Below are 47,260 nucleotides of genomic sequence, written 5' to 3'. Positions count from 1 at the left end.
ACCTGTTAAGACACAAGCTCACCGACTCGGCCAGGCTCGACGAGGCTTACCGGCGGCGTATCAGCAGAAGATGATGCCGCACGGCCGTGTGGTCGTGGTCGTCGTCGTGGGCGGTCTGGGGCGAGTAGTCGTCGTAGTGGTGACTGGCGGGGCCTGAGTAGTCGTTGTCGTGACGGTGGTTGTCGTCTTCGTGGTTGTCGTAGTTGTTGTACTGGAAGAAGAAGACGGCACCGAAGACGAAGACGACGATGAAGATGAGGACGACACGGTCTGTGACGGGGTTTCGGTCTGCGTCGGGAGCAGTGACGGCGTGTTGATGAGCGAGACGCGAGCCCTGTTGTCGCCCTCCGGCGTTGTCGGATCGCCCGACGCCAGCGAGCCGACAAGCGGTGCTAGCACGTAAAACGCGGCCACGACGGCGCCCAGGAGCGCCCCCGTTGCGAGCCGACCCGGCCCGCTCATCGCCGACAACACTCGGATTGCCTATCGGGTTCACTCAATTGGGTCAAGCAATACGCGCGTTTTCTACTCAATCGCGGTCTGATGCACCGTATGACGAATACGCCCCGTGACCACGAGAAAGTGGTCAGCCGGGGAATTGTTCGGCCGCTGATACGAGCAGCCGCCAATCGCCGTCGGGCAACGTGCGCAGGCGGTCGAGCAGGGCGGACATCCTCGTCAGCAACTGAGGGTGATCGAACCAGAAGGAGTGGTCCACTCTCAGTAGAGCCGCCAGCAGGTCGCCGGGGTAGAGGGCGACCGAGCGCAGCGGGTCGCATTCGACGTGCTCCAGCGCCAGCAGCGCCGTCACGTCCAGGCCCACCTGGTGCGTCACCAGCAGGTGCAGCGATGTCGGTGTCAGCTGACCCACCGGCATGTCCCGCAGCGCGCACAGGTCGCGGTAGAGCTGGGTGGAGGACGAGTCAGGCCTGCGCCAGTCGTCGTCGCTCAGGTGCGCGAGCGTGCGGTCCCGGTCCACACGCACATAGTCCCGGTAAGGGGAAGACCTAACGAGCCGTCTGGGGCAACGGTTCGGCATTAAATGGTCCTGCGCAACGAGATCGCCGCCGCGGAGGCCGCCTCGCACGAGAACGGGTCCAGCTCCCATCGCGGGTGGACCGACGCGACCTGGCCGTCGGCCGAGACGGACCGCAGCACGTGGCAGTCCCAGCCCATGGCCGACAGTGCGACGCGCACGTGGTGAAGCACGGCACCACACGCAAGGAGCGCCGTCTGGTCCATGCGCGTCGTCAGGAGCTTGAGGCATTCGTTGCTGCGCCCGGACGGCTGCGCGGAGGCTGCGTCACGACTGCGCGGCCGCGACGACCGCCGCCACGGTCATCGCCGCACCGCGGGCGAAGTGCTCGTCGAAGGCCTCGTCACCCAGCGCCTGCCGGCACAACGCCACGCACTGGTCGTGCGACGCCGCGAAGTTCGCCGAACCGAACAACGGCACCCCGACGGACCGCCACACCCGGTCCGCCCCGCCCAGCAGCAGCGCGGCGTGCGACGCGGATCCCGTGACCACCGAGACCAACGCGAGCAGCTCCACCGCCACCGCGATGCCCAGCAGGTCGTCGAAGCTCTCCTTGACGCGCAACGAAGAAGTGGCCAGCTCACGGGCCGTGGCGACGTCACCGCGTGCCATCGCTACGAACGCCAGGACGTACAACGCGTACGCGCGCGCCCACAGCTCACCGTTCTCCTCGCACAACGCCCGTGCCTCGGTGCAGATGGCCGTCGCACGGTCTAAATCGCCGCTGAACGCCACGGTGATCGCCAACGCGACACGCGCCATGATCACGTTGCTGTCCAGGTGCCCCAGCGCGGAGTGGAGCCGATCGGCCTCGGCCAGCAACGCCGCGCCCGACGCCAGGTCGTCGTCGAACACAGCCGCCGTGCCCTGCACGTATGTCGCGTAGACGACGGCGTCTTGGTCGCCCAGCAGCGAGGCCTCGGCGCGGCACGCCTGCAGCAGCGCCGGCACGGCGGCGGCGTTGCCCTGCAACGTCGCCACGTAACCCGCGACCCACAACGCCTTGCAGCGCACCCGCGACGGCTTGGCGTCCAGTGACAACGCCCAGGTCAGCCAGTGCCGTCCCTCGGCCAGCCGCCCGCAGCCGACCCAGTAGAACCACAGCGTCGCCGCCAGCCGCAGCCCCGCGTCGGCCTCGCCGGGGGTCGTCAGCGAGTACTCCAGCGCCGCGCGCAGGTTGCCGCGTTCGGCCGTCATCGCGCCGACGGTCGCAGCCTGCCGTGGCGTGAACCAAGCCCGTTCGCCTTGCACGGCAACACCGGCGTAGTAGTCGCGATGCCGCGTGCACAGACGTGGTTCTTCGTCGCTCGCACGCAACCTCGTCTGCCCGTACTGGCGCATGGTCTCCAGCAACCGATAGCGCGCCACACCGGCATCTTCTTCGCGCTGCAGCACGGACTTGTCGACCAGCCCGTCCACCGCGTCGAACATGAAGTCCGCGGTCAGCGCGTCGTCCGAGCACACGGCCTCGGCCGCGGTGAGGTCGAAACTTCCGGCGAACACCGACGCCCGCGCCCACAGCAGCTGCTCGCGCGGTGAGCAGAGGTCGAAGCTCCAGTCCATCGTCGCGATCAGGGTCTGGTGCTGCGGCAACGCGTTGCGCCCGCCGTCGGTCAGCACCTCGAACCTGTCGTCGAGGCGTTCGAGCAGCTGCGCCGGAGTCAGCGCGCGCACGCGCAGTGCCGCCATCTCGATCGCCAGGGGAATGCCGTCCAGCCTGCGGCACAGGTCCGTCACGGCCTGTTCGTTCGCGCCCGTGATGACGAACGACCCGGGAATCGCGGCGTCGGCGCGTCGGGCGAACAACGTCGCCGCCGGATACGGCACGGACAACGGCGACACGGACAGCACTTGCTCGCCATGGACCCGCAGCGCGCGCCTCGACGTGGCGATCACCCGCAGCCGTGGCGCGAAGCGCAGCAGCGTGTCGACCAGCACCGCGCAGTGGTCGACGACGTGCTCGCAGTTGTCCAGCACCAGCAGCGCGTCGCGGTCGGCGAGGAACTCGGTGAGCACGGTCAGCAGCCCGCGCCCGGTCTGGTCGACCACGCCCAGCGCCTCGGCCACGGCGTGCGGGACCAGCGCCCTGTCGCGCAACGCCGCCAGCTCCACCAGCCACACGCCGTCCGCCGGCTGCTCGCCGCGCGCCACGTGCACCGCGAGCCGCGTCTTGCCCACCCCGCCGACGCCGATCAACGTGACCAGCCGGTGCTGCCCGACGAGGTTCGCGACCTGCTCGGTCTCTGGCCGGTCGACGAAGCTGGAGTGGTCGGCCGGCAGGTTGCCGCGGACCGGTGCGGGCGGACGTTCGACCAGGTCCAGGCGGGGGTCGGCGTTCAGCACCGCCTGTTCGAGATCGCGCAGCCGGATGCCCGGCTCGTCGACCAGGACGCCGCGCGCCCGGTGGAACGCGGCGAGCGCCTCGGCCTGCCGGCCGCACCGGTAGAGCGCGATCATCAGCTGCTCCCACAGCCGTTCGCGGAACGGGTGCTGCTCGACCAGCGAGCTGACCAGCGGCGCCACGGCGGCATGCTCCCCGACCGCCAGCGAGGCGTCCATCAGGTCCTCGGTCGCGCCCAGCCGCAGCTCGGTGAGCCGCGCGGACTCCTGACGGGCCCACTCACCGGGTCTGCAGTCCACGAGCGGGTCGCCCGTCCACAACGCGAGCGCCTCGCGCAGCATCCGTGCGGACTCCATCGGTTCGTCACTCCGGCGTGCTGCTGTGACAAGCGATTCGAACCGTGCGACGTCAACGTGGTCCGCAGGCGCGTTGAACACGTAACCGGGCTCGCGGGTGGTGATCAGCTCGCCGAGCCCGGCGTCGCGGATCTGACCGCGCAGGCGTGCGAGCAGGCTGTGCAGGGTCTTCGTGGCCGTGGCCGGCACCTCGTCCGACCACAGCGCGTCCACGAGCGCGCTCCTCGGCACCGTCTCCCCGGGGTGGACGGCGAGGCGGGCCACGAGGGTCCGCTGTCCCGCGCTGGTGAGCTGCACCGCTCCGTTCGGACCGGTGAGTTCGAGCGGTCCGAGCAGCCGGATGATCACGTTGTTTTCGTCCTGTCGTCAGTCCCCGACAAAGGCCGGAACCGCGCCAAGATATCCCAATGGAATTCGACGAGAGAATCAACGCCCGAAGAGTTGTCGCCTACTCCGACCTGCGTGCCGTGCTGGCTGACCCGGTGACGTTCTCCTCCCGGGACATGTCAGGTCCGCAGCTCGCGGCCATAGCGGCGACGTTGCCGCCGGAACAGCGGCGATTATTGGAACTGATGTCGTCACTGAACACGGCAGACGGAACGAAACACGCGCGAATTCGCGCGGTGGCGAACCAGAAATTCACTCCAACGGCCGTGCGCCGAATGGCTGATCCAATTCGGGAACGCGCGAGGGCGTTGCTCGACACGATTCCGGGCGAGGCGGACTTCGTCAGCGAGTTCGCCGCGCCGTTCACGCTGGGCGTCATCGGCGACCTGCTCGGCGTGCCCGAACAGGACTTCCCGCTGTTCCGCGAGTTCATGGCGCCGGTGCTGGAACTGACGAGCGGCGAGGAGGTGAGCGAACGGGTCCTCGGCTCGTACTTCGCCGGGATGAACGAGTTCTGCGCCTACTTCGCCCGCTCGGGGGCGTTCCGGGGAGGGCAGCTCTCCGAACGGGAACGGCTGTCGCTGTGCCTCGCCGTCGTGGTGGCCGGGACCGAGTCGACCACGAACCTGCTGGCCAGCATGCTGCTGCGGCTCGACCGGCGCGAACACCGGCTGGACGGCGTGGTGGAGGAGGTGGTGCGGCTCGACGCGCCGTTCACCGGGTTCTTCCGCACGGCGACGTGCCCGGCGACGGTCGCCGGCGTGCCGATCGAGGAGGGCGACCACCTGTTCCTCGACTACGCCGCGGGCAACCGCGACCCGCACGTGTTCACCGAGGACTTCGACCCCGGCAGACCGCCCGTGCCACCCCACCTGGGCTTCGGCCACGGCCCGCACTACTGCCTCGGCGCCGCGCTGGCGCGCCTGGAAGGCCGGATCGTCGCCGAAGAGCTGCTCGACCGCTCGTCCGAAGCGGCCGAGCAGCCCGGCGACGTCCGCTACCGCAGGCACCTGATCAGTCACGGGCCCGCAGCGTTGCGGTTCAGACCAGGGCGGCGTCCAGCGTGATGTTCTCGACGGCCGCGAGCGCCTTGGAGACCGGGCAGTTCGCCTTGGCGCCCTCGGCGGCCGCGGCGAAGTCCTCCTGGGACAGACCCGGCACGGTGGCGCGCACGGTCAGGTGAATGCCGGTGATGCCGACGCCGGCCTGGAACTTCACCTCGGCCTTGGTGTCGATCGAGGTGGGCGGCGTGCCCGCGCCGGTGAGGCCGTGCGAGAGCGCCATCGAGTAGCAGGCCGAGTGCGCCGCGGCGATGAGCTCCTCGGGGCTGGTCTTGCCGCCCGCCTCCTCGGCGCGCGCCTTCCAGTCGATGTCGAAGCTGCCGCTGTTGGAGGTGGAGAGGCTGACGTTCCCCTTGCCCTCGACGAGGGAGCCTTCCCAGTGCGCGTTTGCCGTCTGAGTGATGGCCATGGTCTCCAGGTCCTTGTCGAACGAGCTCGATCAGGTTGATGCGAGCGGCTGGCACCACCCTTTCACGGGAGGGCCTGGAGATCACCTCGAGACGGCTGGGAATCACTGGGCGGGAACTGGGAGAGTCGTCGGGTGAACCTCGTGCTTCCCCCGCGTGTCCGTGCAGGAGACCGGGTTCGCCTGGTCTCGCCCGCGAGCTTCCCCGGCGAGGAGGAACTCGCGGAGTCCGTGCGGGTGCTGGAGAGCTGGGACCTCGTCGTCGAGGTCGGTGAGCACGCGATGGACCGCCACGGCTTCATGGCTGGGCGCGACGAGGACCGGCTGGCCGACCTCGACGGCGCCTATCGCGATCCCGGAGTGCGGGCGGTGATCGCGACCCGCGGTGGTGCGGGCGCGTACCGCATCGCCGACGACATCGACTTCGCCGCCGTGCGGGCCGATCCCAAGCCGCTCGTCGGGTTCAGTGACATCACCAACCTGCACCTGGCCCTGTGGCGGCACTGCCGCGTCGCCGGGATCCACGGCTTCCTGTCCGGCGCACGCTCGGCCGCCTCGACGCGGTCGTTGCTGATGGACGGCGAACCCGCCGTGCTGCACCGGGACCCGGACGCGCTGACGGCGACCGTGCGAGTGGGCGGGGTGGCGAGGGGGAACGTCGTCGGTGGTCACCTCGGCACGCTCGCCTGGTCCGTCGGCGCCGGACTGCCGAGCCTGGACGGCGCGATCCTCTTCCTGGAGGCCCCGCTCGCAGTCGGCATCGGGCACGTCGACCGGCAGCTGACGCAGCTGGCGCGGTCCGGTTCGCTGCGAGGACTGCGCGGCGTCGCACTCGGCCGGTTCCCGGGGTTCGAGGGCTACACCGACCGCGACTGGACCGTGGTCGACGTGCTGCGCGACCGGCTGGAGACGTGGGGCGTGCCGGTGGTCGGTGGCATCGACGTCGGCCACGGCGACAGCCCGCTGTCCTTGCCGCTGGGACCAGTCGCGGAGCTGGACGCCGACGCGGGCACGCTCACCGTCGGCCCGGCGGTGTGCTGAACGACGGGCGACCGCGCGGGTACCGGGCCTCGCTGCTCGCGCGGGGGGCGTCCCCCGAAAATCATGGCGATACGAAAAGGCCCATGCTCTCCGTGAGCATGGGCCTTCCCGGGTGGAGCGGATGACGAGACTCGAACTCGCGACCCTCACCTTGGCAAGGTGATGCGCTACCAACTGCGCTACATCCGCACTGCTGTCTTGCTGCCTTACGGGAAAGAACTATACAACAACCGTCAGACGGCATCTTGCGAGGGGGGTGCCAAACCGGCCAGCAGTTGATCTACCTCGTCCAACTGCTCCTTCGGCCAGCGCCACTCCCACAGCGCGCGGACCTTGGCCAGCACGTCGACCGGCAGCCACGCCGCCACCTCCTCGCGGAGGTCCCAGTCGTCGAACACGTGCTCGTAGAAGCTCACCAGCGCCGCGTTCTCCAGGAACTGCTCCGGCTGGTGGAAGCACCAGTGCGCGAAGCCGTACGCGCGCCGGAGCACGTCGTCGTCCTGCTCCCGGTGCGCTTCCTGGGCCAGCTGCGACAGCTCGGAGAAGAAGACGTGGCAGGACCACTCCTCGGTCTCGGCGACAGCACGAAGTTCCGGCACGAGAGCCGAGGCGCGTTCCCGCCAGTCCACCACGCACGTGACGATAGCCGCTCGATCTTCTTCGGCCGACCGTCCGACGCCCACCTGTGACCGTCTCGTCACCGGATGCGTTGCGCTGATCAGCCCACTACTAACGGATGGTCTTGTGTATCGACCTGTTCTCATCGCGGAGCAGGTCTGGCCCCTTGTGGCATGTTGAAGCGCGTGATGGTCGACGAGAACGAGGTCGACCGGGACCTGCTCGCCAGAGTGCGCGAGGGAGATGACTCGGCCTACGGCGAACTGTTCTCCCGGCATGCGGACGCGATTCGCCGTTTTTCACTCAGGCACGTGCGTGAGGCCGCTGAGGCGGACGACCTCACCGCTGAGGCGTTCTTCCGCATGCTGCAGGCGATCCGCCGCGGCAGCGGTCCCACCGACCACGTCCGCACGTACCTGCTGACCGTCGCCCGGCGCGTCGCGTGGGAGTGGAGCGGGCGGCGGCGGGACGTTCCCGTCGAGGACGAGGAGCTGGGCCGTCGCGTCGAGCCGGTGAGCGACAACGCGAACCGCCGCGTCGAGCACAACCTGATCACCCGTGCCTTCTCGAGCCTGCCCGAACGGTGGCGGGTCGTGCTGTGGCGCGTCGAGGTGGAGGGTGAGCGGCCCTCCACCGTGGCACCGCACTTCGGTCTTTCGCCGAACGCCATGTCGGCGTTGGCCCGCCGTGCGCGCGAGGGTTTGCGTGCGGCGTATCTGCAGGCTCATCTCGCGGCCGACGACGGGCGTTCGTCGTGTGCGGCGATCCGCGCGAAGCTCGGCACGTACACCGCCGGTGGTGTCCAGGGTGTCGAGGAACGCCGGATCGGCGCCCACCTGGACACCTGTTCGTCCTGTTCGCAGCTGCACGCCGAGCTGAACGAGGTCTGCGCGACGCTGCGGGCCAACGCGGCGTTCCTGATCGTGCCGTCGGGGCTGGGGCTCGCGTTCGCCGGGAAGGTGTTCTTCACCAAGGCGAAGATGGCGTTCGCGGCGGCGAGCGTGGCGACGGTCGGCCTGGTCGGGACGATGGCCGCGGTGTTCACCGGGGGACCGGGCGTCGCGGTGCTGGAGCCGGACCAGAACCCGGTGATCGCCCTGAACACGTCCTCGGGGACGTCCAGCTCCGGCCACAGCCAGGAGGTCGTGGTCGCGCCGCCGCCCCAGGGCCGGCGGCAGGAGCAGGCGCAGGCGAACGTGGTCAACCCGGCCGCTCAGCGCCAGCAGGAGACCGTGCGCAAGACGTCGTCGTCCGCGCCGCCACCGACCTCGGACGTCCGTCAGGCCCCGCCGGCCCCACGGGCGGAGACGGTCGTGGAGTCCTCCTCTTCTTCTGAGGAGGTCACGGTGGTCACGACGTCGCGCGACATCAACACGCTGAACACCCCGTCGACCAAGGCGGAGCGGTCATCATCGCCTTCGAACCCGTGTTCCACGCTGCGGACCACCGTCACGACGGCCACGCTCTACCCGACGGAACCCGTCCAGAACTGACGGTGACGATCAAGGCCGGGCGAGTTCACCCACAAGGCCCGGCTCTCGCCAGGTACGGTTTGACCAAGACCGACCGAGCGTGGGAGACGGCAACATGACGCGGCTGGTGCGCGGTGCGGACGGGCGGATGTGGACGGTCCACAGCCGCATCGAGTGGCGCAACCCGGTGGAGTCCGACGACTTCGAGCACGACGTCAGCGGTGGTGCGCTGCCCGGCATCATGATGGCGGGCATGCTGGTCGTCATGGTGGTCGTGCTGATCGCCTGGACGCCCGCGCAGGTCGTCGTGCCGGCGTGGCTGATCCTCGCGCTGATCCTGCTCATCCTGTTCTTCCCGGTCCGCTGGGCGCTGCGCCGGCCGCACACCCTGGTCGCGGAGAGCAAGGCCACGGCCGACGAGCTGCCGCCCGAGCGGTGGATCGGGTCGGTCAGGGGCCCGCTCGCGGTGCGCCAGGAGGCGTCCAGGGTCGCCAGGACGATCGAGATGCACTCGCTGCCCGACGTCGAAGGCCCGTTGCAGCCCGTCGACTGATGCGACACTGGACCGGTGCCCGAGCTACCAGAGGTAGAAGCACTGGTCCACCACCTGCGTGAGAACGCGGTCGGCCGCACGGTGCACCGCGTCGACGTGGCGTCACTGCAGGTGCTCAAGACGTTCGACCCGCCGTACAGCGCGCTGCACGGCCAGGAGGTCGTGGCCGCGCACCGGCACGGCAAGCACCTCGACGTGGAGGTCGCCGACGGCCTGCACCTGGTCGTCCACCTCGCCCGCGCAGGCTGGCTGCGCTGGGCCGACACGATGTCCGCGCCGCCGCCCAAGCAGGGCCGCGGCCCGCTGGCGTTGCGCGTGCACCTCGGCCCGCCCGGTCAGGGCCCCGGTTTCGACCTGACCGAGGCCGGCACGAAGAAGGGGCTCGCGGCGTGGATCGTCCGCGACCCGAAGACCATCGCGAGCATCGCGCGGCTGGGCCCCGACGCGCTGGGGATCACCCGCACGCAGCTGGAGGACCTGTTCTCCAAGCGCACCGAGCGGCTCAAGACCTCGCTGACCGACCAGAGCCTGATCGCGGGCATCGGCAACGCCTACTCCGACGAGATCATGCACATGGCCCGGCTCTCGCCCTACGCGACGACGGGCAAGCTCGACGAGGAGCAGCTCGACCGGCTGCACGAGGCCATGCTCACCACGCTGACGGACGCGGTGGCGCGGTCCGTCGGGCAGGACGCGGCGCGGCTCAAGGGCGAGAAGCGGTCGGGGTTGCGGGTGCACGCGCGCACGGGGCTGCCGTGTCCCGTCTGCGGTGACACGGTTCGTGAGGTGTCGTTCGCGGACAAGGCGTTCCAGTACTGCCCGACGTGCCAGACCGGCGGCAAGCCGCTGGCCGACCGCCGGTTGTCCCGGCTGATCAAATAACCGCCGCTTAACCGGACTCGACCACCCTCGGGCGCATGACACGTCTGAGGAATGCCGTCGCCGTCGTGGCGGCCGCCGCAGCGGCCCTCATCGTCGCGCCGATGAACGCCAACGCCGCCGAGTACGGGTGCACCGGCTCGCTGATCGACACCTACACGGTGAAGTCCGGGGTGGGCAACCACCTGAGCACCATCCGGCTCTACTACGACTCCAGCACCGGCTACAACTGCGCGGCGAACGTGAAGACCGCCTACTACTCGCAGTTCAAGCACTTCGCCAGCATCAGCATGTACAACCAGGACTTCCGCGAGGACGACAACAACCGTCCCGGCTACAACAACGACTACGACGCCGGCAACTTCCAGTACTACGCCGGCCCGGTCAAGGTGTACGCCAAGGGCAAGTGCGTGACCATCCGCGCCATCACCAACTACTACGACGAGCGGGCCATCAGGGACGCCGTCGGCGTGCACTGCGGCTGAGCCACACCACTAGCCGACGATCAGGACCTCCAGGGTGCGGGGGCCGTGCACGCCCTCCACCCTGCTGAGCTCGATGTCGCTGGTCGCAGAAGGCCCGCTGATGAACGTCAGCGGCCGCGTCGGTTCCAGTCGTCGCAGGGCTTCCGGAACCGACGCCGCGATCTGGTCCCGGCGCACCACGCAGAGGTGGTAGTCGGGCAGCAGCGTGAGCGCGCGCCGTCCCTGGGCCGCACCGCCGTCGAGGACGATCGTGCCGGTGTCCGCGATCGCCACGGCGCACCCGGTCAGCACGCCGTCCGCCTGGTCCAGCTCCTCGATCGTGAGCGGCTCGTGCAACCACGTGACGCCATCGACCAGCCACTCCGCGGGAACGTCCTGCGGCGCAACGATTCGCTTGCCCCTGAGCCGGTCGAGCGCCTCGGGCACGTCCGTGACGGTGTGCACGACCGCGCGGTAGTCCGCGACCCGTTCGGCGAACAGCTCGACGCCGCCGGACCCCTCGCGGTGGTAGCCGCGGACGACCGGCACGGCCTGCGGGACGCGTGCCGCCCTGATCCGCTGGAGGATCTCTTCCTTCGCGGCTGCGTTCATCATTTCTGGCAACGGTTCTTCCTCCACCAGGCGCGGAACGACTCGGTCGGCGGTGCGGGCACGTCACGGGACGACGTCCACCTCGAACCCGGCCACGGCAACGACGTGATCTTGCCGTCCTTCGCGAGGAAACGGGCCAGGGAACCGGCTTTCTGCGCCTTCTCGTACCGCGAGGACTCCCGGAAGACCCACGCCGCGGCAGCCATCGCGACCGACTCCGCCGTGCGCCCCTTGGCTTCCACCACCTCGGCACGCAGGTGCGTGAGGACCGACGGGATGTCGATGCGCACCGGGCACACCTCGAAGCAGGCGCCGCACAGCGACGAGGCGAAGGGAAGTGAGGCGGCCTGCGGGTCGTGCATGTCGCCGACCAGTTGCGGCGTCAGGATCGCACCGATCGGGCCGGGGTAGACCGAGCCGTACGACTGGCCGCCGGTGCGTTCGTAGACCGGGCAGACGTTGAGGCACGCCGAGCACCGGATGCACCGCAACGCCTGGCGCCCCACGGAGTCCTGGAGCGTCGCCGTGCGACCGTTGTCGATCAGCACGAGGTGGAACTCCTGCGGGCCGTCGCCGGGTGTCACGCCGGTCCACACGCTCGTGTACGGGTTCATCCGCTCCGCGGTGGAGGAGCGCGGCAGCAGTTGCAGGAAGACTTCGAGGTCCTGCCACGTCGGCACGAGCTTCTCGATGCCCATCACGGTGATCAGGGTGTCCGGCAGGGTCAGGCACATCCGGCCGTTGCCCTCGGACTCCAGCACCACGATCGACCCGGAGTCGGCGACGGCGAAGTTCGCGCCGGAGATGGCGACCTTCGTGGTGAGGAACTTCTGCCGCAGGTAGGTCCTGGCCGCCTCGGCGAGGTCGGCCGGTTCGTCGGAGACCTCGACGCCCATGCGGCGCTGGAAGATCTCGCGGATCTCCGAGCGGTTGCGGTGGATCGCGGGCACCAGGATGTGCGACGGCCGGTCGTCGCCGAGCTGCACGATCAGCTCGGCGAGGTCCGTCTCGATCGCCTGCACGCCACCGGCTTCGAGGGCCTCGTTGAGCCCGATCTCGGCCGTGGCCATGGACTTGACCTTGACGACCTCGGTCGCGTTCTCGGCCCGGCAGAGGTCGAGCACGATCCGGTTCGCCTCTTCGGCGTCGCGCGCCCAGTGCACGACGCCGCCCCTCGCCGTGACCGACTCCTCCAGTTGCACCAGGAGCGTGTCGAGGCGCGACAGGACGTCGTCCTTGATCTGCTCGCCGGCGACCCGCAGCTGTTCCCAGTCGGTCATCTCGGCGACGGCGGCCGCCCGGCGACCGCGGATGGTCCCGGTGGCCCTGCGCAGGTTCTGGCGCAGCTGGGTGTCGGCCAATGCCTTGTGGGCGGCCTTGGGGAACGTCGGGCTGCCCAGCCACGTCACGGGGTTGCGCGCCACGGGTCCTCCTCCGTCGAAGCCAGGATCTCCGCCAGGTGCACCGGCTGGACGCCCGCGCGCAGCCGCGAGAGGCCACCGCCGATGTGCATGAGGCAGGAGTTGTCACCGGCGCAGAGCACCTCGGCGCCGGTGGTGAGCACGCTGGTCATCTTGTCCGCGAGCATCGCCGTGGACGTCTCGGCGTTCTTCACCGCGAACGTGCCGCCGAAGCCGCAGCAGTGCGTGGAGTCGGGCAGTTCCACCAGGTCGAGTGCCTTCACGGCCCTGAGCAGGGCCAACGGCTTGTCACCGACGCCCAGCATGCGCAACGAGTGGCACGTGGGGTGGTAGGTGACACGGTGGGGGAACCACGCGCCGACGTCCGTCACTCCCAGCACGTCGACGAGGAACTCGGCGAGCTCGAACGTGCGCGGCGGGGACTCGCCGAGCGTGGGATGGATCTCCCGGACCATGCCCGCGCATGACCCGGATGGCGCAACCACGTAGTCGTATCCGCCGAAGACGTCGGTGTACTTGCGCGCCAGGGGCTTCGAGAGCTCCCGGTAGCCGGTGTTGAAGTGCATCTGCCCGCAGCAGGTCTGATCGAGTGGGAACTCCACCGAACAGCCGAGCCTCTCCAGCAGGCGCACCACCGCACGCGCCGTCGACGGGAAGAACGTGTCGGTCAGGCAGGTCGCGAACAGTGCCACTCTCACCGGCACACCCTCTCCCCAAATTCATCGGATGTCTACCCGGGGAAGTGGAGGGGCCGTCCGGGGGTACGCGGTGCACACCCCCTTGCCAACCAGGTCCGCTCAGCAGAGCATGTGCGCTGTGGGCGACCTGTTGACCGAGCGCGCCGTGCTCGGTGTGATCGCGACCCTGGCTGTTCTCGGCCTCTTCGTGATGCTGTGCCGCGCTCGACGAGTCAGCACCTCCGTGGAGGATGCTGTGATGGACATGCTCGACCGGATGTCCAAGGCGTCGAGCGACCTCCGCGCGGGCCTGACCCAGGAGGCCGCCGACAAGGCCACACCCCACCTGCGGGAGATGCTGCGCTGCGTCGCGGTCGCCATCACCGACGAGGAGGGCACCGTCCTGTCGTGGGACGGCGGCGCGAACGACCACTACGAGTACCTCCGCGACACGGTGGCCAGGGCCATCAACAACTGCCACAAGGAACACGTCGACCACCGCAAGCTCGGCTGCGAGCTCCAGGGCCCGTGCTCCCTGCACAGCGTCGTTGTCGTGCCGCTGGTTGTCGAGGGCAACGTGGCCGGCACGCTGATCGTGGTGTCCGGCGTCGCCTCGAAGCGCCAGATCCGCATGGCGGAGGAGACCGCCCGCTTCGTCTCGACCCAGCTGGAGCTGGAAGTCGTCCAGAAGCAGCGCCAGGCCCTCGCCCAGGCCGAGGTGAAGGCCCTGCGGGCCCAGATCTCGCCGCACTTCGTCTACAACGCCCTCAACACCATCTCGTCGCTGATCCGCACCGACCCCGCGCACGCCCGTGAGCTGCTTCAGGAGTTCGCGGAGTTCACGCGCTACTCGTTCCGCACGGACGGCCTCTTCACGACGCTGGCCGACGAGCTGACGAACATCCACCGCTACCTGACCATCGAACAGGCCCGTTACGGCTCACGCCTGAACGTGCGGCTGCGGATCGCGCCCGAGGTGCTGCAGGTCGTCCTGCCGTTCCTGGTGCTCCAGCCCCTGGTCGAGAACGCGGTCCGCCACGGCCTGGCCAAGAAGCCCGGCGGCGGCATGCTCACGATCACCGCCGAGGACAACGGCAACGAGGCCCTGATCAGCGTCGAGGACGACGGCGTCGGCATGGACCCGGAACGGCTCGACGACATCAAGGACGCCCACCAGACAGGCGCGCACGTCGGCATCGGCAACATCAACGACCGCATGCGCACCGTCTTCGGCGCCGAGTACGCGCTGGTCGTGGAGACGGCGCCGAACGCGGGCACCAAGGTGATCCTGAACGTGCCGAAGTTCGCGCGGAACGTGCTGCCGAACCTGAACATCGGGACGCAGCTGACGGACGAGCCGATGACGAACGAGCAGCCGGTGGTCCGCGCCTGACCGCTGTGTGACCCGTCAATCAACTTGCGTGCGCAACCAGGGCTCAACCCGTGCCGGGAAGCTGCCGATTGTGGTGATGACCAATGAACGCCGGCATGTGAGCGACCAGGTGCCGGCCGCGAGTTAGGGCAACACCAATTGCAGGAACAACAGGCACCCGAACGCGTCCGCGTCTGCATCAAGTGCACCGCGAAGGGCTTCTCCGGCTGCAGGTGCTGAGAAGCGTCGCTGGTCAGCGCGCGGCGACCGCCAGAGTCGTGATCAGCACGACAGCGCACACGCCCCAGCTGACCCACATCCAGTAGATGTGCATCGGCGTGGGTCCAGCGGCATTCTGCCGGCCCCGGTCGTCCCACCACTCGACATAGCGTTCGAGCCAGCGGATCGGGTTGAACGTCACCTGCCGCACACTACGTGTTCAAGGTCACGCGGGAGCAACCTCAGCGCGTCTCTGTTCCCGCATGACCTCGAAACGCACGTACTGTCGAGTACATGAGCGTCACGGACAAGATCGCGGCCCGTCTTCCGAGGGTCATGGACCGGGGCGAGCGGCCGCCGGTCGTCGCCGCGGTGCGGTTGCACGGGGTCATCACCCCGCAGTCCTCGCCGGTCACCCGCAACACGATCAGCCTCCAGAACGTCGAGTCGGCCATCAACCGCGCGTTCGACAACGAGCGGTTGATCGCAGTGGCACTGCTCATCAACTCCCCCGGCGGTGCGCCCACGCAGTCCGCCCTCATCGCCGAGCGCATCCGGGAACTCGCCACCAAGAAGCACGTGCCGGTGCTCGCGTTCTGCGAGGACGTGGCCGCGTCCGGTGGCTACTGGCTGGCGTGCGCCGGTGACGAGATCTACGCGCACGGCACGAGCCTCGTCGGCTCCATCGGTGTCGTCAGCTCCGGCTTCGGGCTCAACGGCCTGCTGGAGAAGGCCGGCGTCGAGCGCCGCGTCTACACGGCCGGGGAGAACAAGGTGCGGCTCGACCCGTTCCAGGCCGAGAAGCCGGAGGACGTCGAGTGGCTGAAGTCCCTCCACGCCGATCTGCACGAGCAGTTCAAGGCGTGGGTCACCGAACGCCGCGGCGCCAAGCTCAAGGACGGCACCGATCTGTTCAGCGGTGAGATCTGGACCGGCAGCAAGGCGCAGGAGCTCGGTCTGATCGACGGCATCGGCACCATTCGCAGCGTCATCGCGAAGCGCTTCCCGGACGCCGAGCTCACCGTCGCCGAGCCGCGCAAGCCGTTGCTGGCGAAGCTCGGGCTGGCAAGCACTTCCACCCGATCGGGCGATCTCGTGGCGCAGGTGCTCGCGAGCGTCGAGGAACGTGCTCGCTGGTCCCGATTCGGGCTGTGAGCATCAGTTCGGTTTTCCGGGGCGTGTCGTGCCGGACCCCGGCGTAGACATGACCGCACATTGGTGGGCAAGATGCCCGACACAGTGAGCACTCAAGACAACGCCGGTCTCCTCGTCCTCGCAGTCGATGACGAGGCTCCCGGCCTGAGCGAGATCAAGTTCCTGCTCGAGAGCAGTCCTCACATCCGGCGCGTCCTCACGGCTTTCGACGCCGCCGAGGCGCTGCGCATCCTGAGGGGTGACTACGAGCAGGAGGTGATGGCGAGGACCAGGGCCGGCCTCCCGCCGGTCGACGCGGTGTTCGCCGACATCAACATGCCCGGACTGTCCGGCATGGATCTCGCACGGGTGCTCAGCGCGTTCCGGTACCCGCCCGCGCTCGTCTTCGTGACGGGCGTCGAGGAACGGGACGCGCTCGTCACGGCGTTCGACGTCGGTGCGCTCGACTTCATCAACAAGCCGATCAACGAGGAGCGCGTCCTCAAGGCGATCTCCCGGGTCGCGGACCGCGTGGGACGCACGGCGGCGCCCGCGGCTCCCTCGAACGCCGGCGCGCAGAACCCCGCCGAACCGACCGACGACGAGGTCATCCCCGTCGAGCTCGGCGGCACCATCAAGCTCGTGCCACGCGCGTCCGTGCGCTACGTCGAGGCTCAGGGCGACTACGCCCGCCTGCACACCCAGGACGGCAGCCACCTCGTGCGCATCCCGCTCGCCCAGCTCGAGGAGCGGTGGGCCAACGCGGGTTTCGTGCGCATCCACCGGTCCTACCTCGTCGCGCTACCGCTGGTGAGCGAGCTGCGGATGACGGCGAACGGCTACGCGGTCGTCATCGGCACCGGTGAGGGCGCCAAGGAGCTCCCGGTGAGCCGCCGGCACACCAAGGAGCTCAAGGAACGGATCGTGCGACCGCCGAAGAGCGGCTGGTGAGCAGGCACGACGCGGGAAAGCCGGAACAGGCCGCCCGCGAGGCCTGGCTGGGAGAGCAGGCCCGCAAGCCGCGCCGGCGCAGGGTCGTGCTCGCGGACTCGACCAAGACGCGCGGCAGGGCGTTGCGGACGATCATCGAGCTGGAGGAGCAGACCAGCGTCGGCGAGAAGCTGGTGCGCGACCTCATCCGGCAGCAGCTGAAGTCCGCGTTCGGGCTCGCGTTCGCGGTGCTGGTAGGAATGTGCCTGCTGCCGATCGCCTTCTACCTGTTCCCGAAGATCGGGGATCTGCAGGTGCTCGGCATCCCCATCCCCTGGCTCGTGCTCGGTCTCGTGCCCTTCCCGATCCTCTACTGCGTCGGCTGGGTGTTCCGCAGGCAGGCCGAAAGGCACGAGCGCGACTTCGTGAACATGGTCGAACGCTGACGTGAACGCCACCATCTGGAGCCCCAGCGCCATAGTCGCCGTTGCGGCCGTGACGTTCCTGCTCGGCTACGTCGGGTCCCGCAAGGCCAACACCACCCCGGACTTCCTGGTGGCCCGCCGCGCGATCCCCGCCAACCGCAACGCCGCCGCGATCTCCGGCGAGTACCTGTCCGCGGCGTCGTTCCTCGGCGTGGCCGGGCTGGTGCTCAAGGACGGCGTCGACGCGCTCTGGTACCCGGTCGGCTTCACCGCCGGTTACCTCGCGCTGCTGCTGTTCGTGGCGGCGCCGCTGCGGCGGTCCGGCGCGTACACGTTGCCCGACTTCGCCGAGGCCCGGCTGGGATCGGCGACCGTGCGGCACTTCAGCACGTTCTTCGTGGTGTGCATCGGCGTGCTGTACCTGGTGCCGCAGCTGCAGTCCGCCGGCCTGACGCTCACGACGATCACCAGGCTGCCCGCGTGGCTCGGCGGCATGATCGTCACGGCGATCGTGGTGGTCAACGTGCTCGGTGGCGGCATGCGCGCGATCACGCTGGTGCAGGCGTTCCAGTACTGGGGCAAGCTCTTCGCGATCGCCGCGCCGACGTTCGTGCTCTTCGTGGTGTTCCTCGCCTCGCCCGACCGCGGCATGCAGCCGATCAGCGACAACGGCGTGGTGCGGTTCCCGCAGGCCGAGAAGGTCACCGTGGCCGAGCAGGTGGTCAAGGTCCGCGTCGACGAGCCGCTGACGCTGCGCGTGCGGGGCACGATCGACGGCAGGGACGCGGACGGACCGGTGTTCTGGGGCCGCGGCGTCTACGAGCTGACTCCCGGCACGGTGATGGAGTTCGGCGCGGGCAGCCCGGTGCCGGTGGTCGAGGGCTCGCCGACGACCAACTTCGACTGGACGCACCCGCAGACCGGTGGCCTGTCCGAGCTGATCAGGACGTACTCGCTGATCTTCGCGACGTTCCTCGGCACGATGGGCCTGCCGCACGTCCTGGTCCGCTTCTACACCAACCCGGACGGCAGGGCGGCCCGTCGCACGGCGTTGCACGTGCTCTACCTGCTCGGGCTCTTCTACATCTTCCCGACGGTGCTGGGCGTGCTGTCGCGGCTCTACCTGCCGCAGCTGCTCGTGACCGGCAAGACCGACGTGGCGGTGCTGATGCTGCCCGAGACGATGGTGCCGAACCTGGGCGGCCAGATCCTCGGCGCGATCGTCGCCGCCGGCGCATTCGCGGCGTTCCTGTCGACCTCGTCGGGCCTCGTCGTGTCGGTCGCCGGGGTGGTCTCGACGGACATCATGCCGGGCAAGGTCCGTGACTTCCGGTGGGCAACCGTGTTCACGGGACTCGTGGCGATCGGCCTCGCCCTGCTCCTCCCGCGCTCCGACGCGTCACTGACGGTGGCGATGTCGTTCGCGCTCGCCGCGTCGACCTTCTGCCCGCTTCTGGTCCTCGGGATCTGGTGGCGCGGGCTCACGTGGGTGGGCGCGGTGTGCGGCCTCGTGGTCGGTGGCGGCATGGTCATCACGGCCCAGCTCGTGAGCGTCATCAGCTCCTACACCGGCCGCTGGGCGCCCGCTTTCATCACCCAGCCTGCGCTGATCACCGTGCCGCTCGCGTTCGCGACGATGATCCTCGTCAGCAAGGCGACCCGCAGGCGGGTGCCCGCGGACGTCAACCAGATCCTGCTGCGCCTGCACGCCCCGGATCCGCTCGGCTTCATCCGCGACCGCGACATCGCCCGCTTCGGGACCGCCGAGGAGAAGGCCCGGCAGGCCGAGGACGAGCGCAGAGGAGCCGGTCGCGCACGGTGAGTAGTCACCATTGCGGATGGGTGAAAAAGGTCACTCGAATCGGTGAACGGTGATCTGGTAACGCAGAGTGCTGTTCGTCTACGTATACCTACCGTTCGTCGCATCACCCGACTGCTGGGCGCAACGCCACGAACGGGGCCTTACCTGAGTGACTCAAGTCTCCATACGGTTCTCGACCAAGAACGGACCGCACCTGGAGGCATTACGTGCACGTCACGTTGCTGACATCCACGACGAGTACCGCGAGGAGGGGACTGTGAGCACCGTCGACCACACCCCGTCTGAGTCGGCCCCGGACGCGCAGCACTGGGTCGACGTCCAAGCGAGCGATGACTTCGCCGAGCTGAAGCGCCGGCTGCGCAAGTTCGTCTTCCCCGTCTCCGGCCTGTTCCTGGCCTGGTACCTGCTGTACGTGCTGCTCGCGGACTACGCGCACGGCTTCATGTCCACCAAGGTGTTCGGCAACATCAACGTCGGGCTCATCTTCGGCCTGCTGCAGTTCGTGTCGACCTTCGTCATCACGACCCTGTACGTGCGGCACGCGAACAAGAACCTCGACCCGTTGGCGGAGAAGCTCCGCGGTGAGATCGAGGGAGACGGCAAGTGAACGAGTCCAGCCCGATCCTCAACATCAGCATCTTCGGCGTCTTCGTCCTGATCACGCTGTTCGTGGTCATCAGGGCGAGCCGCAACACGAAGACCGCTGCCGACTACCTCGCCGCCGGTCGCGCGTTCACCGGTCCGCAGAACGGCATCGCGATCGCGGGCGACTACCTGTCCGCCGCGTCGTTCCTGGGCATCGCGGGCGCCATCGCGCTCAACGGCTACGACGGCTTCCTGTACTCGATCGGCTTCCTGGTGGCGTGGCTCATCGCGCTGCTGCTGGTCGCCGAGCTGCTGCGCAACACCGGCAAGTACACGATGGGCGACGTGCTCAGCTTCCGGATGCGCCAGCGCCCGGTCCGCGCCGCCGCCGCCACGTCGACGATGGCGGTCTCGTTCTTCTACCTGCTGGCCCAGATGGCCGGTGCCGGTGGTCTCGTCGCCTTGCTGCTCGGCATCACGGGCACCGGCGGCCAGGCTCTGGTCATCGCCGTGGTCGGCGCCCTGATGATCGCCTACGTCCTCATCGGCGGCATGAAGGGCACCACCTGGGTGCAGATCATCAAGGCCGTCCTGCTGATCATCGGCGCGGGCGTCATGACCCTCTGGGTGCTCGGCAAGTACGGCTTCAACCTCTCCTCGCTGCTCGGCGCCGCGGTCGACAACGCGCCGAAGGCCGGCGAGAAGCTCCTCGGCCCCGGCCTGCAGTACGGCAAGACCGGCACCAGCAAGCTGGACTTCCTCTCGCTGGCGCTGGCCCTGGTCCTCGGCACCGCGGGCCTGCCGCACATCCTGATGCGCTTCTACACCGTTCCGACGGCGAAGGAAGCACGTCGCTCGGTCGTGTGGGCGATCTGGCTGATCGGCATCTTCTACCTGTTCACGCTGGTCCTGGGCTACGGCGCGGGTGCGCTCGTCGGCCCGGACAGGATCAACGCGGCGCCCGGCAAGGCCAACTCGGCAGCCCCGCTGCTCGCGCTGGAACTGGGTGGCCCGATCCTGCTCGGCCTGATCGCGGCGGTCGCGTTCGCGACGATCCTCGCGGTCGTGGCGGGCTTGACGATCACGGCGTCGGCGTCGTTCGCGCACGACATCTACGCCAACATCATCAAGAAGGGCCAGGCGGAGGACAAGGACTCCGAGGTCAAGGTCGCCCGCCTCACCGCGATCGTGATCGGCCTCGTGTCCATCGGCGGCGGCATCGTCGCCAACGGCCAGAACATCGCGTTCCTCGTGGCGCTGGCCTTCGCGGTCGCGGCCTCGGCGAACCTGCCGACGATCCTCTACTCGCTGTTCTGGAAGAGGTTCAACACCTCGGGCGCGCTGTGGAGCATCTACGGCGGTCTGACCGTGACGATCACCCTGATCATCCTGTCGCCGGCCGTCTCGGGCACGCCGACCTCGATGTTCAAGAACGCCGACTTCGACCTGTTCCCGCTGTCGAACCCCGGCATCGTCTCGATCCCCGTCGCGTTCCTGCTGGGCTACGTCGGCACGATCCTCTCGAAGGAGAAGGCCGACCCGGTCAAGCAGGCCGAGATGGAGGTCCGCTCCCTCACCGGTGCGGGCGCCGAGAAGGCCATCGCGCACTAGTCGTCGCTCCAGGAGAACGGGCCGTCCTTCACGGGCGGCCCGTTTTTCGTGCGTGCAACCCTGGACGAGCTGACTGCGTAGTGAACGCGAACGCAGCAGAGCATGGGGGACCGGAGTGCGACGGGACGAGGAATTCTCGGAGTTCTTCGCGAGCAGGTTCGACTGGGCCCGGCGCACGGCGTACGCGTTGTGCGGCGACTGGTCGGAAGCGGAAGAGCTCGCGCAGAACGCGTTTGTGAAGGCGTACGCGAAGTGGCCGAGCATCAGGCGCGAAACGGCGGAGGCGTACGTCAGGACCATCGTGACGCGCTTGTTCCTCGACAGCAGGAGGCGCAGCCGTGGCCGTGAACGTCCGGTCGCCGATCTGCCGGAACACGGCGTCGGTGGTGGTTTCGCCGATCCCGATGCCCGGCTGCACGCGGCGCTGCGACAGGTGGCGCCGAAGCAGCGGGCCGCGCTCGTGCTGCGTTTCGTGCACGACCTCTCCATCGAGCAGACGGCAGCCGAGCTCGGCTGCTCGGTGGGCAACGTCAAAAGTCAGACAGCCAGGGGTTTGGCGGCGCTCCGCGAGGCGTACGGCGAGCCCGTGAACTCGGAGCGTGATCGATGACCATCGAAGACGAGCTGCGCGGGGCTCTCGACGTCTCCGCGCCCCCTCCCACGACAACTCTGGACGTGGTCCTCAAGCGCGGCCGGCGCCGCGTGTTCGCCCAGCGGGCGAGCGCGGTGCTCGGCGTGGTCGCGGTGGTGGCGGGCATCGGCATCGGTGCCACGACGCTGAACCGGGCCCCGTCATCGGAGCCCGCGGACCAGCCGGACCACGGACCCGCCACCGTCGAGCACTCGCTGACGTGGCCGCGGGTCAGCACACCGCCCCAGCAGCCGTACGGGACGTGGACGCCGGCGGCCACCGCTCCTCCACCGGCCGGGCGTCCGGTCCTGCAGTTGCCGCAGTGCAACCCGCGGTCCCGGAAGCTGAAGTTCTCGGTGCCGACCGGTCTCCTGAGGGTGTCGGACAACGTCGTCTCCTCGTGGATCGCGGCGGTGCGGCAGCAGCTGCCGGAGAAGCAGGTCGCCGAGCTGACACCGGGTGTCGGCCGGGAGGAGTACGACTTCGACGTGACCGACAGCGGTGGCACCGGCAGCATCCGGATCACCGCGGGCAGGTTCACCGGCCCCGCTCTGCAGTACGCCGATGACAGCGTGTGGGTCACCGGCGACTGCGAACCGCCCTACCGCACGGTGCTGGCCGACGGCACGCTCATCCAGCTCCACTCCGTGCACCCGTTCGAGCCCTTCCAGACGCTCGTGCAGACCATGTTCGTCTACCGGCCGGACGGCCTGCTGATCCAGCTCGACCTGATGAACTTCGGCAGCCCTGACAAGCGCCCGGACCCGGTGCAGCAGAACTTCTGGGAGCGGACCGGCGCCGGGCGGCCCGACCTGCCGCTGACCGAGGAGCAGTTCGCGAGGCTCGGGCCCGCCGTCGCGGCGGTGGCCTAGGAGGTGGACCCGTGCCGGAGGTTCACATGCGTGCAACCTCCGGCATGGGAACATCTAGGACGTGACTGTTCCCAGCGTGGAGATCGCCGAAGTCCCCGCCGTGCTGCCCGACGGCGCCGTCCTGCTGGACGTGCGCGAGCAGGACGAGTGGGACGCGGGCCATGCGCCCGGCGCGCTGCACATCCCGATGAGCGAGATCGCCGGCCGTCTCGGCGAGGTTCCGAACGACGTGCAGCTCTACGTCGTGTGCCGCGCCGGTGGCCGCTCCGCCCGCGTGACCCAGTACCTCAACGCCAACGGCTGGGAGGCCGTCAACGTCGAGGGCGGCATGCAGCACTGGGACGCCGCCGGCCGGCCGCTCGAGGGCGGCACCGACGGCATGGCGCCCGAGGTCATCTGACCGTGCAGCCGCTGCAGCCGATGCGCGTGGACTGGGTGGCGACGCCGCCACCCGGCGCGTACCCGCAGCCCCGGTCCCGGACGCAGCGGCTCTCCTACGGCGGCCCGCCGAACTACCCGGTCCCGCCGCGCTGGGGCTTCCCGCTGCTGGCGTGGCGCTGGCCGACGGCGGTGCCCGGCACCGTGGAACAGGCCGACTCCGTCGACGGCGTGCGCCGCCTGGGCAAGACCGCGCAGAACTCGCTGTGGCTGCTCGGCTTCGTGGCCGTGTGGGGCGCGCTGTCCGAGATCTGGCGCTACGTGCTGGTGGCGATGAGCCGCTACGGCGCCCTGTCGTCCGGCGTGGTCGACACGTCGGACGCGATGGTGGTGTCGTCCTCGGCGGTCACCATCACGGGCTGCGTCCTGTCACTGGTGCTGGTGCTCCTGTGGGTGCGCCGCGCCCGCAACGTGGCCGCCACCCTCGTCGGTTACGGCCCGTCCCGCTCCGACGGCGAGGCCCTGGTCGGCCTGGTCGTCCCCGGCGTGAACCTGGTCGTGCCCGGCTCGGTGCTGGCAGAGCTCGAACACGCGGTGGCCCGCAGACCGGCCGGCGAACGACCGCGCCCGTCGAAGCTCCTGCGCTGGTGGTGGGGCCTGTGGGCAGGCTCAGCGCTGCTGTTCGTGATCCAGGTCCTGTGGTCGTTCCGCGACAGCACCCAGGCCCTGGCCGATGGCGTGCTGCTGCACGCGTTCAGCGACCTGGTGCTGGCCGCCGTGGCCGTGACGACGGCACTGGTGGTCCGCCGCATCACCACGCTGCTGCTGCCGGTGGACGCCGCCTCGGTGCGGCTCCTGCGCGTGGTCGAGGTGAAGGACGCCCCGGAACCGCCGCTGCGCGCGGTCCGCGCTTCCGGCTCGCCGCGGTAGCTCTTTGGTGTGAAAGATCCTGAGATTCTCACTTCGAGGATTTCCATCGTGATCATCGAGGCATGCGCAAGCGCCACCCGCCCTTCCGTCGCCGCAAGCTGGCCAAGAAGCTGCGGAAGCTGCGCCTGCGCGCCCGGATGAGCATCCAGGAGGCGGCGAAGGCGCTGGACAAGGACGTCCAGGCCCTCTACCGGATCGAAGCGGGCGAGACCCGCGTCGACGTGCACTTCGGCCGTTCGGTGATGGACGTCTACGACGCCTATGACCCGGACCTGCTGGACGAGATCCGCGAGGCGGCCAAGCGCGGGTGGTGGACCACCTACGGGATCAAGGACCAGGGATACCTAGACGTCGAGACCGAAGCCGCGACAGTTCGCGAGTTCGCGTTGGCGCTGATTCCCGGCTTGCTGCAGACCAAGGACTACATGCGCGCGGTGTTCGCCTCGCACGGGCTCGTCGACAACATCGAGAACCAGATCGAAGTGCGGCGGATTCGGCAGCAACGGTTGACGAGCGACGATGACCCGCTGTTCCTGCACGTGATCATCGACGAGTACGCGCTGCGGCGACTGGTCGGCAGCCCCGAAATCATGCGCGGCCAGCTCCGCCACCTCGTCGATCTGGCCGCGCTTCCCACGGTGACGCTCCAGGTCATCACCTCCGCGTTGCACGTCGGCATGATGGGCACGTTCATCGTTCTGGGGTTTCCGGATCCCGATGATCCAGAGGTCTTCTACCTGGAACACGTCACCGGAGGTTCCATCCACATCGAGGATCCCGAACAGGTCCGTGCCGCTAACCTGGCCTTCGGCCGACTGGCAGCGGAGGCGCTCAGCCCCGACGAGTCGGTCGCCTTGATCGAGCGGATCCTCGCCGAGTGAAAGCGGTGTCCACTGTGGACTTCTCCGGGGCGGAGTGGCGGAAGAGCAGCCGAAGCGGTGGCGGCAACAACGGCAGCTGCGTCGAAATCGCGTACGCGGGCCGAGCCGTCGGCGTCCGCGACTCCAAGAACCCCGGCGCCGGCATCCTCGTGTTCTCGGCTGTTCAGTGGGCGTTCTTCCTGAGGGGCTTCCGGGCCTGACCCGCGAGTGCCAGGTTGGGGGCATGCGGACACTCATCGGGGCTCTGGTGATCGCGATGCTCGCACCGGGCGTTGCCCAGGCGCACCAGAAGACCTTCGACCTCCAGGCGCACCGCGGCGGCATCGGCCTGACGGTCGAGAGCACGCTCAAGGCGTTCGGCAAGGCGCTCGAGCTCGGTGTCACGACGCTGGAGCTCGACATCCAGATCACGAGGGACGGCCGTGAGGTCATCACCCACGACCGCAGGACGAACCCGGCGAAGTGCCTCGACACGAAGCCCGCGTTCCCCGGTGACCCGGAGTTCCCCTACACCGGCAAGTACGTGAAGGACCTGACGTTCGCGCAGGTCCGCACGCTCGACTGCGGCAGCACGCGGTGGTCGCAGTACCCGGACCAGGAGCTGTCGCCGGGCGCCCGCATGCCCACGCTGGCCGAGCTGTTCGACCTGGCCCGCAGGCACCGGGCGTGGGGGATCCGCTTCAACATCGAGACCAAGGTCGAGGCCGCCGCGCCGCAGGAGACCGCGCCGCGCGAGCAGTTCGTGCAGCGGGCGGTCCGGGAGATCCGGCGGTCGGGCTTCATGGACAACGTGACGGTCCAGTCGTTCGACTGGGGGACGTTGATGCGCCTGCGGCAGGTCGAGCCGCGCATCCCGCTGGTGGCGTTGACCCAGCCGGAGATGCTGCGGCCCGGTTCGCCGTGGACCGGCGGTCTCGAACTGGCCGACTTCGGTGGCAGTGTTGCGAAAGCCGTGAAGTCCTTCGGCGCCAAGGCGTTGTCCCCGGTGCACGGCAACCCGCAGGGCGGCAGGGTCGGCGACCCGGACTACGTGCCGTTCACGACGAAGGCGCTGGTCCAGGACGCGCACCGCAACGGCGTCAAGGTGGTCCCGTGGACCGTCAACGACCCGGCGACCATGAGCAAGCTCATCGACGACGGGGTGGACGGGATCATCACCGACTACCCGGACCGCCTCAGGACCGTCCTGAAGGAACGCGGGTTCACGGTCCCGAAGCGGTACCCGGCCCGCTAGTCGGTGCTGAGCGGCAGCGAGTGCAGGCCGCGGATCACGAACTCCGCGCGGCGGCTCGGCTCCTCGGCCAGCACGGCGCCGGGGAGCTTGCGGTGCAACGACGACAGCGCCGCCTCCACCTCGATGCGGGCCAGCGGCGCGCCCAGGCAGTAGTGGATGCCCATGCCGAAGCCGAGGTGCTGGTTCTTCTCGCGGCCGACGTCGAGCGTGTCCGGGTTCTCGAAGACCAGTGGGTCGCGGGCGGCGGCGCCGAGCAGGGCGGCGATCTTCTCGCCCGGCTCGATGACGTGACCGGCGATCTCGACTCGTTCGGTGGCGGTGCGTTCGAAGAGCTGCAACGGCGAGTCGTAGCGGATGAGCTCCTCCACGGCCGTGGGCATCAGTTCGGGGGAGAGGCGTTCCCACTGCGAACGGTGCTGCATCAGGGCGTAGACGCCGTTGCCGATCACGTTGACCGTGGCCTCGTGGCCGGCCATCAGCAGGAGGACGGCGGTGGCGACCAGTTCGTCCTCTGTGAGTCTGGCGCCGTCTGTGTCCGTCACCGCGACGAGGTCGGAGACGAGGTCCGTGCCGGGGGAGACGCGGCGCAGCGCGACCAGTTCGCGCAGGTAGGCGACGAACTCGGTGGCGGCGCGTTCGGCCGCTGCCTGCTGGTCGGCGGGCAGGCCGTACTCGTACATCTTCACGATGGCGTTCGACCACGGCTGCAGCAGGTGGCGGTCCTCGCCGGGAACGCCCAGCAGCTCGGCGATCACCTCGACCGGCAGCGGGGCCGCGACGTGGGCGAGCAGGTCGGACTGGCCCTTGTCCTTGATCTCCGCGACGAGGTCGTCCACGAGGCGGTCGGCCAGGTCTGCTACCCACGGGCGCAGGCGTTCGACGTGGCCGCGGCCGAACGCGGCGGCGACCAGGCGGCGCAGGCGGGTGTGGGTGGGCGGCTCGTTCTCCAGCAGCGAGTTGCGGTGCAGGAGGTTGAACGCCATGAACTGCTCGACCGGCTTCACGTCCGACCAGATCCGGCCCAGCGACCGGTGCCGCAGGACGGCGGAGCAGGCCGCGTGCGACACGGCCACGGCGACGCCCATCTGCTCGTGGTGATGCACCTCACCGGCTTCGCGCAGTGCGGCGAAGGCCGGGTACGGGTCGGCGATGAACGCGGGATCGCGCTGGTCGAACGTCACAAGGCGGGACGGTAAGTCGCGATCCGCGTTTCGTCCACGTGAATTTGATTGATGACTCAAATTGTTGTGCGCCAACTATCGTTTGCTGTTGTGCAGCTGCCTTCCGTCGTCGCGCACCGTGGCGCGTCCACCGACCGTCCCGAGCACACCATCGGTGCCTACGAACTCGCGCTGAAGGAAGGTGCGGACGGGCTTGAGTGCGACATCCGCCTGTCGCGCGATAGCGAGCTCGTGTGTGTGCACGACCGCACGCTCACCCGCACATCGAACGGCCGTGGCACGGTCAGCGCGCTCACGCTCGAAGAACTGCGGAAGCACGACTACGGCAGCTGGCACCGCCACGGTCAGCCGGCCGAGCTGCTGGTGCTCGACGACCTGCTGGAGCTGGTCAAGGGCACGGACGTGGAGCTCTTCGTCGAGACCAAGCATCCCGTCCGGTACCGCAACGACGTGGAACGCAAGCTGGTCGAGGCGCTGAAGAGGCACGACCTGTCGGACCAGATCGTCATGATGTCGTTCTCGCCGACGGCCGTGAAGGCGTTCCGGGACCAGGCGCCGGACGTCCGCACGGTGCTGCTGCTCGACCGCCTCGGCCGGCACCGCGGCGGGGCGTTGCCGTCGTTCGCCGACTACACCGGGCCCGGCGTGCACGCGCTGCGCAACGACCCCGGATACGTCGATCGGGCGCGGCGTGCCGGCCACGAGACGTACGTGTGGACGGTGGACAGCGCCGAGGACGTCGCGCTGTGCCGTGACCTGGGGGTCCGCTACCTCGCGACGAACGCCCCGGCGAACACCCGCCGCCTGCTGACGGCTAACTTGGCGACCTGACAAGCCTGAACACGAGGAGGGGCCGAGGTGGCCAAGCGGACCGCGGTCAAGGACGCACCGAAGGACGGGATCAACCCGAAGCAGCCCTGCCCGTGCGGCTCCGGCAAGCGCTACAAGGCCTGCCACGGCGCTCCCGGCGGGGCGACCGACGTGATCGTGTCCCGTCCGTTCGAGGGGCTGGCCGCCGAGTGCGAGCTGATCGCGCTGCGCGAGTTCGTGCCCTCGGCGGTCGCGAAGCTGCCGGTCAAGGACGGTCGCGAGGTCACGCTCGCCACCGTGCTGCCGATGGCCGCCGCCGGACTGATCCGCGGCGACGACGTGCCGTTCGTGGGTCTGCAGGTGCAGACGCGCTCCGGCGACATCAGCCGCGACCTGGCGCGGGCGCTGCAGTGGGCGCAGCAGGCCGAGACCGGTGACGTGCTCCCGGTCGTCGGCCCTGACAACGGCCAGGACCTCGTCCGCCTGCAGGACCTGCTCGACCCCGAGGCAGAGATCGTGCCCGTGCTGCACACCGACTTCGTGTGGTGGATGCCGGAGGGCACCGAGCCCACGGGTGACGTGGCGTTGTCGCTGGAGCGGGCGAACGCCGCGATCCTGCCGACCGAGCGCCTCGATGCCCCCGGCGTGAAGGCCGCCTACTGGGTCGACGCGGGCGACAAGGCGCACCTGCGCTGGGTCCGCCCGGAGCCAGAGGAGAAGCTGCTGCCCGCGATGGCACGCCTGGCTGCCCGCGGTGAGCTGGACCTGGGCGAGGGCTCGCGCTACGCCGGGTCGTTCCGCGCGCACGGCCTGCTGGTGCCGGTGTGGGACCTCGACCGCGAGATGCACGCCCGCGAGTGGGCCGACCCGGCCGAGGCGCTGGGCAAGCGCCTGCTGGAGGCCCTGGCCTCGGACGAGCCGCTGAGCGACGCCGAACGCCGCGCCCGCGACGGTCTGCGCGGCCGCCAGATCACGCTGCGATGACTCTGGGGACGACTCTGTCCACAGGGTTGTCCACAAGGAGCTGTGGATAAGTGCTGCTGCACATCATCTCGACGGCCGGCTGGGCTGACGCCCGGTCGGCCGGTTCCATCCTGCCCGCCGCGGGCGAGGAGTTCGTGCACTGCTCCGATCGGGGCGTCGTGCACGTGACGGCAGGCAGGTTCTTCCACGGGCAGAGCGGGCTGCTGCTGCTCGTGATCGACCCGAAGCTGCTCGGCGTGCCGGTGCGGTGGGAGGCGGTGGCCGACTCGCCGCTGTGGTTCCCGCACGTCTACGGCCCGATCCCCGCCAAGGCGGTCGTCGAGGTCCACGACTTCCCGTGCCTTCCGGACGGTTCGTTCGTTCTGCCGGAAGCCGTTGCCGTTCTGTGATCCAGTGGGGCAACCGTCGCGCGCACTGAAGCGTGACATCCCCGAAGCCGGTGGGGGCTTCGGGGAGGGGGCGTGCCGTGACGGCGGTGCTGCAGTTGGAATGGGCCGCCGGGCAGGGCGGAGGAAGAGCGGAAGCCGTGGGGGACTTCGCTGAGTTCGTTCGCATGTCCATGCCCGGTCTGCTGCGGTACGGGCACGCGCTGACCGGCAACCCGCACGACGCGGCCGACCTGGTCCAGTCGGTGCTGGAGAAGGTCGGCTCCCGGTGGATCGCCGTGCAGCGCAAGGGTGACGACCCCCTCGCGTACGTCCGCAGGGCCATGGCCAACACGCACATCAGCATCTGGCGCCGCCGTCGCCGCGAGAACCTCGTGGCGGACCTCCCCGACAGGGGCGTCGTGGCACCCGAGCTGAGCAGGCTCGACAACGAACCTCTCTGGCAGGCACTGCGCGAACTGCCGCCGCGGCAGCGCGCGGTGATCGTGCTGCGCTACTACGAGAACCTCTCCGAGGCCGAGATCGCGCAGTCGCTCGGAATCTCGTGCGGCACGGTCAAGAGCCAGGCGAGCAAGGCGATGGCGAGTCTTCGGACACGCCTGGGAAAGGACTGACCGGTGGACGACATCGACGACGAGCTGCGCAGGCTCTTCAGCGACGATCGGCTGGACGTCCACGTCACGCCGGACGCCACCGACTCCGTGGTCCGCGGTGCCGACCGGCGCCGGCGGCGTCGCGCCGCCGCGACCGGCACGTTCGCCGTGGTGGCCCTGATCGGCGCCGGGCTGGGGCTGACCCAGCTCCGCGCGCTGGACGACCCCACGGGCGGATCGCTGCTGCCGACCTCCTCGTCCACGGCCACGACGACCACGCCTCCGCCGTTGGTCAGCACGTACACCCAGACGGTGATCGTGACGGTCGACCCTCCGCCCGGCTCGCAGGACGACATCGAGAACGGCTCCGTCCCGCCGAAGTCGAACACGCCGTCCACGGCGACGTCCCCGAGCAAGGAGAGCGCGCCGGGCGTCTTCGGCAAGCTCGCGCTCGGGATGTCCGAGGAGGACGCGCTGAAGACGGGATCGCTGACAACTCCCGGCGCGGACACCGGTCAGGGGTGCAAGCCGTACGCCACGGTGTCGAACCCCGATCCCGCGGCCGTCCTCGTCTCCGCGGCCAAGGGGATCGTGCGGATCAAGCTCCCGGACACCGCGAAGACGTCGAAGGGCATCGGTGCGGGGTCGAAGGTCACCGACCTGAAATCCGCCTACCCGTCCGCCGCGGTGAACGGTTCCGAACTCGTCGTGCAGATGACCGCGACGCCGAAATGGGCTTACGTCTTCGAGAACGACGGCTCGACGGTGACCGCGGTGCGAATGCGTCTGGCCGACAACGACTGTCCGGGCGCCTGAACAACCGGTCTTGCTGAAGTCCCGCCGTCCTCGGGGTGCGGCGGGGCTTCAGCGCGCTGCGAATTCGATTGTCCGGTGTGACTTCTCCGTTACTGCGAACATGGCAACCGCCACACCGGGACGGCGTCTTCATCAGCGAGTCCACAACTGGGGGGAAATGAAATGAAGAACTCGATCAGAATCGCTTTCCTGGCCGCTCTCGTCGCCGGGATGGCCGCCTGCACCTCCGCGCCCGCTCCTCAGCGGAACGCCGCGCCCGTGACGACGACCTCCGCGGACGTGCCCGCGCCGGCGCCGTCGACCTCGGTCGCGACCGAGGTCGTGACGGCGACCGTGACGTCGACCGTGACCAACCCGCCCAAGGCCGCCACCAGGGTCGACCCGGTCGACACCCGCCTCGGCTACGGCCCGCTCAAGCTGGGCATGACGCTCGACGAGGTCAAGGCCACCGGATGGGTCGACCCGAACCTCGGCGAGCCGGACGCGGGCGGCTGCTGGTGGAACTCCCAGGTCCTCATCTCGAAGAAGTACGGTCTGGTCCGGATCACTCTCCCGGTGCAGGCGAAGACGTCGGCAGGAATCGGCGCCGGCTCGACTTTCGCCGACGTGAAGAGGGCCTACCCCGACGCCAAGGAATACCGCGACGGATTTTCGGCGAAGGTTGCCGAGAAAGTCCACTACTCGTTCATCGGTCCCGCCGGCAACGAACGCTTCGCGGATGCGGACAAGGTGGTCAGGATCAAGATCGCGTCGTCCGAACTCGACTGCGCGCTCGCGTATCTCTGAAAATTCTCCGGCGGCCGTGTCGAGAACGCCGTTCCGGCTCCGTCCCCGCGGTGAAGGACGACCATGATGGGTCGGACCAGCACCGAGGGAGACACCAGAGATGGCCAAGTACCTGCTGCTCAAGCACTACCGCGGCGCCCCGGCGGCGGTGAACGACGTGCCGATGGACCAGTGGTCCCAGGACGAGATCACCGCCCACATCAAGTACATGAACGACTTCGCGGACCGGCTCAGGGACCGCGGCGAGTTCGTCGACGAGCGGGCGCTCGCCCAGGAGGGCACGTGGGTCCGGTACGACGGTGAGGGCAGGCCGCCGGTCACCGACGGGCCGTTCGCGGAGACGAAGGACCTCATCGCCGGCTGGATGATCATCGACGTCGACAGCTACGAGCGTGCGCTCGAACTGGCGGGGGAGCTGTCGGCGGCGCCGGGCAAGGACGGGAAGCCGATCCACGAGTGGCTCGAGCTCCGTCCGTTCTACGGTCACGCGCCGACGATCACCGAATGATCGACGAGGCGCTGCTCAGGAGCCTCACGCCGGGGGTGATCGGCATCCTCGTCCGCCGCGGGGCAGGTTTCGCGGCGGCCGAGGACGCCGTGCAGGACGCCTTGGTCGAGGCGGTGCGCGTGTGGCCGGAGGACCCGCCGCGGGACCCGAAGGGCTGGCTGGTCACCGCGGCGTGGCGCAAGTTCCTCGACGCGACGAGGGCGGACGCGGCGCGCCGGCGGCGTGAGGACCTGATCGACGCCGAACCGGAGCCGGAACCCGCGCAGGCCGCGGACGACACGCTGCAGCTCTACTTCCTGTGCGCACACCCCTCTCTGACGCCGTCGTCCGCCGTCGCGCTCACGTTGCGAGCGGTCGGCGGGCTGACCACCCGGCAGATCGCCCGGGCCTACCTGGTGCCGGAGGCGACGATGGCCCAGCGCATCAGCCGGGCCAAGAAGACCGTCGGCGACGTGCGGTTCGACCAGCCCGGCGACGTCGCGACGGTGCTGCGCGTGCTCTACCTGGTCTTCAACGAGGGCTACTCCGGCGACGTCGACCTCGCCGCCGAGGCCATCAGGCTCACCCGGCAGCTCGCGGCCGCGATCGACCACCCCGAGGTGGCGGGTCTGCTCGCGCTCATGCTGCTGCACCACGCCCGGCGCGCCTCCCGGACGACGAGCGACGGCAAGCTCGTGCCGCTGGCCGAGCAGGACCGGGGGAAGTGGGACACGGCGCTGATCGCCGAGGGCGTCGAGGTCCTCCAGGCGGCGCTCGCGCGGGACCGGCTGGGCGAGTTCCAGGCCCAGGCGGCCATCGCGGCCCTGCACGCGGACGCGCCCAGGGCCGAGGAGACGGACTGGGTGCAGATCGTCGAGTGGTACGACGAGCTCCTGAAGGTGACCGACAGCCCCGTCGTCCGGCTCAACCGCGCGGTGGCCGTGGGGGAGGCCGACGGGCCGCGTGCCGGGTTGAAAGCATTGGCGGAACTCGACGAGAAATTACCCCGCTACTCGGCGGTGGCGGCATATCTGCACGAGCGGGGCGGTGACCGGCAAACGGCAGCGCGGCTCTACGCCGAGGCTTCCCGCAAAGCGGCGAACCTCGCCGAGCGGGAATACCTGACCCGTCAGGCGGCACGGCTCAACAACTGAAAAGCCCCGCCACCCGGGAGGTGTGGCGGGGCCGGAAATCAGGCACTCGGCCGTGCGGGGGAAAAAATCAGAGCGTGCCACCGGCGGCGGTCGGAGCGCTGGAGTCCGCGCCTTCGTCGCCCACGGTTTCACGGGTGAGGAACGTCTCCACGTAGAACATGTTGCCGTCCGCGCGGTCCATGACGGTGAGCAGCGTCTTCATCGAGGAGACCTCCTCGACCTGCTCCTTGAGGAACCACTGCAGGAACTGCTCGCCGATGTAGTCGCCCTCCTCGCGGGCGGCCTTCGCCAGCGCCACGATCTGGTCGGTGACCTGCCGCTCCTGGCGCAGCGCCAGGTCGACGAGGTCGCGCGGGGACTTGAAGTCGTTGAGCGGGGCCTCGACGCCGGGAATGGTGACGGCGATGTCGTTGTCCATCAGGAACTTCACGATCATCATCGCGTGGTTGCGCTCTTCGAGCGACTGCTTGTAGAAGTGTGATGCGAGTCGCGGGAGGTCCTCGTTGTCGAACCACACGGCGAGCGCGATGTACTGCTGAGAAGCGGAGAGCTCGTTGCCGATCTGGGTCTGCAGGAGTTCGTGGAACCGCGACCTGGTGCCGGACAGGATCTTCTTCACGTTCGAGGCCATGAGGAGTACGGTAGCCCAATGCGGTGGTTTTCGCATTCAAGGAAAAGCTAACCTTTGTTTGGAAAGGTGATCCAAACAAAGGTTAGGCGTTCCTAAGGATCACACCAATGGCGCGCGGTCGATCGGGCAGGACATGCACCGGGGGCCGCCGCGACCGGAGCCCAGCTCCGATCCGGCGATGCGCAGCACCTCGACACCCGCGTCCTCGAGGCGTTCGTTCGTCTCGACGTTGCGCTCGTAGGCGACGACGAGACCGGGGCCGACCGCCAGCGTGTTGTTGCCGTCGTCCCACTGCTCGCGCTCGGCGGTGATGACGTCGAGGCCGGTGTCGATCACGCGCAGCCGTTCGATGCCCATCGCCTCGGCCGCCGCCTCCAGGAACGGCACGGGGCCGTCCACGCGCACCCCGCCGTCGCCGTCGGCGCGCAACGGGTAGGCGGTGAGCGAGTCGCTGATCGCCGGGTACATCACCACGGCGTCGCGGTCGACCATCGTGCAGACGGTGTCGAGGTGCATCGTGGCGCGTTCCTGCGCGATCGGCACCGCCAGCACCGTGTGCGCGAGACCGTCCGCGAGAGCCGAGCGCGCGAACGACTCCGCGCCCGCCGGGGTGGTGCGCTCGCCGACGCCGATGGCGATCACGCCCGGCGCGAGCAGCAGCACGTCACCGCCCTCCAACGGCGCCGAGTGCGCGCCGTACGCGCGCCCGGTGCGGCGGAACCGCGGGTGGTAGGCGTAGATCAGGTCGGTCAGCGTCGTCTCGCGGTCGCGGGCGGGCAGCGCGAGCGACGTGATGGCCACGCGGTCGCCGACCCAGACCGACGAGTCGCGCGTGAAGAGCAGGTTCGGCAGCGGGTCGACGGCGAAGTCGATCGGCAGGTGCATCTTGCGCACCAGGGACGCGCCCTCGGCGGCCGGCAGCTCCTCGAACGTCATGCCGGTCATCAGCACCTGCGCGAGCTGCGGGGCCGGCAGCGAGGTGAGGTGGCTGCGCAGCGCGTCGGCCAGGTCGATGCCGAGACGGCGCTCGTTGACGGCGCTGTGGATGCCCGCGATGCGCGCGCGGTTGTCCTCCAGCGCCTGCACCAGGACGTCCGCCAGCAGCAGGACCTCGACACCGCGGGAGGTCAGCGTCGCGGCGAACGCGTCGTGCTCCTCCTGGGCGCGGCCGACCCACGGGACGCCGTCGAAGAGCAGCTGGTCGTTGTTGCGCGGGGTGAGCCTCTTGAGCTCGTTGCCCGGCCGGTGCAGCAGCACCGTGCGCAGCGGTCCGACCTCGCTGTCCACGCGGGGCGCGGCGTCCGGGCGTGCTTCGGTCTCGGCGATCGTGTGCGCGGTCACCGATCGAGCGTAACTCTGAACAGCACAAATCGCCGCTTCGGAGCGACAAAACGCAACGAATGGTGCAGTGCTTCGTGTTCTACGGTTGAATCATTAAGGCAACCAGCTCACTTTGCCTCGCAACATTGTGTAGCCGACGAACGCGACCACGTCGAGGATCGTGTGAGCGATCACCAACGGCCACAACCGCCTGGTGCGCTGCCAGTAGAAGCCGAAGACCAGTCCCATGACCAGGTTGCCGACGAACCCGCCGAAGCCCTGGTAGAGGTGGTACGACCCGCGCAGCACGGCGGCCGCGAAGAGGGCCGTGTACTGCCGCCACCCCAGCTGCCGCAGCCGCGTGATCAGGTACCCGACGACGAGCACCTCCTCCGCCCACGCGTTGCCGGCGGCGGCGAGGACCAGCGCGACGCTCATCCACCACTGGTCGTCCAGGGTGGAGGGCTGCACGGCGAGGTTCAACCCGAGCGCCCACGCGGCGAAGTAGAACGCGAGACCGGGGATGCCGATGACCGCGGCCAGTCCGAGCGCGCCGAGCGAGTCCGCGAGCTTGCGGGTGCCGTCGAGCCCGATGACGCGCAGCTTGATCCCGGTGCGCCACAGCAGGTACAGGCCGATGCCGCCCCACGCGGCGAGCTGCAGCACGCTGAGCAGCTGCGCCACGAGGTCCAGCAGGTCGGCGCGCGCCTGCGGGACGTTGATCGCGACGGACTGCTGGTTCAGCGGGGTCGGCTGCAGCAGGCTGTCGACCAGCCGCACGAGGCTGCGCAGGCCGGACAGCCCGAGCGTCATGCTGAAGACGATCAGCAGTTCGAGCTGGTAACCGCGCTTCTCGGCGTCGGGGACCACCGCGGGTTCGATCACCTGCGTGACGCTACCGGCAGTCCGGGGTCACCTCTGGGACAGGAACGGGCAGCCCATCAGCCGGCGGAGCTCGGCGGCGAGCTCCTGGGGCGTGCCGACCGGCTTGGAGAACGCGATCCGCACGTCGTGGTCGTCGCACTCGGCCTCGACCCGCAGCCGCAGCCCGAACCGGTCGAGCCCGAGCGGCCGCACGCGCCCCTTCCGCAGCTCCTCCGGCAGGTGGCGGGCGAGCTGGCCGACGACGTCGCGGTGCGCCATCTCCAGGTGCCGCAGCCAGTGGTCCTCGTTGCGGCAGAACGGGTCCGGCGTCGCGCTCGCGAACTGCTCCGTCCTGATCGACGACGTGCCCTCGGCGTCCGCGATCACCATCGACGCGGGCCTGAGCCGCAGCACCGAGGCGCCGTGGCCGGCGTCGAGCAGCCGGTGGTCGGGCCGCACGTCGGCGACGGCGAGGATCTCGTCGCGCGCCTCCTTGCCCTCCAGAGCCGAGACCCAGCCCGTCAGCCACAGCAGGCCGCGGACGGGTTCGCGCAACGGCACCGGCGCCTGGTCGGCGATCTCCAGCATCGCCGTCACCTCGGTGCGCGGCGTCTGCCACAGCTGCCCGACCAGCGGGTGCTCGTCGGCGAGCAGCAGGACCGTGGTGCCGCACGGGTGCACGTGGTGGAACAACGGGCTGGTGCGGTTGCCCGCCTGAGGAAGCAGCGCGGCCTGGCCGCCGCGAGCCGCGATGGTGCGTGCGCGCTCTGCGGCGTGCGGCGCCGGCGGGCGCCTGGTCTGGGTGTCGGTCACCGCTGCACCTCCTCGAAGGTTAGGCAAGGCTAACTTAGCTGTGCGACCTGGGGAAGCGTCAGCCTGTGGATCTCACTACCCGCTTCACGCGAAGAGGTGTAAGACGGACAGGTGGTCGTGCCCAGCAAGCCGTCCACCGAGGTGACGGCGCTCGACGATCGGTGGACCCGGCACTGCGCCGACCGGGCCAGCCGTCGTGCCCTGGTGTGGACGGTGCTCGCCGGCGCGGCCTTCCTGCTCCAGTTCGTGCTGGTGCTCGTGTGGTCGTGGTCGTCACCGGTGGCGTTGGTCCTGTTGTTCTTCGCCGCGGCCGTCCTGTGGACGGTGACGCGGCGGCGACCGGTGCGACTGCCGGAGGGGGAGCCGTGGATTTTCGCGCAGGCGGAGTGGAAGGGCGGCAGGCTCGTCGTCCTGAGCCGGCCGCCGTTGCTGCTGACGCTGCGCGTGGGCCCGCTGCTGCGGAGCAGGATCGCGCGGCACCGCCGGGTCTGGTTCGTCCGGCCGGACGCCGAGGGCAACACCGTCGTGACTTTCCGCGGTGTTCCCCGACTGATTCCCGCCCGCGTGTTTCGTTGATCAGGTAGTGGGTAATGCCTGTGGACGTGCACGTGACCACGGCGTGGAGTGACACCTGCCTCGCGCGGGCGGACCGTCGCGCCGTCGGCCACATCTTCTTCGCCCTCGTGGTGCTCGGCATCGTGCTGTGGATCGACTGGATCTGGCTCACCGTGCTGTCCGTGCCGGTGGTGCTCGAACTGGCCGTGCCGGGGCTGCGGCACTTCTTCACGCGCCGCGGCACGGTGGCGCTCGTCGAGCGGTTCCCGTGGCGCCCGGTGTCGGTGAGCTTCGTGCCGGGCAGGCGGATCGGGCGTCAGGCGCACCTGCGGGTCGCCGACTCGGAGAAGGACCTGCGGCTGCCCGAGCTGCCGGAACGGGCGCGCGTGCTCGTCCGGCACACCGGGCGGATCTGGATCGCGGGGCCGGACGAGCGGGGGCGCGTGGTGGCGATGACGCGAGGACTCGCGTTCCTCACGCGCGGACGGGTCATCGACCGCTGAGCCACGCCCTGTGGTGCTTCTCGGGCGCGTCCGTGAACGAGACGTGCCGCGGCCGCCAGCCGAGCAGCCGGTGGGCCTTCGCGCTGGACACGAGCTCGTCCTGGTCCGCGGCCACCTGCATGATCCCGCCCGCCTCCGCGGTCTCCAGCCGGATCTCCCCGGTGAAGCCCGCCGCGCGCACGGCGGCCCGTTGCACCTCCAGCGCGGTCATGCGCTGGTCGTCCGCGATCACGAACACCTCCGACGCCGGTGCGCGGTCGAGGACGCGGACGTAGGCGTCGGCGAGGTCGTCCACGTGCACCCAGCTCCAGCGCTTGGTGGTGTCGCCGTAGAACACCGGCGCGCCTTGTTCGGCCGCGGCGAACCACTGCGCGGTCATGGACGTGGTGGCCGGACCGCCGTAGATGAATCCGGGACGCACGACCGTGTGCGCCAGACCGCTCGCGGCCAGTTCGCCCTCCAGGGCGAAGCGGAACCCGATCGGGCTCTCCGGGTTGCCCGGCGTGTTCTCGTCCATCAGCGCCACGCCGGTGCGCCCGTAGGAGGAGATGCCGGTCGTGTAGACGAGGTGGCGTCGTCGTCCGTCCCTTTTCCCGGCTTCGGCGATCTCGGCGAACAGCGTGCGGTCGGTGCCCGCCGGGTCGTCGCGGTCCATGAGCAGGTGCACGACGGCGTCGGTGCCGTCGAGGTGGTCGCGCCAGGTGTCCGGCTTCGCGAGGTCGCCCCGCACCGGCGTGACCTCGTCGACGACCAGGCCGTGGGCGGCCGTGGTGTCGCGGGTGAGGCCGAGGACGGTGTGCCCGGCGCGGGCGAGGGCGGAGGAGACGCGGCGGCCGGCGTAGCCGGTGGCGCCGGTGACGAGGATCTGCATTTCCGGTGGCTCCGTGGTCAGCTGGTGAAGAAGCGGGTCAGCACGTCGGCGGTGGCGTGCGGGTTGTCCGCGGCGTACGTGTGGGCGGCGTCGGGGATGGTTTCGGCGCGGACGTCGGTGGCGGCTTCGCGGGCACCGTTGAGCAGCACGTCCGCCGGAAGGCCGTACTCGCCGTGCAGCACGAGCACCGGCACCTCGACCTTGGCGCCGGCGCGCGCGTTGCGGCCGTCCTCCAGCACCGTGGCGTAGTGCTCGAACCCGCCGCGCATCCCGCCGGGCCGGGTGAGGGTGCGCAGCAGCTCGGCGTGGTCGTCGTCGGTGATGCCGCCGCGGATCATCTGCGGGTAGAACCAGGACAGGTACTGCTCCTCGCGGCCCTCGACGAGCGACGCCGCGAACTCGCTCTCGGCGTGGAAACCGAAGTGCCACAGGCGGGACAGGTGCTCCTCCAGGCCGAAGCCCGGCAGGAAGCACTCGCTGAGCACCAGCCGGGCGACGTCCCGCGGGTACCGCTGGGCCCAGGCGTGCACGGTCATCGTGCCGACGTCGGTGCCGAGCACGAACGCGGTCTCGTGCCCGAGGTGGCGCAGCAGCGCGTGCAGGTCGCCGGCCTCGTCCTGCTTGGTCCAGTGCCCGTCGGGGATCGACGAGTCGCCGGAGCCGCGCAGGTCGGGTGCGACGACCCGGAAGCCTTGCGCGGCCAGCAGCGGCAGCAGTGCGCGGAACTCGATCCAGCTGAACGGCCAGCCGTGCACCAGCACGACCAGTGGCCCTTCGCCACCGATCACGTAGTGCAGCTCGACGCCGTTGACCTCGGCATACGCGTGCTCGAACCCCTCCGGCGCGGGTGCTGGAGACGTCATGCGATCACTCCTTAGCTTGCTTGCCTAAGCAAGAAACTCTGCCACCACAACTACAGGCGATTGCTTGGTTAGGCAAGTAAAATGGGGACGTGACCGCACTCACCCCGTTGTCCTCCGATGAAGTCCAGCTCTGGCAAAGCCTCGGGCGGCTGGTGCACGCGCTGCCTCGCGCGCTGGAGGACGACATGTCCCGCACCGGCGTGACGATGACCGAGTTCGCCGTGCTGCTGCTGTTGAGCGAGGCACCCGGCCGCCGGCTGCGGATGTCCGCGCTCGCCGCGCGGGCGGGCCTCACCGCGTCCCGGATCACCAGGGTCGTCGACGGACTGGGCAAGCACGGTCTCGTGCAGAAGGAGCGCCACGACGAGGACGCGCGCGGCAACGACGCGATCCTGACCGACGAGGGGCTGCGGGTGATGCGCGCGGCCCAGCCGGCTCACCTGGCCAGTGCGCGCGAGCGGGTGCTCGACAAGATCCCGCCCGAGCTGCTGCCGGAGCTGGCGAAGACCATCACGGCACTCGCCGACGCGTTGGCCTAACGGCCTGTCGGGATGCCCTCGGACTCGGCCCACTGCGTGAGGTCGTCCTTGCGCAGCGCCGCCGCCAGCAGTTCGGGGAACTTGTCGGGTGTGCAGGCGAACGCGGGCGCGCCCAGCGCGTGGAGCTTCGCGGCCAGCTCGTGGTCGTAGGCGGGCGTGCCGGAGTCGCTGAGCGCCAGCAGGTTCACGACCGTGACGCCGCTCGCGACCAGTTCGCGGACCCGGCGTTGCAGCTCCGACTCCGAGCCGCCCTCGTACAGGTCGCTGATGATCACGACGACGGTGTCGGTGGGCCTGCGGACCTGGGACTGCGCGTAGGCGACCGCGCGGTTGATGTCCGTGCCGCCGCCGAGCTGGGCGCTGAACAGCAGGTCCACCGGGTCGCTGAGCTGGTCGGTCAGGTCCGCGACCTCGGTGTCGAAGACGACGAGCTTGGTCGAGATCGAGCGGATCGACGCGAGGGCCGACCCGAGGACCGCCGCGTGCACCAGCGAGTCGGCCATCGAGCCGGACTGGTCGACGAGCAGGATCACGTCCCGCATCGCCGCCGTCCTGCTGCGCCTGCGGTGGCCGATCAGGTCCTCGACGATCACGGTCTTGTGCCGCGGCTGGTAGTTCTTGAGGTTCGCCTTGATCGTGGTCGCCCAGTCGACGTCCTGCAGCTGCGGCCGGTGCGTGCGCTTCGAACGGTCGACGGCGCCGCGGACTGCCTCGACGAGCCTGTCGGTCAGGCGCCTCTCGATGTCCTCGACGACCTTGCGCACCACGGCTTTCGCGGTGTCGCGCGTGCGGGCGGGGATGGCGCGGGAGAGCTGCAGCAGGGTGCTGACGAGGTTCACGTCCGGCTCGACGGCCTGCAGCAGCTCGGGTTCGAGCAGCAGCTGCTTGAGGCCGAGCTTCTCGACCGCGTCCCGTTGCATCACCTGCACGACGGACGTGGGGAAGTACTTGCGGACGTCGCCGAGCCACCGGTGCAGCTGCGGCGAGCTGGCGCCGAGACCGGCACCGCGGTCACCACCGCCGCCGTAGAGGCCCGTGAGCGCGGCATCGCGCCGTTGGTCGTCCTCGCCGAGTTCGGACACGTCTTCCGCGCTCGGTCCCAGCAGCAGACGCCAGCGCCTGAGCCGCTCTTCTGTCATTTCAGGGCCGCTGCCACTTCTTCGGCCGCACGCACGACGTGAGGGCCGACGATGTCCGCGTCGAGTTTCTCCAGAGCCACGACACCCACGGACGCCCGCAGGCCGGGGACGCCGCGCACAGGTGCCGCGACGCCGTACGCGTTGGGCTGCAGCTCACCGGCGGAGGCGACCCAGGGTTCGCCGGGATGCGAGATGGCCTTGCCGGCCGCTCCGCGGTGCACCGGGTGGCGGGAACCCACCCGGTACGCCACGTGGAAAGCCGTCCACGACGGTTCGACGACGGCGACGGCCTGGGCCTCGCCGCCGTCCGCGACGGTCAGGTGCGCGGTGGCGCCGACCTTCTCCGCGAGCTCGCGCAGAGCAGGGTTGGCCGCCATCCGCAGCTGGGGGAGGACGTTGGAGGCGAGCCGCAGCACGCCCAGGCCGAGCCGGACCTTCGAGCCCTCCCTGCGCACGAGACCGCGCGCCTGGAGGGGGACGAGGAGCCGGTAGACGGCGGCCCTGGACGCGCCGATGGCCGTGGCGAGCTCCGAGATCGACGGCGCCTCGGACTCCGCCTCAGCGACAGCCTGGAGGAGCGCCAGACCCCGTTCCAGGGTCAGCGAGCTCTCCTTCGTCGCTCCGACCATCACGCACTCCGAATCGTGCCCACCACCTCGGCGAGCCCCACCACGGATCCGCCCTCGCCGGGAGCGGTCGCGGTCAGCCTGACCGTGTCGCCGTCTTCCAGGAAGGACCTCGTGGAGCCGTCGTCGAGCTTGAACGGTTCCTTGCCGCCCCAGCTGATCTCCAGGAACGAGCCGCGCTCGTCCTTCTCCGGTCCGGAGACCGTGCCGGAGGCGAACAGATCACCTGGGCGCACCGTAGCCCCGTTCACCGTCATGTGGGCGAGCTGTTGCACAAAAGACCACGACATCTCCCGGAACGGGGGCCGCGAGACGATCGTGTCGTTCAGCTCGACCGTGATGGTGATGTCCAGGCCCCACGGCTGGTCGCACGTCAGGTAGTCGTGCAGCTTGTTCGGCAGCGGCGGGGTCGGGACGCGTGCGACCGAGAACGCCTCCAGCGGCGTGATCCACGCGCCGATCGACGTGGCGAACGACTTGGCCAGGAACGGGCCGAGCGGCTGGTACTCCCAGGCCTGGATGTCGCGCGCCGACCAGTCGTTGACCAGCGCGACGCCGAAGACGTGCTCGGCGGCCCTGCTGGTGGAGACGTTCGCGGCCTTCGGCCCGCCGCAGACGAAGCCGACCTCCGCCTCGATGTCGAGCCGCTCCGAGGGACCGAACTTCGGGCCGTCGCTGCCGCGCTTCTGGCCGTTCGGGCGCTTGATGTCGGTGCCCGAGACGTACACGGTGCCCGCACGGCCGTGGTAGCCGATCGGGAGGTGCGTCCAGTTCGGCGTGAGCGCGTCGCCGTCGGGGCGGAACATCCGGCCGACGTTCTCGGCGTGGTGCCTGCTCGAGTAGAAGTCCACGTAGTCGCCGACGGTGAACGGCAGCTTCGCGGTCTCGATCCCGACGAGCTCGGCGCCCCTGGGGGCGGAGCTCGCCGAGACGATGTCCCGCAGCTTGGCCCGCAGCACGCTCCAGATCGGCCTGCCCGCCTCGAGCAGCGGGTCGAGCGAGTCGCCCTGGACGTACTCGCTGCACTTGCCCAGGGCGAGGCTCTTCAGGAGCAGAGCCTGGTCGCCGACGCGGACCGCGACGCCCCCGTCGACGACGCCGTAGGGCAGGGTCTGCGGTCCGAACGGCTGGTCCTCGGTGAAGTTCGGGTCGCTGATCCAGCTCACAGCAGTCCAAGCTCCTCGAGGTCGGCGATCGGTTCGGAGAGCGAGCACGAGCCGTAGCTCGCGAACACGCCGCGGACGGCGTGCGCGGCCTGGTCGCTGAGCGCCTTGGCCTCGGCGGTGAGCGCCTCGGCGTCGGTGCTCGCCAGCGCCTCGCGGACGTCGCGGCCGCTCAGGCTGCGCGCCGTGGCGACGAGCAGGTTCAGGAAGCCGTGGTGGGTGAAGCCCTGCTCGTCGGTGTAGCGGACGGCCTTGTGCAGACCGGCGGTCGCCTTGAACGCGACGCCGCCGCCGCTGACGACGGCGAGGAAGTCGGCGACCTCCTCGACGCTCGGGAAGTTCTCGGTGCTCAGGCCCCCGCAGCGGAGCTTGGGCCAGCTGCCGTGCTCGATCACCCTGCGGACGCCGTCGAGCCACTCGGCCCCGCCGCGGCGGGGCTCCACGACTCGGATGACGTCCTCGGGCACGAACTCCGACACGCGTTCGAGCCACACCTCGTCCACATCGGACGGTGCGGGCATCTCGACCATGCGCAGGGCGAGGAGCTCACTGCGGCTCTCGACGATGGACACGGCCTTCGGCACGCCGCCGAGGCCCGTGTCGATCACGAGGGAGAGTGCGATCGGTTTCGGTGGCTTGACCTTGATGAGTTCGGTGATCAGTTCGGCTAGACGGGAGGCGGGACACAGGAAGAGACCCATGACGCCGGACCACTCGCCGACTCGTCCGTCGAGGTGACCGCGCACCGCGTCGGGCATCGACGCGTTCCCCGGAGGGAACAGCGCGGCATCGTCCACAAGCCTCGCGAGCAGGGGCGGAGTACCGCGCGGACCGGGCGCACGGAGTTCGACAGCGCTTGACACGGCTGACACGCTAGCCGTGTACCGCCAACTGAACAAAGATGTCCGATAGTCGAACGCTTCCGGAGACGTCATGGCCTACTACCGCCAGGTCGGGGAGATCCCCCGAAAGCGCCACACCCAGTTCCGCAAACCGGACGGTGGGCTCTACGCGGAGGAGCTCATGGGAGTCGAGGGGTTCTCGGCGGACTCGGCCCTGCTCTACCACCGGTACCTGCCGACCGCGATCGTCAACGCGGAGACGGTGAAGGACGAGCGCGGCGGTGTCGCGCCGAACCTGCCGCTGAAGCCGCGGGCGTTCAAGACGCAGGACCTGACCTGGGCTTCCGACGAGGTCGACGCGGTGACCGGGCGCCGTCGGATGTTCCACAACCCCGACGTGACCATTGCTTTCGTCGTCGCTTCCGCGCCTTCGCCGTTGTACCGCAACGCTTTCGGTGACGAGCTGCTGTACGTGCAGGCCGGCTCCGGGGTCATCGAGACGATCTACGGCGCGTTGACCGTGGGCGACGGCGACTACGTCGTGATCCCGACCTCGTGCACGTACCGGGTGGTGCCGTCGTCGCCGATGTCGTTGCTGGTGCTGGAGGCGACCGGGCACATCGGGCCGCCGAAGCGGTACCTGTCGAAGGCCGGCCAGTTCCTGGAGCACTCGCCGTACTGCGAGCGCGACATCCGCGGCCCTTCCGAGCCGTTGCTCGTCGAGGGGACCGACGTCGACGTGCTGGTGCGGCACCGCGCGGGCCTCACTCGTTTCACCTACGCGAACCACCCGTTCGACGTCGTCGGCTGGGACGGGCACCTGTACCCGTGGGCGTTCAACATCCGCGACTTCGAACCGATCACCGGCCGCGTGCACCAGCCGCCGCCCGTGCACCAGACGTTCGAGGGCCCGAACTTCGTCGTGTGCTCGTTCTGCCCGCGCAAGGTCGACTACCACCCGTTGGCCGTGCCGGTGCCGTACAACCACGCGAACGTCGACTCGGACGAGCTGATGTTCTACGTCGGCGGCAACTACGAGGCGCGCAAGGGCTCGGGCATCGGTGTCGGTTCGATGTCGCTGCACCCGTCCGGCTGCACGCACGGCCCGCAGCCGGGAGCCGTCGAGGCGTCCCTGGGCGTGGACTACTTCGACGAGACCGCGGTCATGGTCGACACCTTCCGCCCGCTGGAGCTGGGCGAGGCGGCGGAGGCCTGTGAGGACCCGGCGTACGCGTGGACGTGGGCCCGTCGCGGTCCGGCCTGATTTCCTGTCGGGGGTCCTCGCTACTTTGGTCCCGTGAGGACACGAGCCGTTCCGACGCGCTGGCAGGGCCTGGGCAAGGCCCTGCCGGTGTTGTGGGGCCTCTACACGGGCTCCGGCTCCGCGCCGTACCGGGTGTGCGTCGACCTGGTCGCGGGCTCGGCCAAGTGCACGTGCCCGTCCCGCAAGTTCCCCTGCAAGCACGCCGTGAGCCTGCAGGAGCTCGACATCCCGGACGGCCTCCCGCCCGACTGGGTGGAGGAGTGGACGACGCGCAGGGCCGCCCGTGAGCTCGACTCCTCGCCAGAGGCCGTGGCGCGGCGGCTGCGCGCCCGCGAGAAGACGGCCGACCGCAGGGCCGCGGCGATGTCCTCGGGCATCGACGGCCTGCGCGACTGGCTCCTCGACGTGGCCTCCGCGGGCGTGGCCTCGCTGCCGGGCCGCCCCGCCTCGTGGTGGCAGGCCTTCAGCGCCCGGATGATCGACGCGCAGGTGCCCGGCGTGGCCGCGGCGGTGGCCGAGATCCAGGAGATCGTGGCCCGCTCGGGCCCGCGCTGGACCTCCGACGTGGCCGACCGCCTGGGCGGCCTGCACCTGCTGTGCTTCGTGCAGCCGCGCTCCCGCCTGGGCGTGACGGTCCCGGAGGAGACCGTCCGAGCCACGCCGGGCGTCCACGACCGCTGGGTGGCTCTGCTGCGCCTGGAGACCGACGACGGCCGCGTCAGAACCGTCCGCCAGTGGTGCTGGGGCCGCGCCTCGGCCCGCTGGGTGGTGGCCATCCGCCACTCGGCCGTGGGCGCCCCCGTACCGCTGCTGCCACACGGCCTGGAGTCCTCGGCCCTGGTCCACCCCTACCCGGCGTCCGATCGAGTCGCCCTGGGCGAGCTGGAGGGCTCGCGCGCCCCGGACCCGGTGCCCGCGCCCGAGTCGTGGCGCGCGTCGCTGGCCTCGCTGGAGCCGATGCTGGTGGCCGACCCGTGGCAACGCCTGTTCCCGCTCGGCTGCGCCTCCGTCCGGCTGCACGGCGGGTCGCTGGTGGACGCCTCCGGCCACGGCGTGGCGGTCCGTGACGACACGGGCCTGGACATGGCCCTGGCGCTCACCGGCGGCGCCCCTTTCGACGCGTGGGGGCTGTGGGACGGCCACGCCCTGCGGCTGGGAGCGATCGCGGTGGACGGCAGCCTGGAGGTGGTGGGATGAAGGCCACAGCGGGTGCCGCGCCGCACGCCTTCCGGGTGACTGCCGCACGGGCGCCGTTTCACGCTGGAGGTGGGTCGCGCCAGGTCCGCCGCGCCGGCCGCGAGGTGCTTCGAATCCGCCGAGTTGTTCCGAGCCTGTGGCGCCAGTCCCAGGTCGCGTCACCGTCGTGTTGCCTGCGGCTCGGAGGTAGCGCATGACCGCCATGCCGTCATCCACCTGCCAGGTGCCCGTCGAACCGGCGCCACTCCACACCGGTCGCAAGCCGCGCCGGCCCAACGCCGCCACCCCCGAGTCGCTCGAAGCCCGCCGCACCGGCCCTGGGGCGCGCCACCACTGCGCCACTCCCCAGACGCTCGAAGCTCGCCGCACCGGCCCTGAGCCGCATCACCACCGCGTCGCCCGCGCCTGGGAGGTGGTGGCGTGAAGGACGAGTGGTCCAAGACCGTCCAGGACCTCCTCATCGGCACCACCCGCGGCGGTGGCGACCCCACGGCACTGCTGGCCGACTGCGCCGCCCTGGGCGTG

Annotated in this window: 54 protein-coding genes and 1 tRNA gene; 34 read left to right on the top strand and 21 right to left on the bottom strand. The window is 69.7% G+C overall.

Annotation, left to right across the window (positions count from 1 at the left end; all coding sequences use genetic code 11):
• Nucleotides 1-169 precede the first annotated feature (169 nt).
• On the top strand, nucleotides 170-403 hold the full coding sequence (locus VM306_RS02105) for a hypothetical protein (RefSeq protein ID WP_325510478.1): 234 nt from the start codon (nucleotides 170-172) through the stop codon (nucleotides 401-403).
• 183 nt (nucleotides 404-586) lie between these two features.
• On the opposite strand, the gene VM306_RS02100 is transcribed toward VM306_RS02105, so the two are convergent.
• The 3 genes from VM306_RS02100 to VM306_RS02090 all read right to left on the bottom strand — a co-directional run bounded on the left by VM306_RS02100 (nucleotide 587) and on the right by VM306_RS02090 (nucleotide 4,081).
• Nucleotides 587-985 carry a contact-dependent growth inhibition system immunity protein gene (locus VM306_RS02100; RefSeq protein ID WP_325510477.1) on the bottom strand — a complete coding sequence of 133 codons (399 nt, stop codon included), beginning with the start codon at nucleotides 983-985 and terminating at the stop codon, nucleotides 587-589.
• A gap of 53 nt (nucleotides 986-1,038) precedes the next feature.
• Nucleotides 1,039-1,197 carry a hypothetical protein gene (locus VM306_RS02095; protein WP_325510476.1) on the bottom strand — a complete coding sequence of 53 codons (159 nt, stop codon included), beginning with the start codon at nucleotides 1,195-1,197 and terminating at the stop codon, nucleotides 1,039-1,041.
• 106 nt (nucleotides 1,198-1,303) lie between these two features.
• Nucleotides 1,304-4,081, bottom strand: coding sequence for a BTAD domain-containing putative transcriptional regulator (locus VM306_RS02090; protein ID WP_325510475.1), 2,778 nt, complete (start codon nucleotides 4,079-4,081; stop codon nucleotides 1,304-1,306).
• 314 nt (nucleotides 4,082-4,395) lie between these two features.
• On the opposite strand from VM306_RS02090, the gene VM306_RS02085 reads away from it, so the two are divergent.
• On the top strand, nucleotides 4,396-5,187 hold the full coding sequence (locus VM306_RS02085; RefSeq protein WP_325510474.1) for a cytochrome P450: 792 nt from the start codon (nucleotides 4,396-4,398) through the stop codon (nucleotides 5,185-5,187).
• Here the strand turns inward: VM306_RS02085 and VM306_RS02080 are convergent.
• Nucleotides 5,162-5,590: an OsmC family peroxiredoxin gene (locus tag VM306_RS02080; protein WP_325510473.1), complete on the bottom strand. Its 429-nt coding sequence runs from the start codon at nucleotides 5,588-5,590 to the stop codon at nucleotides 5,162-5,164. The genes VM306_RS02085 and VM306_RS02080 overlap by 26 nt on opposite strands.
• Nucleotides 5,591-5,722: 132 nt before the next feature.
• Between VM306_RS02080 and VM306_RS02075 the strand changes: the two genes are divergently transcribed.
• A complete protein-coding gene (locus VM306_RS02075) occupies nucleotides 5,723-6,628 on the top strand; it encodes an LD-carboxypeptidase (RefSeq protein ID WP_325510472.1) in 906 nt (301 codons plus the stop codon).
• Between the two features lie 113 nt (nucleotides 6,629-6,741).
• On the opposite strand, the gene VM306_RS02070 is transcribed toward VM306_RS02075, so the two are convergent.
• Together VM306_RS02070 and VM306_RS02065 are read right to left on the bottom strand one after the other, a co-directional pair.
• Nucleotides 6,742-6,817 (bottom strand) — tRNA-Gly (locus VM306_RS02070).
• Nucleotides 6,818-6,861: 44 nt separating this feature from the next.
• Entirely contained in the window at nucleotides 6,862-7,260 is a 399-nt protein-coding gene (locus VM306_RS02065) for a DUF7674 family protein (protein WP_325510471.1), read from the bottom strand.
• Between the two features lie 159 nt (nucleotides 7,261-7,419).
• Between VM306_RS02065 and VM306_RS02060 the strand changes: the two genes are divergently transcribed.
• The 4 genes from VM306_RS02060 (at nucleotide 7,420) to VM306_RS02045 (ending at nucleotide 10,635) form a co-directional block, all read left to right on the top strand.
• Nucleotides 7,420-8,739, top strand: a complete 1,320-nt coding sequence (locus VM306_RS02060) for a sigma-70 family RNA polymerase sigma factor (protein WP_325510470.1) — start codon at nucleotides 7,420-7,422, stop codon at nucleotides 8,737-8,739.
• A gap of 94 nt (nucleotides 8,740-8,833) precedes the next feature.
• Entirely contained in the window at nucleotides 8,834-9,271 is a 438-nt protein-coding gene (locus VM306_RS02055; RefSeq protein ID WP_325510469.1) for a DUF983 domain-containing protein, read from the top strand.
• Nucleotides 9,272-9,286: 15 nt separating this feature from the next.
• Entirely contained in the window at nucleotides 9,287-10,153 is an 867-nt protein-coding gene (locus VM306_RS02050) for an Fpg/Nei family DNA glycosylase (RefSeq protein WP_325510468.1), read from the top strand.
• A 35-nt stretch (nucleotides 10,154-10,188) separates the two neighbouring features.
• Nucleotides 10,189-10,635, top strand: coding sequence for a hypothetical protein (locus tag VM306_RS02045; protein ID WP_325510467.1), 447 nt, complete (start codon nucleotides 10,189-10,191; stop codon nucleotides 10,633-10,635).
• Between the two features lie 9 nt (nucleotides 10,636-10,644).
• Here VM306_RS02045 and VM306_RS02040 read toward each other — a convergent pair whose 3' ends face one another.
• The 3 genes from VM306_RS02040 to VM306_RS02030 are packed head-to-tail and all read right to left on the bottom strand — an operon-like array spanning nucleotide 10,645 to nucleotide 13,339.
• Nucleotides 10,645-11,229, bottom strand: a complete 585-nt coding sequence (locus VM306_RS02040; RefSeq protein ID WP_325510466.1) for a LutC/YkgG family protein — start codon at nucleotides 11,227-11,229, stop codon at nucleotides 10,645-10,647.
• Nucleotides 11,226-12,650: a LutB/LldF family L-lactate oxidation iron-sulfur protein gene (locus VM306_RS02035; RefSeq protein ID WP_325510465.1), complete on the bottom strand. Its 1,425-nt coding sequence runs from the start codon at nucleotides 12,648-12,650 to the stop codon at nucleotides 11,226-11,228. The genes VM306_RS02040 and VM306_RS02035 overlap by 4 nt, the downstream gene beginning before the upstream one ends.
• Complete coding sequence (locus VM306_RS02030) at nucleotides 12,632-13,339, bottom strand: (Fe-S)-binding protein (protein WP_325510482.1); 708 nt, start codon at nucleotides 13,337-13,339, stop codon at nucleotides 12,632-12,634. The genes VM306_RS02035 and VM306_RS02030 overlap by 19 nt, the downstream gene beginning before the upstream one ends.
• A gap of 115 nt (nucleotides 13,340-13,454) precedes the next feature.
• Between VM306_RS02030 and VM306_RS02025 the strand changes: the two genes are divergently transcribed.
• Complete coding sequence (locus VM306_RS02025) at nucleotides 13,455-14,717, top strand: sensor histidine kinase (RefSeq protein WP_325510464.1); 1,263 nt, start codon at nucleotides 13,455-13,457, stop codon at nucleotides 14,715-14,717.
• 232 nt (nucleotides 14,718-14,949) lie between these two features.
• Here the strand turns inward: VM306_RS02025 and VM306_RS02020 are convergent, their stop codons facing one another.
• The gene (locus tag VM306_RS02020; RefSeq protein WP_177220854.1) at nucleotides 14,950-15,117 is read right to left on the bottom strand and encodes a hypothetical protein; all 168 of its coding nucleotides are present in this window, start codon (nucleotides 15,115-15,117) and stop codon (nucleotides 14,950-14,952) included.
• Nucleotides 15,118-15,209: 92 nt separating this feature from the next.
• Between VM306_RS02020 and VM306_RS02015 the strand changes: the two genes are divergently transcribed.
• The 13 genes from VM306_RS02015 to VM306_RS01955 all read left to right on the top strand — a co-directional run bounded on the left by VM306_RS02015 (nucleotide 15,210) and on the right by VM306_RS01955 (nucleotide 26,348).
• Complete coding sequence (locus VM306_RS02015) at nucleotides 15,210-16,070, top strand: S49 family peptidase (protein ID WP_325510463.1); 861 nt, start codon at nucleotides 15,210-15,212, stop codon at nucleotides 16,068-16,070.
• Between the two features lie 72 nt (nucleotides 16,071-16,142).
• Nucleotides 16,143-17,000: a LytTR family DNA-binding domain-containing protein gene (locus VM306_RS02010; RefSeq protein WP_325510462.1), complete on the top strand. Its 858-nt coding sequence runs from the start codon at nucleotides 16,143-16,145 to the stop codon at nucleotides 16,998-17,000.
• Complete coding sequence (locus VM306_RS02005; protein ID WP_325510461.1) at nucleotides 16,997-17,425, top strand: hypothetical protein; 429 nt, start codon at nucleotides 16,997-16,999, stop codon at nucleotides 17,423-17,425. Before VM306_RS02010 ends, VM306_RS02005 begins: the two co-directional genes overlap by 4 nt.
• A gap of 1 nt (nucleotide 17,426) precedes the next feature.
• On the top strand, nucleotides 17,427-19,226 hold the full coding sequence (locus VM306_RS02000; protein WP_325510460.1) for a cation acetate symporter: 1,800 nt from the start codon (nucleotides 17,427-17,429) through the stop codon (nucleotides 19,224-19,226).
• A 256-nt stretch (nucleotides 19,227-19,482) separates the two neighbouring features.
• Nucleotides 19,483-19,833: a DUF485 domain-containing protein gene (locus VM306_RS01995; RefSeq protein ID WP_325510459.1), complete on the top strand. Its 351-nt coding sequence runs from the start codon at nucleotides 19,483-19,485 to the stop codon at nucleotides 19,831-19,833.
• Nucleotides 19,830-21,422, top strand: a complete 1,593-nt coding sequence (locus VM306_RS01990) for a cation acetate symporter (RefSeq protein ID WP_325510458.1) — start codon at nucleotides 19,830-19,832, stop codon at nucleotides 21,420-21,422. The genes VM306_RS01995 and VM306_RS01990 overlap by 4 nt, the downstream gene beginning before the upstream one ends.
• A gap of 115 nt (nucleotides 21,423-21,537) precedes the next feature.
• Complete coding sequence (locus tag VM306_RS01985) at nucleotides 21,538-22,032, top strand: SigE family RNA polymerase sigma factor (RefSeq protein WP_325510457.1); 495 nt, start codon at nucleotides 21,538-21,540, stop codon at nucleotides 22,030-22,032.
• Complete coding sequence (locus VM306_RS01980; RefSeq protein WP_325510456.1) at nucleotides 22,029-22,925, top strand: hypothetical protein; 897 nt, start codon at nucleotides 22,029-22,031, stop codon at nucleotides 22,923-22,925. Before VM306_RS01985 ends, VM306_RS01980 begins: the two co-directional genes overlap by 4 nt.
• A 61-nt stretch (nucleotides 22,926-22,986) precedes the next feature.
• Nucleotides 22,987-23,325 (top strand): rhodanese-like domain-containing protein, encoded by a 339-nt coding sequence (locus VM306_RS01975; RefSeq protein ID WP_325510455.1) that lies wholly within the window; start codon nucleotides 22,987-22,989, stop codon nucleotides 23,323-23,325.
• A 2-nt stretch (nucleotides 23,326-23,327) separates the two neighbouring features.
• Nucleotides 23,328-24,233 carry a DUF4328 domain-containing protein gene (locus VM306_RS01970; protein ID WP_325510454.1) on the top strand — a complete coding sequence of 302 codons (906 nt, stop codon included), beginning with the start codon at nucleotides 23,328-23,330 and terminating at the stop codon, nucleotides 24,231-24,233.
• Nucleotides 24,234-24,295: 62 nt separating this feature from the next.
• Nucleotides 24,296-25,114: a helix-turn-helix transcriptional regulator gene (locus VM306_RS01965; protein WP_325510453.1), complete on the top strand. Its 819-nt coding sequence runs from the start codon at nucleotides 24,296-24,298 to the stop codon at nucleotides 25,112-25,114.
• Nucleotides 25,111-25,314: a DUF397 domain-containing protein gene (locus tag VM306_RS01960; RefSeq protein ID WP_414672312.1), complete on the top strand. Its 204-nt coding sequence runs from the start codon at nucleotides 25,111-25,113 to the stop codon at nucleotides 25,312-25,314. The genes VM306_RS01965 and VM306_RS01960 overlap by 4 nt, the downstream gene beginning before the upstream one ends.
• A gap of 23 nt (nucleotides 25,315-25,337) precedes the next feature.
• Entirely contained in the window at nucleotides 25,338-26,348 is a 1,011-nt protein-coding gene (locus VM306_RS01955) for a glycerophosphodiester phosphodiesterase (protein WP_325510452.1), read from the top strand.
• Here VM306_RS01955 and VM306_RS01950 read toward each other — a convergent pair.
• Nucleotides 26,345-27,529: a cytochrome P450 gene (locus VM306_RS01950; RefSeq protein ID WP_325510451.1), complete on the bottom strand. Its 1,185-nt coding sequence runs from the start codon at nucleotides 27,527-27,529 to the stop codon at nucleotides 26,345-26,347. The two genes, VM306_RS01955 and VM306_RS01950, sit on opposite strands and share 4 nt — an antisense overlap.
• Nucleotides 27,530-27,619: 90 nt before the next feature.
• Between VM306_RS01950 and VM306_RS01945 the strand changes: the two genes are divergently transcribed.
• The 8 genes from VM306_RS01945 to VM306_RS01910 all read left to right on the top strand — a co-directional run bounded on the left by VM306_RS01945 (nucleotide 27,620) and on the right by VM306_RS01910 (nucleotide 33,545).
• A complete protein-coding gene (locus VM306_RS01945) occupies nucleotides 27,620-28,360 on the top strand; it encodes a glycerophosphodiester phosphodiesterase family protein (protein WP_325510450.1) in 741 nt (246 codons plus the stop codon).
• Between the two features lie 27 nt (nucleotides 28,361-28,387).
• The gene (locus VM306_RS01940; RefSeq protein WP_325510449.1) at nucleotides 28,388-29,323 is read left to right on the top strand and encodes a DUF5926 family protein; all 936 of its coding nucleotides are present in this window, start codon (nucleotides 28,388-28,390) and stop codon (nucleotides 29,321-29,323) included.
• A gap of 50 nt (nucleotides 29,324-29,373) precedes the next feature.
• Nucleotides 29,374-29,712 carry a DUF952 domain-containing protein gene (locus VM306_RS01935; protein WP_325510448.1) on the top strand — a complete coding sequence of 113 codons (339 nt, stop codon included), beginning with the start codon at nucleotides 29,374-29,376 and terminating at the stop codon, nucleotides 29,710-29,712.
• Nucleotides 29,713-29,876: 164 nt separating this feature from the next.
• On the top strand, nucleotides 29,877-30,323 hold the full coding sequence (locus tag VM306_RS01930; RefSeq protein WP_414672314.1) for a SigE family RNA polymerase sigma factor: 447 nt from the start codon (nucleotides 29,877-29,879) through the stop codon (nucleotides 30,321-30,323).
• Nucleotides 30,324-30,326: 3 nt separating this feature from the next.
• Nucleotides 30,327-31,118 (top strand): hypothetical protein, encoded by a 792-nt coding sequence (locus VM306_RS01925; protein ID WP_325510446.1) that lies wholly within the window; start codon nucleotides 30,327-30,329, stop codon nucleotides 31,116-31,118.
• Between the two features lie 162 nt (nucleotides 31,119-31,280).
• Entirely contained in the window at nucleotides 31,281-31,904 is a 624-nt protein-coding gene (locus tag VM306_RS01920; protein ID WP_325510445.1) for a hypothetical protein, read from the top strand.
• Between the two features lie 100 nt (nucleotides 31,905-32,004).
• Nucleotides 32,005-32,412 (top strand): YciI family protein, encoded by a 408-nt coding sequence (locus tag VM306_RS01915; protein ID WP_325510444.1) that lies wholly within the window; start codon nucleotides 32,005-32,007, stop codon nucleotides 32,410-32,412.
• Nucleotides 32,412-33,545: an RNA polymerase sigma factor gene (locus VM306_RS01910; RefSeq protein WP_325510480.1), complete on the top strand. Its 1,134-nt coding sequence runs from the start codon at nucleotides 32,412-32,414 to the stop codon at nucleotides 33,543-33,545. The genes VM306_RS01915 and VM306_RS01910 overlap by 1 nt, the downstream gene beginning before the upstream one ends.
• Nucleotides 33,546-33,612: 67 nt before the next feature.
• Here VM306_RS01910 and VM306_RS01905 read toward each other — a convergent pair whose 3' ends face one another.
• The 4 genes from VM306_RS01905 to VM306_RS01890 all read right to left on the bottom strand — a co-directional run bounded on the left by VM306_RS01905 (nucleotide 33,613) and on the right by VM306_RS01890 (nucleotide 37,173).
• Nucleotides 33,613-34,176 carry a ferritin gene (locus VM306_RS01905; RefSeq protein WP_325510443.1) on the bottom strand — a complete coding sequence of 188 codons (564 nt, stop codon included), beginning with the start codon at nucleotides 34,174-34,176 and terminating at the stop codon, nucleotides 33,613-33,615.
• 99 nt (nucleotides 34,177-34,275) lie between these two features.
• The gene (locus VM306_RS01900) at nucleotides 34,276-35,463 is read right to left on the bottom strand and encodes an arginine deiminase (RefSeq protein ID WP_414672313.1); all 1,188 of its coding nucleotides are present in this window, start codon (nucleotides 35,461-35,463) and stop codon (nucleotides 34,276-34,278) included.
• A 147-nt stretch (nucleotides 35,464-35,610) separates the two neighbouring features.
• Nucleotides 35,611-36,309, bottom strand: a complete 699-nt coding sequence (locus tag VM306_RS01895; RefSeq protein ID WP_325510479.1) for a CPBP family intramembrane glutamic endopeptidase — start codon at nucleotides 36,307-36,309, stop codon at nucleotides 35,611-35,613.
• Between the two features lie 99 nt (nucleotides 36,310-36,408).
• Nucleotides 36,409-37,173, bottom strand: coding sequence for a DUF2470 domain-containing protein (locus VM306_RS01890; protein WP_325510441.1), 765 nt, complete (start codon nucleotides 37,171-37,173; stop codon nucleotides 36,409-36,411).
• Nucleotides 37,174-37,284: 111 nt separating this feature from the next.
• Here VM306_RS01890 and VM306_RS01885 point away from each other — a divergent pair, with 111 nt between their 5' ends.
• On the top strand, nucleotides 37,285-37,749 hold the full coding sequence (locus tag VM306_RS01885; protein WP_325510440.1) for a hypothetical protein: 465 nt from the start codon (nucleotides 37,285-37,287) through the stop codon (nucleotides 37,747-37,749).
• A gap of 14 nt (nucleotides 37,750-37,763) precedes the next feature.
• A complete protein-coding gene (locus tag VM306_RS01880; RefSeq protein ID WP_325510439.1) occupies nucleotides 37,764-38,231 on the top strand; it encodes a hypothetical protein in 468 nt (155 codons plus the stop codon).
• Here the strand turns inward: VM306_RS01880 and VM306_RS01875 are convergent.
• The gene (locus VM306_RS01875) at nucleotides 38,218-39,102 is read right to left on the bottom strand and encodes an NAD-dependent epimerase/dehydratase family protein (RefSeq protein ID WP_325510438.1); all 885 of its coding nucleotides are present in this window, start codon (nucleotides 39,100-39,102) and stop codon (nucleotides 38,218-38,220) included. The genes VM306_RS01880 and VM306_RS01875 overlap by 14 nt on opposite strands.
• A 17-nt stretch (nucleotides 39,103-39,119) precedes the next feature.
• Nucleotides 39,120-39,965, bottom strand: a complete 846-nt coding sequence (locus VM306_RS01870; RefSeq protein ID WP_325510437.1) for an alpha/beta hydrolase — start codon at nucleotides 39,963-39,965, stop codon at nucleotides 39,120-39,122.
• Between the two features lie 89 nt (nucleotides 39,966-40,054).
• Here VM306_RS01870 and VM306_RS01865 point away from each other — a divergent pair, with 89 nt between their 5' ends.
• On the top strand, nucleotides 40,055-40,504 hold the full coding sequence (locus tag VM306_RS01865) for a MarR family winged helix-turn-helix transcriptional regulator (RefSeq protein WP_325510436.1): 450 nt from the start codon (nucleotides 40,055-40,057) through the stop codon (nucleotides 40,502-40,504).
• Here VM306_RS01865 and VM306_RS01860 read toward each other — a convergent pair.
• The 4 genes from VM306_RS01860 to VM306_RS01845 are packed head-to-tail and all read right to left on the bottom strand — an operon-like array spanning nucleotide 40,501 to nucleotide 44,295.
• Entirely contained in the window at nucleotides 40,501-41,643 is a 1,143-nt protein-coding gene (locus tag VM306_RS01860) for a VWA domain-containing protein (RefSeq protein WP_325510435.1), read from the bottom strand. The genes VM306_RS01865 and VM306_RS01860 overlap by 4 nt on opposite strands.
• Nucleotides 41,640-42,272 carry an IclR family transcriptional regulator gene (locus tag VM306_RS01855; RefSeq protein ID WP_325510434.1) on the bottom strand — a complete coding sequence of 211 codons (633 nt, stop codon included), beginning with the start codon at nucleotides 42,270-42,272 and terminating at the stop codon, nucleotides 41,640-41,642. The genes VM306_RS01860 and VM306_RS01855 overlap by 4 nt, the downstream gene beginning before the upstream one ends.
• Nucleotides 42,272-43,435, bottom strand: coding sequence for a fumarylacetoacetate hydrolase family protein (locus VM306_RS01850; RefSeq protein WP_325510433.1), 1,164 nt, complete (start codon nucleotides 43,433-43,435; stop codon nucleotides 42,272-42,274). The genes VM306_RS01855 and VM306_RS01850 overlap by 1 nt, the downstream gene beginning before the upstream one ends.
• A complete protein-coding gene (locus tag VM306_RS01845; protein ID WP_325510432.1) occupies nucleotides 43,432-44,295 on the bottom strand; it encodes a hypothetical protein in 864 nt (287 codons plus the stop codon). Before VM306_RS01845 ends, VM306_RS01850 begins: the two co-directional genes overlap by 4 nt.
• Before the next feature lie 70 nt (nucleotides 44,296-44,365).
• Between VM306_RS01845 and VM306_RS01840 the strand changes: the two genes are divergently transcribed.
• Complete coding sequence (locus VM306_RS01840) at nucleotides 44,366-45,538, top strand: homogentisate 1,2-dioxygenase (protein ID WP_325510431.1); 1,173 nt, start codon at nucleotides 44,366-44,368, stop codon at nucleotides 45,536-45,538.
• Nucleotides 45,539-45,571: 33 nt separating this feature from the next.
• The gene (locus tag VM306_RS01835) at nucleotides 45,572-46,735 is read left to right on the top strand and encodes an SWIM zinc finger family protein (protein WP_325510430.1); all 1,164 of its coding nucleotides are present in this window, start codon (nucleotides 45,572-45,574) and stop codon (nucleotides 46,733-46,735) included.
• Nucleotides 46,736-47,260 lie beyond the last annotated feature (525 nt).

This window comes from Lentzea sp. (assembly GCF_035525475.1).
GTDB lineage: Bacteria > Actinomycetota > Actinomycetes > Mycobacteriales > Pseudonocardiaceae > Lentzea.
The sequence above is the reverse complement of the archived record's forward strand: the minus strand, read 5'-3'. Positions and strand labels throughout refer to the sequence as shown.

Excerpts from the sequence above, each read along its gene's own strand:
- VM306_RS02080 (WP_325510473.1), bottom strand. The coding sequence starts at position 5,590 with ATGGCCATCACTCAGACGGCAAACGCGCACTGGGAAGGCTCCCTCGTC.
- VM306_RS01980 (WP_325510456.1), top strand. The coding sequence starts at position 22,029 with ATGACCATCGAAGACGAGCTGCGCGGGGCTCTCGACGTCTCCGCGCCC.
- VM306_RS01840 (WP_325510431.1), top strand. The coding sequence starts at position 44,366 with ATGGCCTACTACCGCCAGGTCGGGGAGATCCCCCGAAAGCGCCACACC.
- VM306_RS01860 (WP_325510435.1), bottom strand. The coding sequence starts at position 41,643 with ATGACAGAAGAGCGGCTCAGGCGCTGGCGTCTGCTGCTGGGACCGAGC.
- VM306_RS02025 (WP_325510464.1), top strand. The coding sequence starts at position 13,455 with ATGTGCGCTGTGGGCGACCTGTTGACCGAGCGCGCCGTGCTCGGTGTG.
- VM306_RS01905 (WP_325510443.1), bottom strand. The coding sequence starts at position 34,176 with ATGGCCTCGAACGTGAAGAAGATCCTGTCCGGCACCAGGTCGCGGTTC.
- VM306_RS02055 (WP_325510469.1), top strand. The coding sequence starts at position 8,834 with ATGACGCGGCTGGTGCGCGGTGCGGACGGGCGGATGTGGACGGTCCAC.
- VM306_RS01875 (WP_325510438.1), bottom strand. The coding sequence starts at position 39,102 with ATGCAGATCCTCGTCACCGGCGCCACCGGCTACGCCGGCCGCCGCGTC.
- VM306_RS01855 (WP_325510434.1), bottom strand. The coding sequence starts at position 42,272 with ATGGTCGGAGCGACGAAGGAGAGCTCGCTGACCCTGGAACGGGGTCTG.
- VM306_RS01965 (WP_325510453.1), top strand. The coding sequence starts at position 24,296 with ATGCGCAAGCGCCACCCGCCCTTCCGTCGCCGCAAGCTGGCCAAGAAG.
- VM306_RS02015 (WP_325510463.1), top strand. The coding sequence starts at position 15,210 with ATGAGCGTCACGGACAAGATCGCGGCCCGTCTTCCGAGGGTCATGGAC.
- VM306_RS02010 (WP_325510462.1), top strand. The coding sequence starts at position 16,143 with ATGCCCGACACAGTGAGCACTCAAGACAACGCCGGTCTCCTCGTCCTC.
- VM306_RS02085 (WP_325510474.1), top strand. The coding sequence starts at position 4,396 with ATGGCTGATCCAATTCGGGAACGCGCGAGGGCGTTGCTCGACACGATT.
- VM306_RS01955 (WP_325510452.1), top strand. The coding sequence starts at position 25,338 with ATGCGGACACTCATCGGGGCTCTGGTGATCGCGATGCTCGCACCGGGC.
- VM306_RS02045 (WP_325510467.1), top strand. The coding sequence starts at position 10,189 with ATGACACGTCTGAGGAATGCCGTCGCCGTCGTGGCGGCCGCCGCAGCG.
- VM306_RS01895 (WP_325510479.1), bottom strand. The coding sequence starts at position 36,309 with ATGACGCTCGGGCTGTCCGGCCTGCGCAGCCTCGTGCGGCTGGTCGAC.
- VM306_RS02060 (WP_325510470.1), top strand. The coding sequence starts at position 7,420 with ATGTTGAAGCGCGTGATGGTCGACGAGAACGAGGTCGACCGGGACCTG.
- VM306_RS01915 (WP_325510444.1), top strand. The coding sequence starts at position 32,005 with ATGGCCAAGTACCTGCTGCTCAAGCACTACCGCGGCGCCCCGGCGGCG.
- VM306_RS01920 (WP_325510445.1), top strand. The coding sequence starts at position 31,281 with ATGAAGAACTCGATCAGAATCGCTTTCCTGGCCGCTCTCGTCGCCGGG.
- VM306_RS01930 (WP_414672314.1), top strand. The coding sequence starts at position 29,877 with ATGTCCATGCCCGGTCTGCTGCGGTACGGGCACGCGCTGACCGGCAAC.
- VM306_RS01870 (WP_325510437.1), bottom strand. The coding sequence starts at position 39,965 with ATGACGTCTCCAGCACCCGCGCCGGAGGGGTTCGAGCACGCGTATGCC.
- VM306_RS02040 (WP_325510466.1), bottom strand. The coding sequence starts at position 11,229 with ATGATGAACGCAGCCGCGAAGGAAGAGATCCTCCAGCGGATCAGGGCG.
- VM306_RS01880 (WP_325510439.1), top strand. The coding sequence starts at position 37,764 with ATGCCTGTGGACGTGCACGTGACCACGGCGTGGAGTGACACCTGCCTC.